The 53,681-nt window shown below is 43.7% G+C and carries 53 protein-coding genes; 32 read left to right on the top strand and 21 right to left on the bottom strand.

Features of this window, described 5'->3' with window-relative positions; genetic code table 11:
- Window positions 1-88 precede the first annotated feature (88 nt).
- The 5 genes from BBA02S_RS03780 to BBA02S_RS03760 all read right to left on the bottom strand — a co-directional run bounded on the left by BBA02S_RS03780 (window position 89) and on the right by BBA02S_RS03760 (window position 6,314).
- Window positions 89-589, bottom strand: a complete 501-nt coding sequence (locus BBA02S_RS03780) for a C40 family peptidase (protein ID WP_041099640.1) — start codon at window positions 587-589, stop codon at window positions 89-91.
- 585 nt (window positions 590-1,174) lie between these two features.
- Window positions 1,175-2,926: a B12-binding domain-containing radical SAM protein gene (locus BBA02S_RS03775; protein WP_041113073.1), complete on the bottom strand. Its 1,752-nt coding sequence runs from the start codon at window positions 2,924-2,926 to the stop codon at window positions 1,175-1,177.
- A 26-nt stretch (window positions 2,927-2,952) separates the two neighbouring features.
- Window positions 2,953-3,972, bottom strand: a complete 1,020-nt coding sequence (locus BBA02S_RS03770; RefSeq protein WP_041113074.1) for an acyltransferase family protein — start codon at window positions 3,970-3,972, stop codon at window positions 2,953-2,955.
- Between the two features lie 175 nt (window positions 3,973-4,147).
- Entirely contained in the window at window positions 4,148-4,582 is a 435-nt protein-coding gene (locus tag BBA02S_RS03765; RefSeq protein ID WP_041099646.1) for a hypothetical protein, read from the bottom strand.
- Window positions 4,583-4,793: 211 nt separating this feature from the next.
- On the bottom strand, window positions 4,794-6,314 hold the full coding sequence (locus tag BBA02S_RS03760) for a PAS domain-containing sensor histidine kinase (RefSeq protein ID WP_041099648.1): 1,521 nt from the start codon (window positions 6,312-6,314) through the stop codon (window positions 4,794-4,796).
- Between the two features lie 168 nt (window positions 6,315-6,482).
- Here BBA02S_RS03760 and BBA02S_RS03755 point away from each other — a divergent pair, with 168 nt between their 5' ends.
- Both BBA02S_RS03755 and BBA02S_RS03750 read left to right on the top strand, forming a co-directional pair.
- Window positions 6,483-8,057, top strand: coding sequence for a bifunctional metallophosphatase/5'-nucleotidase (locus BBA02S_RS03755; protein ID WP_041113075.1), 1,575 nt, complete (start codon window positions 6,483-6,485; stop codon window positions 8,055-8,057).
- Between the two features lie 37 nt (window positions 8,058-8,094).
- Window positions 8,095-9,795 carry a M3 family oligoendopeptidase gene (locus tag BBA02S_RS03750; protein WP_041113189.1) on the top strand — a complete coding sequence of 567 codons (1,701 nt, stop codon included), beginning with the start codon at window positions 8,095-8,097 and terminating at the stop codon, window positions 9,793-9,795.
- Window positions 9,796-10,164: 369 nt separating this feature from the next.
- Here the strand turns inward: BBA02S_RS03750 and BBA02S_RS03745 are convergent, their stop codons facing one another.
- Window positions 10,165-12,312 (bottom strand): ATP-dependent Clp protease ATP-binding subunit, encoded by a 2,148-nt coding sequence (locus BBA02S_RS03745; protein WP_041113076.1) that lies wholly within the window; start codon window positions 12,310-12,312, stop codon window positions 10,165-10,167.
- Between the two features lie 172 nt (window positions 12,313-12,484).
- On the opposite strand from BBA02S_RS03745, the gene BBA02S_RS03740 reads away from it, so the two are divergent.
- On the top strand, window positions 12,485-13,513 hold the full coding sequence (locus BBA02S_RS03740; protein ID WP_255211741.1) for a YkvI family membrane protein: 1,029 nt from the start codon (window positions 12,485-12,487) through the stop codon (window positions 13,511-13,513).
- Between the two features lie 94 nt (window positions 13,514-13,607).
- On the opposite strand, the gene BBA02S_RS03735 is transcribed toward BBA02S_RS03740, so the two are convergent.
- Together BBA02S_RS03735 and BBA02S_RS03730 are read right to left on the bottom strand one after the other, a co-directional pair.
- Window positions 13,608-14,219 (bottom strand): CPBP family intramembrane glutamic endopeptidase, encoded by a 612-nt coding sequence (locus BBA02S_RS03735; protein ID WP_041099656.1) that lies wholly within the window; start codon window positions 14,217-14,219, stop codon window positions 13,608-13,610.
- A 489-nt stretch (window positions 14,220-14,708) separates the two neighbouring features.
- Window positions 14,709-14,900 carry a YkvS family protein gene (locus tag BBA02S_RS03730; protein WP_041099658.1) on the bottom strand — a complete coding sequence of 64 codons (192 nt, stop codon included), beginning with the start codon at window positions 14,898-14,900 and terminating at the stop codon, window positions 14,709-14,711.
- A 292-nt stretch (window positions 14,901-15,192) separates the two neighbouring features.
- On the opposite strand from BBA02S_RS03730, the gene BBA02S_RS03725 reads away from it, so the two are divergent.
- The 3 genes from BBA02S_RS03725 (at window position 15,193) to BBA02S_RS03715 (ending at window position 17,580) form a co-directional block, all read left to right on the top strand.
- The gene (locus BBA02S_RS03725) at window positions 15,193-15,387 is read left to right on the top strand and encodes a hypothetical protein (protein WP_041113077.1); all 195 of its coding nucleotides are present in this window, start codon (window positions 15,193-15,195) and stop codon (window positions 15,385-15,387) included.
- A gap of 291 nt (window positions 15,388-15,678) precedes the next feature.
- Window positions 15,679-16,464 carry an SDR family oxidoreductase gene (locus BBA02S_RS03720; RefSeq protein ID WP_041099662.1) on the top strand — a complete coding sequence of 262 codons (786 nt, stop codon included), beginning with the start codon at window positions 15,679-15,681 and terminating at the stop codon, window positions 16,462-16,464.
- Window positions 16,465-16,722: 258 nt separating this feature from the next.
- Complete coding sequence (locus BBA02S_RS03715; protein WP_041099664.1) at window positions 16,723-17,580, top strand: NAD(P)-dependent oxidoreductase; 858 nt, start codon at window positions 16,723-16,725, stop codon at window positions 17,578-17,580.
- A 54-nt stretch (window positions 17,581-17,634) separates the two neighbouring features.
- Here BBA02S_RS03715 and BBA02S_RS03710 read toward each other — a convergent pair whose 3' ends face one another.
- Complete coding sequence (locus BBA02S_RS03710; RefSeq protein ID WP_041113078.1) at window positions 17,635-18,792, bottom strand: aminotransferase A; 1,158 nt, start codon at window positions 18,790-18,792, stop codon at window positions 17,635-17,637.
- Between the two features lie 92 nt (window positions 18,793-18,884).
- Here BBA02S_RS03710 and corA point away from each other — a divergent pair, with 92 nt between their 5' ends.
- Together corA and BBA02S_RS03700 are read left to right on the top strand one after the other, a co-directional pair.
- Complete coding sequence (gene corA / locus BBA02S_RS03705; RefSeq protein ID WP_041113079.1) at window positions 18,885-19,865, top strand: magnesium/cobalt transporter CorA; 981 nt, start codon at window positions 18,885-18,887, stop codon at window positions 19,863-19,865.
- 99 nt (window positions 19,866-19,964) lie between these two features.
- On the top strand, window positions 19,965-20,867 hold the full coding sequence (locus BBA02S_RS03700; RefSeq protein ID WP_041099670.1) for a chemotaxis protein: 903 nt from the start codon (window positions 19,965-19,967) through the stop codon (window positions 20,865-20,867).
- Window positions 20,868-21,075: 208 nt separating this feature from the next.
- Here the strand turns inward: BBA02S_RS03700 and BBA02S_RS03695 are convergent, their stop codons facing one another.
- From BBA02S_RS03695 to BBA02S_RS03685, 3 genes are all read right to left on the bottom strand, one after another.
- Entirely contained in the window at window positions 21,076-21,537 is a 462-nt protein-coding gene (locus BBA02S_RS03695) for a YkyB family protein (protein WP_041099672.1), read from the bottom strand.
- A gap of 190 nt (window positions 21,538-21,727) precedes the next feature.
- The gene (locus BBA02S_RS03690) at window positions 21,728-22,606 is read right to left on the bottom strand and encodes a metallophosphoesterase (RefSeq protein ID WP_041099673.1); all 879 of its coding nucleotides are present in this window, start codon (window positions 22,604-22,606) and stop codon (window positions 21,728-21,730) included.
- Between the two features lie 203 nt (window positions 22,607-22,809).
- Window positions 22,810-23,052 (bottom strand): glutaredoxin family protein, encoded by a 243-nt coding sequence (locus BBA02S_RS03685; protein ID WP_041099675.1) that lies wholly within the window; start codon window positions 23,050-23,052, stop codon window positions 22,810-22,812.
- A gap of 172 nt (window positions 23,053-23,224) precedes the next feature.
- Between BBA02S_RS03685 and BBA02S_RS03680 the strand changes: the two genes are divergently transcribed.
- From BBA02S_RS03680 to BBA02S_RS03630, 11 genes are all read left to right on the top strand, one after another.
- The gene (locus tag BBA02S_RS03680; protein WP_041099677.1) at window positions 23,225-23,476 is read left to right on the top strand and encodes a YkuJ family protein; all 252 of its coding nucleotides are present in this window, start codon (window positions 23,225-23,227) and stop codon (window positions 23,474-23,476) included.
- Between the two features lie 171 nt (window positions 23,477-23,647).
- Window positions 23,648-24,088, top strand: a complete 441-nt coding sequence (cbpB, locus tag BBA02S_RS03675) for a cyclic-di-AMP-binding protein CbpB (RefSeq protein WP_041099679.1) — start codon at window positions 23,648-23,650, stop codon at window positions 24,086-24,088.
- Window positions 24,089-24,207: 119 nt separating this feature from the next.
- Window positions 24,208-25,701, top strand: coding sequence for an MDR family MFS transporter (locus BBA02S_RS03670; RefSeq protein WP_041099681.1), 1,494 nt, complete (start codon window positions 24,208-24,210; stop codon window positions 25,699-25,701).
- A gap of 27 nt (window positions 25,702-25,728) precedes the next feature.
- On the top strand, window positions 25,729-26,595 hold the full coding sequence (locus tag BBA02S_RS03665) for a LysR family transcriptional regulator (RefSeq protein WP_041099683.1): 867 nt from the start codon (window positions 25,729-25,731) through the stop codon (window positions 26,593-26,595).
- A gap of 120 nt (window positions 26,596-26,715) precedes the next feature.
- Window positions 26,716-27,426 (top strand): 2,3,4,5-tetrahydropyridine-2,6-dicarboxylate N-acetyltransferase, encoded by a 711-nt coding sequence (gene dapD / locus BBA02S_RS03660; protein WP_041099685.1) that lies wholly within the window; start codon window positions 26,716-26,718, stop codon window positions 27,424-27,426.
- Between the two features lie 163 nt (window positions 27,427-27,589).
- Complete coding sequence (locus BBA02S_RS03655; protein WP_041099687.1) at window positions 27,590-28,714, top strand: N-acetyldiaminopimelate deacetylase; 1,125 nt, start codon at window positions 27,590-27,592, stop codon at window positions 28,712-28,714.
- 324 nt (window positions 28,715-29,038) lie between these two features.
- The gene (ahpA, locus tag BBA02S_RS03650; protein ID WP_041099689.1) at window positions 29,039-29,581 is read left to right on the top strand and encodes a biofilm-specific peroxidase AhpA; all 543 of its coding nucleotides are present in this window, start codon (window positions 29,039-29,041) and stop codon (window positions 29,579-29,581) included.
- A 90-nt stretch (window positions 29,582-29,671) separates the two neighbouring features.
- Window positions 29,672-30,127: a TlpA family protein disulfide reductase gene (locus BBA02S_RS03645; RefSeq protein ID WP_041099691.1), complete on the top strand. Its 456-nt coding sequence runs from the start codon at window positions 29,672-29,674 to the stop codon at window positions 30,125-30,127.
- Window positions 30,128-30,289: 162 nt separating this feature from the next.
- Window positions 30,290-31,621 (top strand): cytochrome ubiquinol oxidase subunit I, encoded by a 1,332-nt coding sequence (locus BBA02S_RS03640; RefSeq protein ID WP_041099693.1) that lies wholly within the window; start codon window positions 30,290-30,292, stop codon window positions 31,619-31,621.
- Window positions 31,622-31,644: 23 nt separating this feature from the next.
- A complete protein-coding gene (locus tag BBA02S_RS03635) occupies window positions 31,645-32,664 on the top strand; it encodes a cytochrome d ubiquinol oxidase subunit II (protein WP_041099695.1) in 1,020 nt (339 codons plus the stop codon).
- Between the two features lie 78 nt (window positions 32,665-32,742).
- Window positions 32,743-33,405 carry a potassium channel family protein gene (locus BBA02S_RS03630; RefSeq protein WP_041099697.1) on the top strand — a complete coding sequence of 221 codons (663 nt, stop codon included), beginning with the start codon at window positions 32,743-32,745 and terminating at the stop codon, window positions 33,403-33,405.
- A gap of 288 nt (window positions 33,406-33,693) precedes the next feature.
- On the opposite strand, the gene rnjA is transcribed toward BBA02S_RS03630, so the two are convergent.
- The gene (gene rnjA / locus BBA02S_RS03625; RefSeq protein WP_041099699.1) at window positions 33,694-35,361 is read right to left on the bottom strand and encodes a ribonuclease J1; all 1,668 of its coding nucleotides are present in this window, start codon (window positions 35,359-35,361) and stop codon (window positions 33,694-33,696) included.
- Window positions 35,362-35,364: 3 nt separating this feature from the next.
- Entirely contained in the window at window positions 35,365-35,574 is a 210-nt protein-coding gene (locus BBA02S_RS03620) for a DNA-dependent RNA polymerase subunit epsilon (protein ID WP_041099701.1), read from the bottom strand.
- Between the two features lie 526 nt (window positions 35,575-36,100).
- On the opposite strand from BBA02S_RS03620, the gene BBA02S_RS03615 reads away from it, so the two are divergent.
- Complete coding sequence (locus BBA02S_RS03615) at window positions 36,101-36,871, top strand: Cof-type HAD-IIB family hydrolase (protein ID WP_041099702.1); 771 nt, start codon at window positions 36,101-36,103, stop codon at window positions 36,869-36,871.
- Between the two features lie 90 nt (window positions 36,872-36,961).
- On the opposite strand, the gene def is transcribed toward BBA02S_RS03615, so the two are convergent.
- Entirely contained in the window at window positions 36,962-37,516 is a 555-nt protein-coding gene (gene def / locus BBA02S_RS03610; RefSeq protein WP_041113080.1) for a peptide deformylase, read from the bottom strand.
- Window positions 37,517-38,157: 641 nt separating this feature from the next.
- On the opposite strand from def, the gene pdhA reads away from it, so the two are divergent.
- The 5 genes from pdhA to BBA02S_RS03580 all read left to right on the top strand — a co-directional run bounded on the left by pdhA (window position 38,158) and on the right by BBA02S_RS03580 (window position 43,513).
- Window positions 38,158-39,270 carry a pyruvate dehydrogenase (acetyl-transferring) E1 component subunit alpha gene (gene pdhA / locus BBA02S_RS03600; RefSeq protein ID WP_041099707.1) on the top strand — a complete coding sequence of 371 codons (1,113 nt, stop codon included), beginning with the start codon at window positions 38,158-38,160 and terminating at the stop codon, window positions 39,268-39,270.
- Window positions 39,271-39,273: 3 nt separating this feature from the next.
- Window positions 39,274-40,251, top strand: coding sequence for an alpha-ketoacid dehydrogenase subunit beta (locus BBA02S_RS03595; protein ID WP_041099709.1), 978 nt, complete (start codon window positions 39,274-39,276; stop codon window positions 40,249-40,251).
- A gap of 112 nt (window positions 40,252-40,363) precedes the next feature.
- Window positions 40,364-41,722 (top strand): dihydrolipoamide acetyltransferase family protein, encoded by a 1,359-nt coding sequence (locus tag BBA02S_RS03590; protein ID WP_041099711.1) that lies wholly within the window; start codon window positions 40,364-40,366, stop codon window positions 41,720-41,722.
- A gap of 4 nt (window positions 41,723-41,726) precedes the next feature.
- Complete coding sequence (lpdA, locus tag BBA02S_RS03585; RefSeq protein ID WP_041099713.1) at window positions 41,727-43,136, top strand: dihydrolipoyl dehydrogenase; 1,410 nt, start codon at window positions 41,727-41,729, stop codon at window positions 43,134-43,136.
- 116 nt (window positions 43,137-43,252) lie between these two features.
- A complete protein-coding gene (locus tag BBA02S_RS03580; RefSeq protein ID WP_041099715.1) occupies window positions 43,253-43,513 on the top strand; it encodes a hypothetical protein in 261 nt (86 codons plus the stop codon).
- A 41-nt stretch (window positions 43,514-43,554) separates the two neighbouring features.
- Here BBA02S_RS03580 and BBA02S_RS03575 read toward each other — a convergent pair whose 3' ends face one another.
- Window positions 43,555-44,424 (bottom strand): protein-glutamine gamma-glutamyltransferase, encoded by an 870-nt coding sequence (locus BBA02S_RS03575; protein WP_041099717.1) that lies wholly within the window; start codon window positions 44,422-44,424, stop codon window positions 43,555-43,557.
- A 254-nt stretch (window positions 44,425-44,678) separates the two neighbouring features.
- On the opposite strand from BBA02S_RS03575, the gene BBA02S_RS20150 reads away from it, so the two are divergent.
- Window positions 44,679-44,804, top strand: a complete 126-nt coding sequence (locus BBA02S_RS20150) for a GapA-binding peptide SR1P (protein WP_370511049.1) — start codon at window positions 44,679-44,681, stop codon at window positions 44,802-44,804.
- Between the two features lie 66 nt (window positions 44,805-44,870).
- On the opposite strand, the gene BBA02S_RS03570 is transcribed toward BBA02S_RS20150, so the two are convergent.
- Entirely contained in the window at window positions 44,871-46,340 is a 1,470-nt protein-coding gene (locus BBA02S_RS03570; protein WP_041099719.1) for an aminotransferase class I/II-fold pyridoxal phosphate-dependent enzyme, read from the bottom strand.
- 135 nt (window positions 46,341-46,475) lie between these two features.
- Here BBA02S_RS03570 and BBA02S_RS03565 point away from each other — a divergent pair, with 135 nt between their 5' ends.
- Complete coding sequence (locus tag BBA02S_RS03565; protein ID WP_041099721.1) at window positions 46,476-46,748, top strand: UPF0223 family protein; 273 nt, start codon at window positions 46,476-46,478, stop codon at window positions 46,746-46,748.
- A gap of 73 nt (window positions 46,749-46,821) precedes the next feature.
- Here the strand turns inward: BBA02S_RS03565 and BBA02S_RS03560 are convergent, their stop codons facing one another.
- Window positions 46,822-47,442 (bottom strand): YktB family protein, encoded by a 621-nt coding sequence (locus BBA02S_RS03560; RefSeq protein WP_041099723.1) that lies wholly within the window; start codon window positions 47,440-47,442, stop codon window positions 46,822-46,824.
- Window positions 47,443-47,595: 153 nt separating this feature from the next.
- Between BBA02S_RS03560 and BBA02S_RS03555 the strand changes: the two genes are divergently transcribed.
- Window positions 47,596-47,787, top strand: coding sequence for a hypothetical protein (locus BBA02S_RS03555; RefSeq protein WP_041099725.1), 192 nt, complete (start codon window positions 47,596-47,598; stop codon window positions 47,785-47,787).
- Window positions 47,788-47,956: 169 nt separating this feature from the next.
- The gene (locus BBA02S_RS03550) at window positions 47,957-48,751 is read left to right on the top strand and encodes an inositol monophosphatase family protein (protein WP_041099728.1); all 795 of its coding nucleotides are present in this window, start codon (window positions 47,957-47,959) and stop codon (window positions 48,749-48,751) included.
- Window positions 48,752-48,875: 124 nt separating this feature from the next.
- Here BBA02S_RS03550 and BBA02S_RS03545 read toward each other — a convergent pair whose 3' ends face one another.
- On the bottom strand, window positions 48,876-49,061 hold the full coding sequence (locus BBA02S_RS03545; protein ID WP_041099730.1) for a YlaF family protein: 186 nt from the start codon (window positions 49,059-49,061) through the stop codon (window positions 48,876-48,878).
- Between the two features lie 154 nt (window positions 49,062-49,215).
- Between BBA02S_RS03545 and typA the strand changes: the two genes are divergently transcribed.
- Together typA and BBA02S_RS03535 are read left to right on the top strand one after the other, a co-directional pair.
- Complete coding sequence (gene typA / locus BBA02S_RS03540; RefSeq protein ID WP_041099732.1) at window positions 49,216-51,051, top strand: translational GTPase TypA; 1,836 nt, start codon at window positions 49,216-49,218, stop codon at window positions 51,049-51,051.
- Between the two features lie 51 nt (window positions 51,052-51,102).
- Window positions 51,103-51,384, top strand: coding sequence for a YlaH-like family protein (locus BBA02S_RS03535; protein WP_370511050.1), 282 nt, complete (start codon window positions 51,103-51,105; stop codon window positions 51,382-51,384).
- A 641-nt stretch (window positions 51,385-52,025) separates the two neighbouring features.
- Here the strand turns inward: BBA02S_RS03535 and BBA02S_RS03530 are convergent.
- Window positions 52,026-52,226 carry a YlaI family protein gene (locus BBA02S_RS03530; RefSeq protein ID WP_041099734.1) on the bottom strand — a complete coding sequence of 67 codons (201 nt, stop codon included), beginning with the start codon at window positions 52,224-52,226 and terminating at the stop codon, window positions 52,026-52,028.
- 251 nt (window positions 52,227-52,477) lie between these two features.
- On the opposite strand from BBA02S_RS03530, the gene BBA02S_RS03525 reads away from it, so the two are divergent.
- Complete coding sequence (locus BBA02S_RS03525) at window positions 52,478-52,948, top strand: pyridoxamine 5'-phosphate oxidase family protein (RefSeq protein WP_305954903.1); 471 nt, start codon at window positions 52,478-52,480, stop codon at window positions 52,946-52,948.
- A 55-nt stretch (window positions 52,949-53,003) separates the two neighbouring features.
- On the opposite strand, the gene BBA02S_RS03520 is transcribed toward BBA02S_RS03525, so the two are convergent.
- On the bottom strand, window positions 53,004-53,606 hold the full coding sequence (locus BBA02S_RS03520) for a YhcN/YlaJ family sporulation lipoprotein (protein WP_041099738.1): 603 nt from the start codon (window positions 53,604-53,606) through the stop codon (window positions 53,004-53,006).
- Window positions 53,607-53,681 lie beyond the last annotated feature (75 nt).

Below are 53,681 nucleotides of genomic sequence, written 5' to 3'. Positions count from 1 at the left end.
TGGAAATCAACAGGCCCATCCGCGAACAAACCAAAAAAGACTGAACAGCGCGGCGAGTAGCCGCGCTGTTTTCTGTGGAAGGCCGATCTTATTTTACAACTCGTTTGGCGCCTACAAATTTTGTTTTCCAATAGCTGTTTTCCATGTCAATTACGGCTACACCATTTTTGGAAGACACGCCAATCATTTGGTTTTTACCTAAGTAAATGGCTACGAAGCTGATATGATTGCCTTTTTTGCCAGTTGTATTATAAAAAACTAAATCGCCCTTATTTAATTTATCTTTTGCCACCGCAGTGCCTGCTTTATACATATCTGCAGAGCTGCGGGGTAATTTCACGCCATGCTTCCCGAATACATGCTGAACGTAGCCGGAAGCGTCAAAGCCTTTAACTGTTGTGCCGCCAGCTTTGTAAGGCGTGCCTTTGAGTTTAAGAGCATAGTCAGTGATGTTTTTAATTTGTTGTGCAGGAGTCAGCTTTTGCACAGTCTGCTTAGCCGGTGCGGCAGGCGTTGCCGCCAAAGCAGATGTTCCTGCAGAGCATACCATCATGGCTGCTAATCCTAATCCAACTAGCTGTTTTTTCATTGTAATTCCCCCTGTGAATAAAATTTGTGCAGATAGCTTGGAGCCATTTTTCCTTCTGTTGTTGTAAGGGAGGCTTCTTTTTTTTATAGCATCTGGTCCAGAAAAGCTTGTTCTTTAATAGAAAAATAAACAAACAAGGTTCGTTCAAATAACAGATTTCTTTTATAATTATCAGCTTGATCAGCCAATTAATTATTTCCCAGAAAATAACGAGACGGCTTTTTCGTATATGGCAATGGATGCACCTAGCTTGATAGAATAAAGTCGTTTAAACGTTGTCAAGTCTGAGATGGAACAAAGCTTTCAACCGGATTATGCCCGTACAAGGTCATTAACAGAAAGACAAGAGGCAGCCAAATTATCCTTGATTTTGAATCATATCCTGTATCTTTTTCTAGAAATAGCCTCCTAGACTTATGATAGCTATATTTTGGTAAAAATCAAGAGATATAGCAAAGTTTCATAAGAGAATTTACCCTCTATCCTGTGGAAAGCGAAGCGCCTGGAAGAGGAATGAACGCTTCTCATTCACCAGCACAATAAAAAAGCCGATACGTCTATCGGCTTTTTGGGGGGATCAGGTAATCAAGTTGCGCTGATGGCTCGTTCATCTTCCATGAAAAAAATCGAAGGATGTCCGGTTGCTGGCTCAAAATAAGCAATGAGATAGGCTGGATGCTTCACCCAGTGTCCGTTTGAACGCGTCATGGTTAACCGCTCAATCATCGTGTGCTTGTACACTTCTCGTTCATTTAACCCCAAACCAGCAAATTCAGAGCCGAGAAGAAGAGGGTTTTGCAAGATTTTCTGATATAAAGCCGAACGTTCTTGCTTTTCCAGAGAAGGTGACCACCAAGGCTTCCGCGGTTTATAGCGCTGATTCATTAAATAATCATATTTCATTATGCTTTCAACCTCTGCATAGCGGGCAGGGTGAGTGGCAAGCAAAAATTCTTGAAGCCGTTTGAACAAATCCTCTAGCTGATGGCCAATTCGTCCCCAGCCCTTTTTCTCCCAGTAACTTCCAAAAGATTGGAAGAAATCAAAAGGTGTCTCAAAGAAATGAGTCACGAGGTATTCAACCGTTTCATTCATGCGGTGGTCATTCCAGTATTTCTCAAGCACGTCTTCAACCTGCTTAATTCTAACGATATCATCAAATGATAATAGATTATTGCCTAGAATTTCATAGGGCGCATGATCCATATAAATGTAATCATGTTCAGCAGCCCGGATACGCAGGCCTGTGCCGCGCAGCATTTTTAAAAAGCCGAGCTGCAGCTCTTCCGGACGGAGAGCAAATACATCGTTAAACGTTTTTCGGAAAGAATGATAGTTTTCTTCAGGCAAGCCGGCGATTAAATCAAGATGCTGATCAATTTTCCCGCCTTCTTTAACCATTGTTACCGTACGAACGAGCTTTGACCAATTTTGCTTGCGCATGACAAGCTCATTGGTCGTATCATTTGTGGATTGTACACCGATCTCGAAGCGAAATAACCCTTTTGGTGCATGCTGATTAAGGAATTCGATGACTTCAGGTCTCATAATGTCCGCGGTAATTTCAAATTGAAAGACAGTTCCAGGAACATGCTCATCAATAAGAAATTGAAACATCTCCATGGCATAGCTCCGGCTAATATTAAATGTCCGGTCGACAAACTTAATCGTTCTGGCCCCATTTGCCATTAAATAGCGAATGTCCTCTTTAATCGCCTCGCGGTTAAAGTAGCGGACGCCCACTTCAATAGAGGAGAGGCAGAACTGGCACCGAAACGGACAGCCCCGGCTCGTTTCGATGTAAGTGATCCGCTTGGATAGTTCAGCTTGATCTTCCTCGAACCGAAACGGTGAAGGCAAATGGCGCAAGTCTAATTTGTTTCGCTGAGGGTTGATCTTCGGTTTTCCATTTTCCAAATACCCGATGCCGCTCACCTTGCTCCAGTCTTGCTGGCCCTCGATTTCGTCCAGCAGCTGTTTGAACGTTTCTTCGCCTTCGCCAATGACGATGAAATCTGCTTCAGGCACTCGTTCAAGCCAATAAGGCACGTCGTACGTCACTTCAGGACCGCCGAGGACAATCCGTGTATGAGGAAGCACCTTTTTCATCATTTTAATAACAGCAATGGTTTCTTCAATATTCCAAATATAGCAGCTGAACCCTAAGATGTCCGGCTGTCGTTTATAAAGATCGGTGGCGATGTTAATCGCAGGATCCTTAATCGTATATTCCGCCAGCTCTACGTGATAATCCGGTTCGGCAAAAGCTTTTAAATAGCGGATGGCCAAATTTGTATGAATGTATTTAGCGTTTAATGTGCTGAGAACGACGTTCATGAATAAGATTCTCCTTATAGCTTTTCTTAAATATTGCCTTGTTCATATTTACTAGAAAATATCTTTTTCAGCTTCGACCATCTTGTCTCAATAAATGGCTGTGCCACAGTTGTAACGACAGTGGAAGAGAGGAACATGGTTAAAAATAATGAGACAATTAACAGCAGAAAAATAGATTCTGCTGAGTCCTTCACTTCGCTTTCACGGAACGTTTTAATAACAAAGCCGTGCAGCAAGTACACGTAGAGTGTATTTCTTCCCCAATCAGTAAAAAAGAACTTCTTCTTCGGCACAAAAGCGAAAAAGGTGGCAATCATCATAAAGCTTACCACATAAATGCCAGTCCGATAGAGCATTCCTGTCGTATTAGAGCTTTCTAAATCGGCAAAAGAGAAAGAGCCGAGCAGCCATCTCTGATCGAATTCAGGAAAAGAGAGGGCGATAAGGAAAACTGCGAGTGCTCCGACCAATAAGGACAGGCGGACGGTTTTATGACCGAGCAAGTTGAAGTGCTCCTTTTTCAGGTAATACCCGATTAAAAAGAATGGGAAGAAAATAAATGTGCGCGCAATGCTCAGTATATCCAGCTGGGCATCAATGCAGCCAATAGCAGTTCCAATGGCAAATGAAACAGTGATCAATACAGCAGGCTTTAACTTCAGCCATTTAACGGAGATGACGAGCAGCAGGTTCCAAAAGAACAAGCTGAGCAGAAACCACAGCGACCAATGAGGAACAAGCAGATCTAAGTGCAATGCTTCATCTTCGTATAGGTAAAAGTAAAAAAAGGAATAGATCACTTGGAAAATAAAAAAAGGCAGCAAAATTTTTTGGGCAGTCTTTTTGACATATCCTTTTTTATAGAAGCCCTTTGCGAAAAAACCTGATACTAAAATAAACCCTGGCATGTGAAATAGGTAAATGGTTGTATACAAAGCAAAGATGACAGGGTTATCCCCGATATATGAACGAATAAAATGACCGAACACAACAAAAACAATTAAAATAAATTTTGCGTTATCAAAATAATAATCTCTTTTTGACATAAACCTCACCTGATTAAAAGTATTAGGTAGCCACCAGCTGCAATATCATTTCGAACACAACATAGCATTATACAGGAAAACCTTTTAAATCGCCATTGTACAAAAAAAGGCAGCCCGGCTGCATGACAAGAAACGAGCAGGGGATGTTTCTCTGTTTATGAAAAAACGCCGGCTGTCACGCCTGGCGTTTTAAGTTTTCTTTTATACCGAAACGATCTTCAAGTTGAATCGATAAACGGATCGCTTCGTGATAAATATCGGTTTTTATTCCATTAATAGATTGAGATTTTTTACTAGTCTCCAGCAAGTGGTCGAACAATTCCACAACAGGCGGAGAGTAGGCGAGCCATTTTTTAAATTGGCGTGCTTCTCTTTCCAGTTTTGCAGTAAAGATTTCGATTTCCGTATAAGTTGAGCGCATAGCTGTTAGTGAAAACGCATAAACAGCGGCAATGGTGCGAATGAAAGGCTCTGACGATTGCTTGATGAGTTTTTTTGCTTCACCAAGGGAGGCAATCAGCCTATAGGCTCCGATTGACGGATCATATACGTGCAAAGAGCAATTGTTGGTCCATTCCAGTGCCGCTTCCTTCCATATTGTCTGAGCCATGTTTCTTTCTCCTTTATCTCTCTGGTTGTTAATCTGAAGACGGTATCCTCATGTTATATAACCGGTTTCAGGGGAAGATAAACATCCAAATCGCTTAAATGCTGATGTTTAACATATGAAAACAAGGCCGACTAATTAAAAGCCTGCTGCAAACGGGCAAGCGTTTACGGCAGGCTTAGGCAGAAGGAGCTATTTTCATTGAAGACCATTCTTATTCGGCCGGCTGATCAGTTTGAAGAGGGAGGGTGATGTTCACGACAGTGCCAAAACCTAACTCGCTCTCTACTTCAATCGTCCCGCCAAATGACTCGATAATCCTCTTGCAGACAACAAGCCCAAGTCCTGTTCCATCTTCTTTCGAAGTAAAGAACGGCTTGAAAATTAAGCGGAGATCCTCTTTCGTAATGCCGGGACCGGTATCAGCAATTGTAATATAACAATTTTCTTTTCCTTTTAGAACCGTCAAGCTCAGCTGTCCTCCCTCAGACATCGCTTCAAAAGCATTCTTTGTCAGGTTCAAGAGAACTTGTTTCATTTGATCCGTATTTGTGCGAACCCATATTTCTTGTTCGGGAAGAGTCAGTTCATATTCAATTGAATATAGATTTGCTTCCGAACGAATCAGCGGGCTTAAATCAAAAATAATTTCTCGCATGTCTACCGTGTGGATTTTTTGGGCAGTCGGCTTCCCTAAGATTAAAAACTCACTGACAATCTGATTAATGCGTGCAATCTCTTTGTTAATGACATCAAAATAAAATTCATCCTCAGGGTGATGATATTTTTCATTCAGCAGCTGAACCAATCCTTTAATGCCTGTAAGCGGATTGCGGATTTCGTGAGCCGTGCTTGCAGCCAGCGTTCCAATCAGCTCAAGCTTTTGAGCTTCCTGCTGCATTCGTTCCAATTTAGTCTGCCTTTTCAACATCATATACTTCACAAGTAAGAAGATGATATGAAGAAGGACTACGATTGCTATGCCAAAGAGTGCTGTAAGGGGAAACAGATGCTTTTGGTTAGATTCGCTGGTTGTCACAATTAAATTCCAAGGAAGCTGAGCAAGAGGGTATTCGACAGTTTGGACGCTAGTCTCGTCGCCGAGTTTTTCATTAATCGAAAAAATCGGTATTTGTTTGGCGTTCTCAATCGACATGGAATACTCCGGAGTCAGCATTCTCATAAGGTTCTTTATGTAATCTAACCGGATGTGGGAGACGAGAATGGCTTCAACATGCTCATCTTTCATTACCGGCGTAGCGACGGCGATGACAGGCTGGTTATTGGATAAGGTCTCTGCTTCACTTGAAACAGCGATGTCTTTTGTTAGCAGTGCTTCTTTAATGTAGGGCTTGTTTCTGAGATTATACTGTTTCAATAAATCATTGGTTCCGGTGAGTAAGTTTCCTTCAAAGTCGAGGATATAAATTCCTCCGTAACGCGGATCTTTTCCAGCCATTCTTTTTAGAATAGTCTGGACTTTGTTTGGAGAAGCTTTTTTCTGATCTAAGTTGTGTACTTCTTCTTCTATGCTGACAGCAAGAATATCCATGCTGACTTTCGTTTCGTTAATAAATTGATCCAGTTGGTTCCGATGAAGAGTGGCTGCCCATTCTAATTTTTTGCGCTGCTGCTCCGTTGCACGTTCGTCTAGAAAATGGTAACAACCAACAATAGATAGAATCATGGGGAGTACAACAATAAAAAAATATATCCATCGTTCACGTTTATTCATTCAGTTTCGTCCCTTTAAGAAATTCATTGCTGTTTTATTATAGCAAACTATTCGTATTTTCTCCCCCTTATATGGCGGAAAATTTTTAAGAGGCCTGCTCTTTCAAAATGGCGGGAAAACGTGTAAGTTGAATAAAAGAATAAATAATTGGCATAGGGGGGAGAAAAAGTGAAAAAAATCCAATTGAAAATTCTTGAGACGAGTGACATGCATGGAGCGATTTTTCCTCTTCATTATGGAACAAATCAACCGGCTGCCCATGGGCTTGCCCGCCTGTCTACTGCCATTAAAAAAATACAGGAAGAGAATGACCATCTTCTATTAATCGATAACGGGGATTTTTTGCAAGGTACGCCATTGGCAAGTTTTTATTTCCGCTCCTTACGTCAGGATGTTCATCCGATGATAAAAGCGATGAATGATCTTCCGTATGATGCCGCTGTTCTGGGCAATCATGAATTCAACTACGGGTTAGCGATTTTAAACAAGGCAGCCACAGATGCCCGATTTCCTTTTTTAAGCGCAAACATTGTAGACAAAAAAGCGGGAAAGCCGTATTTTGGACGTCCGTATATAATTAAGCATTTTGCTTCCGGCATAAAGGCCGCCGTGCTTGGGGTAACCACTGGATATATCCCAAACTGGGAGAAGCCGGAGCATATTCGCGGATTAGCCTTCAACGATGCTGTCGCGGCCGTGGCGGAATGGGTGCCTTACATTAAGAAAACAGAAAGGCCGGACATAATGATTGTTTCTTATCATGGCGGATTTGAGATGGATCTTTCCAGCAAGAGACAGATAGAAGCCAGAGAAAAAGGGGAAAATCAGGCTTACCGTATTTGCACAGAGGTAGAGGGGATCGATGTTTTGCTAACCGGGCATCAGCATCGAATCGCAGCAGAATTTATAAATGGCGTTGCTGTCGTTCAGCCGGGATTCAGCGGAGCGGCAATCGCACAGGTCACCGCGGAATTTCATGTATCAGCTGGAGCTATAAAATTAGCAGATTTATCTATCGGCGTCTTGGAAGCCAAGGAATTTGAAGCGGACGAGGCACTTCTTCAGCTAGTAGAAAAAGAAGAGCGGCAAACACAGCAATGGCTTGATGAGGTTATTGGCACAATAGAAGGAAGCATGAAAATTGAAGATCCTTTTAGAGCGCGTCTTAAAGAGCATCCGCTGATTGAATTGATTAACCGGGTGCAGATGGAAGCGTCTCAGACAGACATTTCCTGCACGTCACTCTTTTATAATGAGGCAGGCGGTCTTCCTTCCCAGGTGACGATGCGGGATATTGTTTCCAACTATATTTACCCCAATTCGCTGGCTGTTATTGAAATTACCGGTGCCGAAATGAAGGAAGCGCTGGAACGTTCTGCTTCTTACTTCAGGCTGCTTCCGGATCAAACGGTTGGCGTCAGTCCGAGGTTCTCATATCCGAAGCCGCAGCATTATAATTATGATATGTGGGAAGGAATTCAGTATACGATCAATGTCCATAAGGCGCCGGGCAGCCGTGTCGAGCAAATAATTTACCGTGGAAAGCCGGTACAAGCAGACGGTTTGTACCAAGTAGTGATGAATAATTACCGTGCAGGAGGCGGCGGGGATTATTCAATGTTCAAAGGAAAAGCAATCATCAAGGAAATCCAAACTGATATGGCGGAACTGCTTGCTGACTACATAAGGAGGCACGGTGTGGTCAAGGCGGAAACGAACCAAAATTGGAAGGTTGTTTATTGAGCGCCTGCATGCTAAAGAAGAGAAGGGAGAACTGATGATGAAATTTAGTGAATATTCTTATGCCCGTCCAGATATCGATGGGGCTGAAAACGAGTTGAATAAAAAACTGCAGCAGTTTAAGGAAGCGGATAGTGTAGAAAAGCAGGTAGAGGCACTAAATAAAATGAATGAGATCCGCAATCGCATCAGCACAATGATGGACCTGTGCCATATTAGGCATACAATCGACACAACGGATTCATTTTACAAACAAGAGCAGGATTATATGGATGCCGTATCCCCAAGGATGGAGGGAATCTCTTCGCGGATGAATGAAGCGCTCTTAGCTTCTCCGTTCCGGCCTGAGCTTGAAAAACTGTTTGGCAAGCAGCTGTTTCTTTTAGCTGAAGCCCAAGTGAAAACTTTCTCGAAGGAAGTGCTGCCGCTTCTTGAAAAAGAAAATAGGCTGGCTTCACGGTATACGCAGCTCGTGGCTTCCGCCCAAATTGAATTTCAAGGAAAGACGCTGACACTTGCACAAATTGAGCCTTATACAGAATCATCGGATCGCTCCACGCGCAAAAAAGCAACAGAAGCCCGTTTTGCTTTTTTTGCCGAACATGAAGAACAATTTGATGCTATTTACGATGAGCTGGTGAAGGTCCGGACGGAAATCGCCCGCAAGCTGGGCTTTCAAAACTTTGTAGAGCTGGGCTATGCCCGCTTGAATCGAGTCGATTATCAGGCGGAGATGGTGAAGAGGTATAGGGAGCAGATAAAAAAATTCATCGTTCCGCTTGCCAATAAATTAAGAAAAACCCAAGCTCAACGAATTGGGCTGGAAAAACTCAAATTTTATGATGAAGGCTACCAATTTACAACGGGCAATGCGAAGCCAAAAGGAGAGGCTGACTGGATCATCCAGAAGGGACAGCAAATGTATAAAGAGCTTTCTGAGGAAACGAATGAGTTTTTTCAGTTCATGCTGGATCATGAGCTAATGGACCTTACAGCCAAAGCAGGAAAAGCGGGAGGGGGCTATTGTACATATATGTCCGATTATCATTCCCCATTTATTTTCTCTAATTTTAATGGGACGTCAGGGGATATTGACGTGTTAACCCATGAAGCGGGACATGCCTTTCAGGTCTATTCAAGCCGTGGATTTACTGTGCCGGAATATTTATGGCCGACGTATGAAGCGTGTGAAATTCATTCGATGAGCATGGAATTTTTCACTTGGCCATGGATGAAGCTGTTCTTTAAAGAGGAGACCGATAAATATCAATATGCACATTTGAGTGAAGCGGTTTTGTTCCTTCCTTATGGAGCAGCGGTTGATGAGTTCCAGCACCGGGTATATGAGGAGCCGGATTTAACGCCTGCAGAAAGAAAAGCCGTTTGGAAGGAGATCGAGAAGGCATATTTACCGCATCGCGATTATGATGGCATGTCTTATTTGGAAGCGGGCGGCTTTTGGCAGCGTCAAGGGCATATTTATGAAGTTCCGTTTTATTATATCGATTATACACTTGCCCAAGTCTGTGCATTGCAGTTCTGGAAAAGAATGCAGGAGGATAGAGAACAAGCTTGGGAAGATTACATGAAAATTTGCCGGGTCGGAGGCAGCTTGTCTTTTACAGAAATTGTCGAGCTTGCCCGGTTAACTTCACCGTTTGAAGACGGGTGTATGGAGAAGGTTCTGGAGCCTATTGAGCAATGGCTTGACCAGGCGGGAAGCCGCTTGATGGACCAATAAGAAAAAAGCGTCTGATCGTTTCAGACGCTTTTTTCTTGTGGATGGAGGCGGTTGATGTCCTTTCCAAGCTGGCTGTCCCGCTCATCTTGCAGGAGTCTTTGCGTCTTCCGTTTCAATCAACAGAGTGGATAAAGCTAAGGCAGCCGTATAACCGTACTGGTTTTAAAATCAGTACAGATGATCCTTGCTTTCGGTGCCATGCATCTCAAGGAAATGGCCTGAATAATCGAATGGGAGAGATTTGTTGTTCTCTTAGAGGCTAAGCTCGACATCCGCTTAAAAAAACAAAAAAGGGGCCGGAATGATTTCATTCCGACCCCCTTCTGTCGACAAGCTGAAGTATTTGTTATTTTCAGGCGCTTTTGCTATTTAAGCTGCAACAATACAAATTTCCTTGTCTTTCATTATTGCTTTTAATTGTTTCGTTTCCGGATGATCCAAGATAAAGTCGGCGATGCCATCTTCAAGCTTTTCTTGAATCACGCGGCGGAGCGGGCGAGCACCAAATTCCGGATGGTAGCCAAGTTCACTTAGCCGCTCCTTGACCTCATCTGTCACATCAAGAGTCATTGACTGTTCTCTAAGCGTGACATTCAATTCTTCGAGCATTAATTCAACAATTCGCTGCAAGTCTGCTTTTTCAAGAGATTTAAATTCGATGATATTGTCAAAGCGGTTCAAGAATTCCGGTTTAAAGAAGCTGCCGAGTGAATCTAAAATAGAGCTTTCTTTTACCGCATTATTTTTCTCAAAGCCGACAGTAATTGTCTTGCTGGATGCTCCGGCATTGCTTGTCATAATGATGACAGTGTCTTTAAAGCTGACTGTCCGGCCTTGGCTGTCAGTCAGGCGGCCGTCTTCGAGGATTTGCAGGAACATATGCTGCACATCCGGATGAGCTTTTTCAATTTCATCAAGCAAAATAATGCTGTATGGATTGCGCCGCACTTTTTCTGTCAACTGTCCGGCTTCTTCATGGCCGACATATCCCGGAGGAGAACCGATTAATTTAGAAACACTGTGTTTCTCCATGAATTCACTCATATCCAGGCGAATCATGGCATCTTTGGAACCGAATAATTCTTCGGCCAGTGATTTAGTCAGCTCTGTCTTACCGACGCCAGTCGGACCGACGAATAAGAAGGAGCCGATTGGGCGGGTTTTGGATTTCAATCCGGCCCGGCTGCGGCGAATCGCTTTTGCCACTTTTTGCACAGCCTCAGCTTGTCCAATCACTTTTTTTGCTAAGTTGTCTTCCAGATGTTTCATGGCTTGTTGTTCATCTTCTTGAAGTTTGCCGACAGGAATGCCTGTTTTTTCTTCAATTAATTGCTGAATATGTTCCATTGTCACAACTGGACGCTCCGCTGCTTCAGATGTACCTTGCAACTTTTCCTCTAAAACGGCTTCTTCATCACGCAATTTCGCTGCTTTTTCATAATTTTCCTGCTGCAAGGCAGCCTCTTTTTCTTTAGCAATGTTAGTCAGGCGCTCATGGATCGATTCTTTATCCTGTGTATCGATCGTTAAGTTTAATTTGGAGCCGGCCTCATCGAGCAAGTCAATCGCTTTATCCGGCAAGAAACGGTCCTGGATATAACGATGGGACAGTTTTGCACAAGCTTCAAGCGCTTCTTTTGTAAACGTTACCTCGTGGAAATCTTCATAACGCTTTTGCAGCCCCAGCAAAATGTGCATCGTTGCTTCAACGGTCGGTTCGCTTACTTGAACTGGCTGGAAGCGTCGTTCTAGTGCAGCATCTTTCTCAATTTGGCGATATTCTTTCAATGTAGTCGCACCGATCAATTGCAGTTCGCCGCGGGCAAGCGCTGGTTTTAAAATATTGCTGGCATCCATGGAGCCTTCGGCAGATCCGGCGCCAACGATTAAGTGAATTTCGTCAATAAAGAGCAAAATATTTTTCCGGCGCTGTAATTCCGCGATCAGCTGCTTCATTCTTTCTTCGAATTGTCCACGGATCCCTGTGTTAGCTACAAGAGAGGCCACGTCTAATAAATAGACCTCTTTTTCTTTTAATTTAGCGGGCACATCGCCTTCTGCGATTTTTAAAGCCAAACCTTCCGCGATGGCTGTTTTACCTGTACCAGGTTCCCCGATAAGCACCGGATTATTTTTGTTTCGGCGGTTCAGTACTTCGATAATGCGGCTAATTTCTTTTTCCCGTCCAATCACTGGATCAATCAAGCCGGCTCTCGCCATATTTGTTAAATTGCGGCCGAATTGGTCAAGAAATCCGTTGCCGCCGCCGTTATTTTGCTTCGGTTCTATATGAGGCGGCTGAGAAGCTTGGTTGTTCATAGGAGAAAATCCAAAACCTTTCATTAAATCGTCAAAAGGAAAGCCTCCAAATTGCTGGAAGTTCATCGCATCATCTCCTATTTGCTTTTTATTTGTTTGGTAACAGCTAGAGCATAAGTAAAGCTGTGTTGTTTTTCCGTTAATATTCATGCGGAATTGGACATTGGCTTGATGTTGCTGGCACTTTTGACACAACATACACTTCATTCCTTTCCGTTTTATTTTATGATAGATTTTTTGACTTTGACTAACTTTGACTTTATTATACTCTGACCTTTTTTGACTTTCAAGTATTTTGTGGGAAAATTTTTTTGTCCTTCTTGAAAGTGAAAGACAAGCATAAGGTGAATTAACACAACTAAAGCGGGGGATGGCGTTGAGAACATGGGGAGGGGCCTGCCAAATAGCAGCCGTTTACATAGGAACCATCATCGGTGCAGGTTTTGCGACCGGAAAAGAAATTGTTCAGTTTTTTTCTCAATATGGCCTGTACGGACTAGGCGGAATTGTTGTAAGTGGCTGGCTTTTTATTTTTCTCGGAGCGAAAATTATGTTAAAAGCTGTTGAGGTGAGGGCGGCGTCTTTTGAGGAGTTTAACTCTTATCTTTTCGGTGAGAAGTTCGGACTGGCAGCAACCTTCATTCAATTTCTCATGCTTGTCGGGGTAACGGGGGTTATGCTTTCCGGAACGGGGGCTTTGTTTGAGGAAAGGTTTCATATCCCGGGAAATGCAGGGATCGGACTCACCCTTGTGATTGGTTTTTTAATTGTCAGAAAAGGGATGTCGGGCTTGTTTGCAGTAAATATATTTGTCGTTCCGCTTATGATCATTTTCCACTTGTACGCGGCGGGGGAAGCGGCAGCTCAGCCGGCTTTTTTGGAAAACCTATTCACAAGAGTGACAGAGGGGCCTGCCTGGAAGCTGTGGACCTCCCCGTTCAGTTATGCGGCATTTAATTTAGCTTTAGCCCAAGCAGTGCTTGTTCCGCTTGCTTTTGGCATAAATGATAAGGAGACGATCAAAAAAGGGGCTTTCCTTGGCGGCGCTGCGTTAACTTGCTTAATGCTGGCCAGCCATATCAGTTTAGTTCAATTACCCAATGTGAGTGAGTACGACATTCCAATGGCTCAAATCGTCGAACGCTTAATGCCGGCTTTTCACTTTATATATGCCTTTCTTATTTACGGAGAAATCTTTACGTCTGTAGTCGGAAATGTTTACGGATTAAAGCAGCAGCTGTCCACCCATTTTTCCTGGTCGCCGTCTGTTTTGCTCTTATTGATATTTTCCGCCGGTTTCTTGTTAAGCCAAATTTCGTATGGAACGCTGCTTAGCTTGTTATATCCGCTGTTTGGATTAATTAGCCTAGTTTTTCTTATATTGCTGTGGAGAAAGTAACAGCGGACCGCAAGAAGCTGTCCGCTGTTAGTGAGTGCTGTTTTTCCTTATTGTCTTCCCTTATTGTCTTCCCAACCTGCCGCTTTGTCGTTCATTAGAAAAGCGGAAGCAGCACAATCAAGAGCACGTCAAATACAAGATGGGAGATGATGAGCATGGGAATGCTGCGCTTCCACACGTATAACGACCCCCAGAATAAGCCAGCCATAAAAGCAGCCAATACCCAGATGAGCTTATCTGAATAAAGGAAGATGGAGGCGTAAAGAGCGGAGGAGGCAATAATTGCCGTTAAGTCATTGAAATAGATAGAAAGGCGTTTTTGGACAAAGCCGCGCCAGAACAGTTCTTCCCCAGGAATGAAAACTAAGATCAATACAACATAGTGCCAGGAGAACTGCGGAGAGTACCATCGGTAAATGCTTGCTACTTGTTTTTCCAATGAAAATGGAAGAATCGGAAGCAGCAGATGCCCTATAAAGAATACCGCATATAAGAGCAGTCCGGATAACACACCATATTTTAAATAGCTTCTGGTTTTTTGCTTATCATCTATTTTCTCGCTGATAATAGCGAAGCTAATGAAAAAGAGATTTGCAGCTGTGTATAAATACCAAAAAATGTCGCGATCTGAAAACGTCATGTATAGCAGCACGTGTGCCAGCACTATGCTTACAATCAGCCGCCAATCTTTCATAAGTGCCATCATTTTGAACTCCTTTCTTTTCCTGCAGAACATACACAGCCCTTATTTTAACAAAAGGCGGTTGAAAATAGAATGAAAATTCCTTGTCATTAATAAAAGGAAGCTTCTTCTGTCTTTCGCATGTAAATGGAGTGTGTTGCTTTTCACTCCAGGCGCTTCGCTTTCCGCGGGGCGGGCGGTGAGCCTTCTCGGCGCAAAATCGCCTGCGGGGTCTCACCTGACCCGCTGCTCCCGCTGGAGTCTGCGCGCCTTCCGTTCCAATCAACGGAGTGCATAAAAAGAGGATAGTCGTATAGTCAGAAGAAGAGAGCCAGCTGGCGTTGAAAGGATTCGGAAAAGGCCTTAATCGTGGATTTGGAGAGAGCGGCTGTTCACTCCAAGTTTTTGGAGTGGAACAAAAATCAAAAAGGGATTCGGAATAGGCTTATTCCGAACCCCTTTTGTTGACAAGCTGAACTGCCGGCTGTATCAGGCAGCAGCTAAAGATAAAAATCAAGCATTTATAGAAGGCGCAATAATTGTATAGTTTTTATGGTTAACAACCGTTTTTTCTTCCATTTCTAATTCTCTGAAATTCTCCATAATTGTCAAATCAACGATTACTGAATTCTCATTGACCTTTTCAACGATGCCTTGTAATCCATTTTTAAATTTAATCACATTCCCCACTTCTGCTTTCGTCATCTTTCTCTCTCCTTTACAGATTAAATTAAAAAGCTGTCCTCATGGTTTTCAAGATGTTCATAAATGTTGTCAATCAGCCCAATCACAAGAACATAGACGATGTCTATGTTCTCTGATTGTTTCTTAAAGGCTTTTATATTAAGCTTTTGAAAGTAAGGACTAAAAGAACGAGGTTGAAACATTTTGGTATTATAATAAATTGTAAATGAATTACTTTACAGTGTGCCTTATTTTTGTAAATGAGTAAAGCATTTTGCCTGATAAGAAGAAAAATTCAGAAAGAAGGGAAAGTATGACTGCAGCAGACGCACAACAGTTAATGGATCAATTAAAAAATGGGGAGATCGCTGAATGTCACGTCAGCAAAGAGCATTTTCTCGTTTTTCAGCATGAGTTGGTGCAACGGAATGATTTTAAACACTTTAGAGGAATAGCCCAGCGCGGCGGCTCCGTTATCTACCATTATACGGAAGGAGCAAGAAGTTAATAAAAAATATTTAAAAACAGGTTTAAATCGGAAAAGACGGGCAATAATAGATACCAGTATATGATAAGACTTACTTAAGCCTTTTCATTCTCATTTTTCCCCCACTTTAATCCAGACAGTGATTGTCTGGATTTTTTTTGCGTTTTCAGAAAAAGTGATCAGAGAGTGAAGCCGTAAGCGCCAGCGCCCTTGTTACAAGTCTATTTAGAACGATCATTATAAATAACAAATGAAGGAAAATTCTAAATATATTATAATAGTACAGAGACTACTGCAAAGGAGGCGGTTCAAGTGGATGGTTCTTTTCGAGGGAAAACGGCGTTAGTTCTTGCCTCAAGCCAAGGGCTGGGAAAGGCGATTGCTGCAAAATTGGCAGAGGGAGGAGCTAACGTGATGCTCGCCAGCAGAAGCGGCGAAAAGCTGGAAGAAGTGAAACAGCAGCTGCAAAAGGGGAGCGCAGGGCAGATTGAGTACACAGTATGCGACATGACTAAGCCTGAGGATATTCAAGCATTAGTTCAGAAGACGGCAGAGATATTTGGCTCCATTCATATTTTAGTCAACAATTCGGGAGGACCGCCTGCCGGTTCATTTGAAGATATGGCAGATGAGCAATGGCAGCAGGCGTTTGAATTGAACTTATTGTCTTACATAAGAGCGATAAGGGCGGCTTTGCCTTATTTAAAGAAACAGGGCGGAAAAATTATTAATATCGCTTCCTCTTCTATTAAAGAGCCGATTGCCGGATTGATTTTGTCTAATACCTTTCGGACAGGGATTGTAGGGCTTTCGAAAACGTTGGCGGAAGAGCTGGCTGCTTATGGGATTTTAGTGAATACAGTAGCGCCGGGCCGAATTGAAACGGATCGCTTAAAGTATCTTGACGAAATCAATGCTGAAAAGCAGGGAGTGTCTGTAGAGCAGTTGAATGAGCAGATAAAGAAGAAAATTCCGCTGGGCCGTTACGGGCGGCCGGAGGAATTTGCTAACGTTGTGGCTTTTTTGGCTTCTGATGCCAATACGTATATGACTGGCAGCAGTTTTTTAGTAGACGGAGGCATGATTCGTTCTATTTAATCAGGCGGCTGCCCGGTGGCTTCTTTTGTTTTCCGGTCCATACATAAGCAGCAGACAGTATCCCGTGATCAAAAAATAATAAGCTAAAAAAATTTCTTTAAATGGTTTAATCCGGCAGAAGAGTGGGAAGTATATAACCAAGCATGATCAATTGGAGATTCTCACTCACAACCCCCTTTTCTTGGGACCTGCCGCAGGGCAGGTCTTTTTTTTGTGAAGAATGGGTTTTGTTTTTAACTAGTAAAGGTGGAGAAAAGAATGAAAATTGGATTTATCGGTACAGGAGTAATGGGGAAAAGCATGGCACATCATCTGCAGAAAGCGGGGCACTCGCTGTTTCTTTACACCCGTACGAAAGGAAAGGCGCAAGAACTTCTAGACAACGGGGCTGTATGGTGCCCCACTCCGGCGGCAGCCGCCCGCCAGGCAGACGTGGTGTTTACGATAGTGGGCGAGCCTCAGGATGTAGAAGAAGTGTACTTAGGAGCAGAAGGGATTTTAACCGAGAGCAGCAAGGGGCAAATTGTGGTGGATATGACGACCTCCCAGCCAAGCCTTGCCCGCAAGATTTTTGAAAAAGCGCTTGAGAAAGGAGTAGATGCCTTGGACGCTCCTGTATCAGGAGGAGATACAGGAGCCAAAAATGGCACCCTCGCTATTATGGTGGGCGGCAACAAGGAGGCCTTTGAGAAAGTATTGCCGCTCTTCCAAACTTTTGGAAGCAATATTGTGTATCAAGGAGAAGCAGGAGCCGGCCAACATACAAAGATGAGCAATCAGATTGCGATTGCGACCAACATGATTGGCGTATGTGAAGCACTTTTATACGCACGCAAGGCCGGACTGGATGTGGACAGCGTACTGAAAAGCATTTCCACTGGGGCGGCAGGCAGCTGGTCTTTATCCAATTTAGCACCGCGAATGGTGAAAGGCGATTTTGCTCCAGGTTTTTATGTGAAGCATTTTATCAAGGATATGAAAATAGCAATTGAGGAATCAGAAAGAATGGGGCTTGAACTCCCGGGATTGTCCCTTGCCAAAAAGATGTATGAGGAGCTTGCTTTGCAGGGCGAAGGAGAGAGCGGCACCCAAGCGCTGTTTAAATATTGGAATTAGCCGAAAAGAAAAAAAGCACCCGGATGCGGCCTGTATAGGCAGCTCCGGATGCTTTTACTTGTTTGTTGTCTTGAAAAAGGCTTCTATGCGATCAAGCCCTTTTCGCAGCTCTTCCATTGAACAGGCAAAGGAAAGACGAAAATAGCCCTCTCCAAATTCAGAAAAAGCGCTGCCGGGCACAACGGCTACTTTTTGTTCCATCGCCAGCCTATAGCAGAAGTCAAAAGAAGAATCCTCAATATAGTCTGGAATGGCGACAAAGAAATAAAAAGCGCCGTCTGGTTTAATCACGTCAAGCCCCATATTAGCTAATCGGTCAAATACATAGTCCCGTCGTTTCTTATATTCAGTGCGCATCGGCACGGCGTCATTGATGCCGGCTGAAACAGCTTCTAAAGCTGCCATTTGTGAGATAGAGGATGCACAAGAAACATTGTATTGGTGCACTTTTAAAATATGTTTGGCGATAGCCTCCGGTGCAAATAAGAAGCCGATTCTCCATCCTGTCATTGCGTGTGATTTAGACAGTCCGTTTAAGACGATCGTTTGCTCACGCAAAAAGGAAGCGATGGATACGTGAGGCATATCAAATGTCAGTTCGCTGTAAATTTCATCGGCGATCACAAAGACTTCTTTTCCTCGCAATAAATCAGCAATGTCTTTTAACTCTGCTTCTGTTAAGCTGACGCCTGTCGGATTAGACGGGTAAGGCAAAATGACTGCCTTTGTTTTATCCGTCAGCGCCTTGCTGATTAAATCAGCCGTCAGTTTAAAGCCGCTGGCCCGTGTATCGACTGCGCGCACTGTTGCTTGACACATGTGAATGATTGGCTCATAGCCGGGATAGACCGGTCCGGGCAAAATGACTTCATCCCCAGGTGACAGGACTGTCCGCAATGCAATGTCAATGGCCTGGCTGGCCCCCACAGTTACGATCACTTCCGAATCGGGAGAATAAGTAATATCATATTTGCTATGTACAAAATCCGCTGCCGCTTTCCTTAACTCCAGAAAGCCGGCATTGTGTGTATATGTCGTATAATTATCAGTAATAGCTGTTTTGCCGGCTTCTTTTACATGGTCAGGCGTTGGAAAATCAGGCTGTCCGATAGTAAGGGAAACGATATCGTCCATTCCGCCGACCAGGTTAAAGAATTTGCGGATTCCGGAAATTTGAATGTTCTTTACTCTTTCATTGATCAGGTGTTCCAATGAGGTTTCCGCCTTTCTGTATGGATATACTATATTGTAGCATTGAAAGCGGCAAACAACAGCGAAAATAGAGAAAACAATGGTGAAAAAATATGATAACAACTTGCCTGTTAAAAACCGATGGCCAACTCGTCTTTGATTCTGCCCTTGAAGAAACGAAAGCGGCAGATACAGTATGGTATTGGGTTGATTTTTTCAACCCGGATGAAGATGAGGCCAAAATGCTCAAGAGCTTTTTTCATTTTCATCCGCTGGCTGTTGAAGATTGCTTAGATAATCAAAGCGGCCGGCCTAAGCTTGATTTTTATGAAAACCATGCTTTTTTTCTTGTTCATTCTCTCGATCAGCGAACGCTTGAAGGAAAAGAGGCGGGAGTATTTATGAACAAGGAAATGATCGTAACTGTTCATCAGCAGCCCATTAATGAAATCAATGAAACTTTGGAGGGGCTTATCGAAAACGAGCGGCTTCGCCAAGGGCCGACCGCTATTTTGCACAGATTGATTGACAGGCTGGTCGATGAGTATTTTCCGCTCGTTTACGAGGTGGAAGATGCGTTAAACAGCATGGATGAGGAGCTGGATACAAACTCGCGCAGCAATATAATCGACCGTTTGTTTGATATCCGGCACGATATGTCAAAGTTAAGGCGCACAATTATTCCAATGCGCGATCTTCTTTACCGGTTGTTGAATTCTACCCGGCTTGAGTATATAGAAGATCGGCATATTTATTTCGGCGATATCCATGATCATTTAATGAAATTAGTTGAAATGCTCGAATCGTACCGCGAATTTTCCTCAGATGTCCGTGACAGCTATTTATCGGTCAATTCAGATAAGATGAATAATATTATGATGACGCTCACAGTTATTACAACGATTTTTATGCCGTTAACGTTTATTGCGGGCATATATGGCATGAACTTTGATAATATGCCTGAACTGCACACTTCATACGGTTATTTTGCGGTTCTTGCGGTTATGGGTGTTATTGCCGTTGGGATGTTTTTGCTGTTTGTAAAAGCGGGATGGCTTCAGCTCGGCCGCAAGAAAAAACGGCGTTTAAAATAAGGATTTTCTGATCGTCTTAAAGCTTCATCTAAATATTCTTCAAAAAAGACCGACATTATTAATGAGATCATCAATTATATTTTATAAGGGGAAAAATAAATGAATAGTGAAAACGGGATCTTGCTTGAAAGCGGAACGAATGAACTGGAGATTGTTGAATTTGAGGTGCGCGGCAATAAATATGGAATTAACGTGATTAAAGTAAAGGAAATTATTCAACCGGTAGCTGTCACCTTTATTCCGCATGCACATGAGCATATTGAAGGAATTATCCAGCTGCGCGGAGAAGTGCTTCCATTAGTTAATATGGCGAAAGTGCTGGGCCTGTCTGGAGAAGAACTCGGAGAAACAGACAAATACATCGTCACCGAATTTAACAAGCAAAAAGTGGTGTTCCACGTTCAGAATGTAACGCGGATCCACCGGATTTCCTGGGAGGATATCGAGAAGCCGTCCGATATGTATCAAGGAGGCAGCAGCCAGGTCATTGGAGTGATCAAAATCAATGGTGAAATGATTTTGCTGCTCGATTTTGAAAAGATCATTGTCGATATTAATCCGCAATCAGGCATTCATGTTGCTCAAGTGAAACAGCTTGGCAAGCGGGAGCGTTCAGAAAAGCGCCTGGTAGTAGCGGAGGATTCTCCGCTGTTAAGAAAATTAATTAATGACACATTAGCGGAAGCCGGGTATGAAGTGGTTGATTTTTTTGAAAATGGCAAACAGGCGCTTGAATATTTGGAAAGCCAGGCTGCAGAAGTTGCTGCCGGCCAAGGGCCGCAGCTGTTGATTACGGATATTGAAATGCCGCAGATGGATGGCCATCATTTGACTCGGAGAATCAAAGAGAACACCGAGCTGAAAGAGCTGCCAGTGATTATTTTCTCTTCTTTAATCACGGAGGATTTGCGCCATAAAGGCGTAGAGGTAGGAGCAGACGCCCAAGTCAGCAAGCCGGAAATTGCCCAGCTGATCAAGCATATTGATCAATTTGTTCTTTAACGGCTAAAGAAAGACCTGTTGAATGCAGCTTGTAAACGGGATAAATGAAAAACACCTATTAGGCTCGGTCCAGGAGCTGCCTAATAGGTGTTTTTTGACGGGAGTACACGCATTGCCCTCAGCCTGTTGCGGAGTCTATTCCAATCAAGTCAGGGCTTTCAAAACAGGCACATTTTAAAAACGCTGACTTGAGAAGCTTAGCGGCTTTTTAGTAAGACTGGCCGAGCGGCTTAAACACCGGTTTGCGGTACTGTTTTTTTCGAGGAGGAGAAGAGTCATCCTTTTCGATAAAACCGGTATATAATTGCAGCATTCTCTTTGCTTCTGTCAAATTCATATAAGTTTTCGGATTGCGCTTTTTTTTATCCAGACTTCCGAAGTGGGGAAGGGTGGAAAAATCTTCTTTGCAAGGCGGAATATGAAACGTATATTCACCGCATACGACAAGAACGTCTGACTGTTGCTGGCTGTTCTTCGGATTATTGGAAAAGTGAAGGCCGGCTTTCTCTGCCCGTCCTTCCTGTATCATTTTCAAGAGTGCTTTTTTCTTTAGTAAATACAAATATTTAGGGTTTGTAGCCGTCTTAGCGTGCCGGTTGACAGTAAAGATTGCTTTGGCGAGGTTAGAAGTAGATGGAGAATGGGCAGGAGATTCTTTGTAAGCATTCAATGAAAAGACTCCTTTCAGACTAATTTTAAATCATTATACCTTTTTTTCAGTTGATTGAAAAGTATCAGACTAATTTAATTTTGCCGGCGGCAAGGGAACTTATAAGTATTGTAGAGCAATTGCAAGGCATGTCATTGATGAGGGAAGCCTTTATAAAAAGGCGCAGAGAAAGCGCGTTGGCAGACTTTCTCTACCCTTGTTTAGACTTCAAGGTGAACACTGTAATCTCTGGAACGGACAAGAAGCGAAAAGGCAGCCGTGTGGTACCAAGACCCCGGTTGACATAAAGAGTTAATGCTGTATTTCCGTCCACCTGATATTCACCTTCTTTATAAATTTCTGCATAGGGGGGAGTGTACAACGCCCCGTACCATGGCAGCTGAATTTGTCCTCCATGCGAATGTCCGCTTAACTGAAGATGAATGCCGGCTTCAGCGGCGTCCTTCGCTAGATCCGGGGCGTGGGAAAGGAGAACGAGATATTGTCCGGCTCTAGCTGATTTCTTTGCCTGGCTTAAGCTTGGCTGGCCAAGCGAAGCATCATCTACACCAAGCAGGTGAATCGTTTCCTGCAAATGCCGCAGTTCCACCGAGCTGTTTTTTAAGAGCTGAAATCCTGATTTCTTCATAATGGATGCATATAAGTCTGTTCCGTAACCGCCATGATCATGGTTTCCGTAAACGGCAAACTTGCCTAACGGAGCCTCTAGCTTTTCCAACGTTGCAATTACAGTTCTGATCTCTGCTAATTCGTAATTATCCGGTCTGTCCAGTAAGTCACCGGTGAAGAAAATCAAGTCCGGACGCAGGGATTGGATCTTTTGTACATGCTCCTCCAATTGCTTTAACGTATATTGGAAGCCTAAGTGAGTATCGCTGAATTGAACGATGCGCTTGTTGTGAAAAGCTCGGGGAATGAGCTCATGAGCAATATCCAATTCGGTGATTTCCAGCCGCTTTGGCTCGATGAACCTGGCATAAGAATAACCGCCTCCTGCCAGTCCGAACAAAGACAGCAAGAAAGCCGCAGACTGTTTTAAAAATGACCGGCGGGAAAGTTTTTTTGCCATATTTCTTCACTCTTTCAAATGGAGTTGGTCCCCTTTATCGTAAAGAAAACAAAGAGGTTTATAAATGATTTTGCACTGCCTGCGGCGGAGAATGGAGGTCAAATAAGGGGTTCCTTCCGGTTGGCTTGATTTTTACCCCGTATCGGCATGACAGCAAGAAAAAAGGATGAAACAGAGCATTCGCCCTGCCATCCTTTGAACTTTCACATGCCGTATTTATTTAATACGCTTGTTAATTTTTCAAGGTCAAAGCCTGTTACCGCTTCATTATGCACAACGACGGTTGGAGTGGAGGAAGCATTCCATCTCGTTTGCCACTCGTTTTTCGCTGAATCATCCTCTGCGATATTTTTTTCCTCGTAGCGGACTCCGCGGTCGTTTAAAAATAGTTTAGTGATCTGACATGGAGGACAATCCGGCTGGGTATATAAAATAACAGGCTTCATTCTGTTTCTCCTTTATTTCTTTTGACTAGAATATAAAAAATAAAATAGTTGGATATAAAATAGATGTATGGTATATTTCTTTTGCCTATTTATTTTATATCAAACAGATACGGAACAGTCAAAACCAAAATAAATACCCAATAGCATAAGGTGAAAGGAGCCAATCAATTTTATGTCACAATTAACAGGCATTATTCAACGCTTAAAATCATTACAAGAAGGTGGAGAAACCGGAGAAGTGCAGCAGCGCTTATTTGAAGTGAACGGCAAGACGCTGTGCCAAGTAAAGTTTTTTCCGGGAAAAGATACGTTTGAACTAGAAGTATACGATAAAGATGGAAAAGGGCATAAGTATCCTTTTGACGATATCGACATGACTGCCATTGAAATCTTTGAGCTTCTTCAGGAAGAAAAGCAACAGTAATCACCGCCTTCTTGTCCGCCCTGCTTATCATTAAGCGGGGTTTTTGAGCAGTCATGGAAATGGATGGGGAAAATTTGCTATAATGAAAGAAAGCACTTTAAACAAATGAAGAGTGCCAGCGTACATTATATGGGAAAGCACTCAGAAAAGTGTAAAGGGGTAAGTAATCAGATGATTTCCTTCGAAAGTAAAGATGTCCTCCACACGAACATTATGGATTATATCATTCCTGCTGAGAAAGTTGCCCACGTGCAACCTGGGAATAATTTAGAACATGCTTTGCTCATTTTGACGAAGAGCGGATACACGGCCATTCCGGTGTTGGATGCTAAGTACCGGCTTCAGGGACTGATTAGTTCACCGATGATCACGGAAGCGATTCTCGGACTGGAGAGAATTGAGTTTGAGAAGCTTGAGCATATGAAGGTCGAAGAAGTGATGGCTACTGATAAGCCATGGCTCACCATTCATGACCATTTTCGGAAAGCGCTTGGGTTATTAATCAACCATCCTTTTTTGTGCGTAACGAACGAAGAAGGTGAGTTTCAAGGAATACTGACGAGGCGAGTGATTTTAAAGCAGCTGAATTATCATGTAGATCAGCTTAAATAACGCTCATTTTTATTTCTGGCCGGGTTCCCTTCAGGCAGAGAAGCGCGAGAAATGCGAAAGCTTCTCTGCCTTTGCTGTTGATGGGCCGGCTTTTTTGATAGGTTTGTAAGGGGGATGTTATGGTGGATAATGCGCTTTGCAAAGAAAGAAAAGCGACAAGGCGCCCGTTTGTGCTGGCAGCAGTTATTCTTGCGATGTTTATGGGAGCAATTGAAGCAACCATTGTTTCTACTGCCATGCCTGCGATTGTAGCGGATTTGGGCGGCTTTTCTCTTTACAGCTGGGTATTTTCAGCCTACTTACTGATGAATGCAGCGACAGTGCTCATTTATGGAAAGCTGTCTGATATTTTTGGGCGAAAGCCTGTATTAATTATTGGCATTTTAATTTTTCTTGTGGGCTCTTTTTTGTGTGGTTTAGCAGGATCTATGGAGCAGTTAATCTTCTTTCGCCTTCTTCAGGGGCTCGGTGCCGGAGCGGTCATGCCAATTGCCACCACTATTGTTGGCGATATTTATACGAAAGAAGAACGGGCAAGGGTTCAGGGCTATCTTTCCAGTGTCTGGGGGATTTCAGCTGTAACCGGCCCGGCGCTGGGCGGCTTGCTTGTAGAATTTGTCAGCTGGCGCTTTGTTTTTTGGATTAATTTGCCGCTGGGGTTGCTTGCCATTGCCGGTTTGCTGCTGTTTCTGCATGAAAGCATTGAAAAGAAAAAGCCGGAAATCGATTTCGCCGGCACGTTTGTCTTTTTAGTCTCTATTTCCTGTCTGATGTTTCTGCTAGTAGAAGGCGGTTCTAAATTCCCGTGGTTATCGGGACCAAGCGCTCTTTTATTTGCTGCCGCGGCTGTTGCTTTCATTTTGTTTATTTGGATAGAGCGGCGCGCAGCTTCGCCTATGATGCCTTTTAGCTTGTGGAAGGTGCGGTCGATCTTGATCGCCAATATTGTTTCTCTTACAACAGGAGTCATGCTGATCGGGATTTCAAGCTTTCTCCCTACTTATGTGCAAGGAATTATGGGGGAAAGTGCCACAGTGGCCGGATTCACGTTAACAGCCATGTCGATTGGATGGCCAATTGCTTCCACGCTTTCTGGAAAACTGCTTTTGTCGATCGGCTATCGCAAAACAACCATGCTCGGGGGAGTGTCACTTATTCTCGGCAGCGCCTTGTTTGTTTTCATGAGTGCCGAAAGCGGTCCTTGGTGGGCGGCGGTTTCCTCTTTTTTTGTGGGGGTAGGTATGGGACTTACATCTACGGCTTTCATCGTCTCCATTCAAAACTCTGTACAATGGGATCAGCGCGGAGCGGCGACTGCAGCGAATATGTTTATGAGAAATTTAGGGAATACAGTAGGAGCGGCATTGCTCGGCGGCGTTTTGAACAGCCGGCTGCAGGCTTTCTTGCAGAGCCAGCCAAATGAGGATGTGCAATCTCTATCTGTTGACTCTATTAATGAACTGCTCGGCGGGGAAGGCCATCGCCTTTCAAGCGAAATGTTTCATACCCTGCAGGAAGGGCTGGCCGGTTCATTGCATGCGGTTTATGTTGTGGTCTTCATTTTTGCTGTGTTCTCATTTCTCTTCCTATTGCTATTAAAAAAAGGTGAATGACTCGCTTGAAGTTCGGAGGAAAAGAACATGTTATTTTCAGAATTTCAGTTACTAAAGGTGTTAGCCGAAGAAATGAATATGAGAAAGGCAGCGCAGCGTCTGTTTGTTTCACAGCCGGCGCTTTCCCAGCGGCTGCAGACGATAGAGAAAGAATGGGGCACAAGGATTTTTAACCGGTCGACGAAAGGGCTGTCGCTAACGCCAGCAGGAGAAATCATCGTTCAGTTTGCCTCTGAAGTCGTCGAGAAGCGGGAAAAGGTGCTTGAAAATATTCATGCCCTTGAATCGAAGGTACACGGTACATTAAAGATTGCTTGTGCATCGATTGTGGGACAGAAGTGGCTGCCAAAAGTGTTGAAACAGTTTGTAAAAAAGTACCCTCATGCCAAGATTTCATTGATGACAGGGTGGAGCAGCGAGATTTCCAAGGCCCTTTATGAAGGGGAAGTGCATATTGGAATCATTAGGGGAACGCCGGAATGGAAGGGCCGGAAAATCCACTTGTTTGAGGACAGCCTCTATCTGGTCGACAAAGAAATCCGCAATGTCGAAGAGATCTTAACGTCTGACAAGCCGTTTATACAATTTAAAAGCGATTCAACGTATTATCAGGAAATTCAAGAATGGTGGCACCGGCAATTCCAAATGGCACCGAAGCAATCGATTATTGTTGACCAGATTGAGACATGCAAGCAAATGGCGTTCAACGGCATCGGCTACGCCATCCTGCCAGCCATTACATTAGATGAAGCGGAAGGAGATGTGTACAAGCTGCCATTGCTTGATGAAGAGCAGCGGCCTATCCGCCGGGATACGTGGCTGCTTGGATATGATGCTGCTTTTGAACTTAAGCAAGTACAGGCTTTTATTGAAGTTGTGGAGGAATGCAAGTAGAGAAAGCGCACGCAAAAATAGTCTTGTGAAATTTTCTTTACTCTGATAAATTAAGAAGAAATGCGGAGCCATTTTCAGTTTTTTTCGCAATACATATGACTAATAGGAGGATTACATAGCATGAAAATGATGGATGCACATGAAATTATTTCTTTTATCAGCAACAGCACCAAATCTACGCCGGTGAAGGTATATGTGAAAGGCGAATTAGAAGGCATTGACTTCGGCCCTTCTGCGAAAACCTTTATTGAAGGCCGTTCGGGTGTAGTTTTTGGCGAGTGGTCAGAAATTTCTGAAGCCATTAAGCAAAATGAAGCAAAGGTTGAAGACTACGTTGTGGAAAATGATCGACGCAATTCTGCGATTCCGTTGCTCGATTTAAAAGGAATCAAAGCGCGTATTGAGCCGGGCGCTATCATTCGCGACCAAGTCGAAATTGGCGATAATGCGGTTATTATGATGGGCGCTTCCATCAATATCGGTTCCGTCATTGGCGAAGGCACTATGATTGATATGAATGCAGTGCTTGGCGGACGTGCTACAGTCGGGAAAAACTGTCATGTCGGTGCTGGCGCTGTATTGGCTGGAGTGATTGAGCCGCCTTCTGCCCAACCGGTGGTGCTTGAGGACGATGTATTAATCGGTGCCAATGCTGTGGTGCTTGAAGGAGTAAGAATCGGAAAAGGGTCTGTCGTGGCAGCCGGAGCTATCGTAACGAAAGATGTGCCGCCATTTTCAGTTGCTGCTGGTGCACCAGCAAGAGTGATTAAGGAAATTGATGACAAAACAAAGTCAAAAACGGAAATTATGCAGGAATTGCGCAAGCTGTAAACTGCCTGTGTCTGCGAAGGCCGGATTTCGTTAAGAAAAGAGAGAGGCTTGGTGAGGAACGGCTGTAGAAAGTAATGAGCATCGCAGATAAACGACATTTGTCAACAACTTGAAGCACGGGCTGTTTGCCCGTGCTTCTTTTTAAAGAAAGCGAGTGAAAAGAATGGCACAAAGTCCGTTTGTAACGATAAGAAGAGATCTTCATCAAATTCCGGAGCTGGGGTTTAAGGAACATAAGACGCAAGAATATATCCTTCAGTATATACACACGCTTCCCAAGGAACGGCTGGAGGTGAAAACATGGAAAACGGGTGTGCTAGTCAAGGTCAAAGGGAAAACAGGACAGCGGACAATCGGATACCGGGCAGACATGGACGGACTGCCGATTGAAGAACAGACAGGTGTACCGTTCCGCTCTTCCCGCCCAGGCATGATGCATGCTTGCGGGCATGATGTACATATGAGCATTGCCTTAGGAGTTCTCACTCATTTCGTTCATCATCCGATTGATCCAGACTTGCTGTTTCTATTCCAGCCGGCTGAAGAAGGTCCCGGCGGTGCAGAACCGATGATAGCAAGTGAAGAGATGAAAGAGTGGATGCCCGATGAAATATATGCTCTTCATGTGGCTCCCGAATATCCAGCCGGAACGATTGCGACCAAGCCGGGGTTGTTGTTTGCCAACACATCAGAATTGTTCATCGATTTAACTGGAAAAGGGGGTCACGCTGCCTTTCCGCATGAAACGAAGGATATGGTCGTGGCAGCCGCCCACTTAATTACTCAGCTGCAAACAGTCGTCTCAAGAAATGTCAACCCGCTTGACAGTGCAGTGGTAACGATTGGCAAGCTGACGGGAGGGACAGTTCAAAATATTATTGCTGAAACCGCCCGGATCGAGGGAACGATCCGCACTTTATCGGCAGAATCGATGCAAAAGGTGAAGAAACGGATTGAAGCCCTTGTGCAGGGAATTGAAATAGGCTTTGAATGTACAGCCGCTATTGATTATGGCTGCAATTATTATCAGGTGGACAATGATCCTGCTGTCACGGAGCGGTTTATTTCGTTTATGAAGAGCCAGGAAGACATTGAGCTTGTCGTATGCAAGGAGGCTATGACAGGAGAAGATTTCGGTTATATGCTGAAGGAAATTCCCGGGCTGATGTTTTGGCTGGGAGTAGGTTCTGATTATGGTTTGCATCATGCAAAGATGAATCCGGATGAAAAGGCAATTGAAGTGGGGATCCAAGCAGTATCAAAGTATTTCCAATCGCTTTCTTTCTAGCTGGAGCGGATAAGCAACAACGGGATAGGCTTCGCTTTCCTTATGATAGCTGTAAAGGTTATTATTTGGTTGGAAGGCAAGATCATGTTACACTGGGTATAAATGATGCCGTTTAAAAAAATACCATCAGGGAATAACAGTAAAGGGTGTTTTTGAGCTTGTCTGCTTATCGTTTATACTTATTTCTTTTTTAAAATTATTATAAACAATAGTTGACGTAAATACTTATATCTTTTATAATAATAAGTGTGATAAGGAAAGTAATTGAGAATACTCTTTTACTTTCTCATTTATAAAGAATTCTATTTTGGAGGGATTTTACTAATGGCAGAACGCATGGTAGGAAAACAAGCTCCACGTTTTGAAATGGACGCAGTATTGGCAAACAAGGAGTTTGGAAAAGTAAGTCTTGAAGAAAACATGAAAAACGGCAAATGGACAGTATTGTTCTTCTATCCAATGGACTTTACTTTCGTATGCCCAACAGAAATCACTGCCTTATCTGACCGCTATGATGAGTTCGAAGATTTAGATGCCGAAGTAATTGGTGTATCTACAGACACAATCCATACTCACTTAGCATGGATCAATACAGACCGCAAAGACAACGGACTTGGCGATCTTAAATATCCATTAGCTGCTGACACAAACCATATTGTGTCTCGCGACTACGGCGTGTTAATTGAAGAAGAAGGCGTGGCGCTTCGCGGCTTGTTCATCATTAACCCAGAAGGCGAACTTCAATACCAAGTAGTAAACCATAACAACATTGGCCGTGACGTAGATGAAACTCTTCGCGTGCTTCAAGCGCTTCAAACAGGCGGACTTTGCCCTGCAAACTGGAAGCCAGGTCAAAAAACTCTGTAAGAGATCTTACACAATTGAAAGTAATAAATTGTACAGGCCTAACTGATTTTGTTAGGCCTTTTTTGGAAATAACAAGGGAGGCTGTTTTTAATGAAGTTAAGAGAACCAATGCCAGAATTAGAAGGAGCTACTGCCTGGTTGAATGGCGAAGTGACGAAATCTGAGTTGGTGGGCGAAAAACCAACATTGATTCATTTCTGGTCAATCAGCTGCCATTTATGTAAAGAAGCTATGCCGAAAGTAAATGAATTCCGCGACGAATACAGTGATAAGCTGAACGTAGTCGCTGTGCATATGCCTCGTTCTGAGGATGATCTGGACCTTGAAAAAATTAAAGCCGTGGCTGAAGAACATGGCATTACACAGCCGATTTTTGTAGACAGTGAGCACAAATTGACAGAAGCGTTTGAAAACCAATACGTTCCTGCTTATTATGTGTTTGATAAAGACGGCAACCTTCGCCATTTCCAAGCAGGAGGAAGCGGAATGAAGATGCTTGAGAAACGCGTGAACCGTGTTCTAGATGAAATGGAAAAAGAAGCTTAATTATAAAAAAGCCAGCCGATGAGCTGGTTTTTTATTAAAGAGAGTTTGTGAAAAAAGTCACAAAATCTTCAAGAAGCTTTCTTTCTTTCCTCATAGCGGACGTTTAGAATGGAGAGAACAGGCAAAATATATTCAATACTAAAAAATTGGGGAGGTCTCTTTATGGAACTGGATAGTGTCATGCTCAGCCGAATGCTGACTTCAATGACATTGGCATTTCATATTATTTTCGCTACCATCGGCGTAGGGGTCCCTATTATGATTTCTATCGCCGAATTCATAGGCATTAAAAGAAATGACCCTTATTATCTATTGTTGGCGCGACGCTGGGCGCGCGGCTTTACGATTACGGTAGCGGTTGGTGTGGTGACAGGAACGGCCATTGGCCTTCAGCTCTCGCTTCTTTGGCCGAGCTTTATGGAGGTAGCCGGCCAAGTGATTGCCCTGCCTTTATTTATGGAAACCTTTGCTTTTTTCTTTGAAGCTATTTTTCTCGGTATATATTTATATACTTGGGACCGGTTTAAAAATCGAATGACGCATTGGCTGTTGACCATTCCGGTAATGATTGGGTCTTCCGCCTCCGCTTTGTTTATTACAACTGTCAACTCTTTCATGAATACACCGCAAGGATTTGACCTGGAAGGCGGAAAAGCGGTAAATATTGATCCGATAGCTGCTATGTTCAACCCGGCTACCCCTTCGAAGGTTTTTCACGTATTAACGACATCTTATATGACTGCCGCTGCTGTGCTCGCTGCTATAGCCGCCTTCGCTATTATTAGAGGGAAGCGGAGTGAATATGAGAGAAAGGCCTTGCGCCTGACGATGATTTGCACCTTTATTTTTTCGATCCTTACTGCAGTGGCAGGGGATGTATCCGCCAAGTTCCTGGCTGAAGTGCAGCCGGAAAAACTGGCCGCTGCCGAGTGGCATTTTGAAACAGAAGAAGGGGCTGACTTGATCTTATTCGGCACGCTGGACGAAAATAACGAAATCAAATATGAAATCCGGTTGCCGAAGTTTTTAAGCTTTTTAGCCGGTAACTCGTTCGATACGAAGGTGATTGGTCTGAACGAATTTCCGGAAGATGAGCGGCCGCCGCTGTGGGTACATTACATGTTTGACCTTATGGTGTCCATCGGCTTTTTCGTTCTTGCCGTTTCCGGTATCTACATTTTACTGGACAAAATCAAACGGTTTAATCAGCTGAATAAGCCATTGCTGTGGATGATTGTTGCGTCCGGCCCGCTGGCGATGCTGGCGATTGAATTTGGCTGGATTTACGCTGAAGTAGGACGCCAGCCATGGATATTGAGAGGGTATATGAAAGTGTCAGAGGCCGCCACTACAGGTGACGGTGTCGGGCTCACGTTTATCTTGTTTGCTCTTCTTTATCTGGTGCTCGGAGTGATTTGCGTCTTTGTATTGATTCGCATGTTTAAAAATACGCCGGCAGAAGCTGAACTGGAACAGCGCTTCCCGAACCTTTGATTATGTAGAGGAGGATGAGAGAAATGAATTTAGAACTTCTCGGCATTACGGTTCTATGGACATTTTTATACGGCTATTTGATCGTTGCGTCCATTGATTTCGGTGCCGGCTTTTTCGCTTATTACGGAAAAATCACAAAGAAAGATCATTTAATTAATGATTTAATTTCCAGATACCTATCGCCGGTTTGGGAAGTAACAAATGTTTTCTTTGTGTTTTTCTTTGTAGGAATTGTCGGCTTTTTTCCAAGCACGGCTTACTATTTTGGAACCGCACTGCTGATTCCTGGCAGCATCGCCATTATTTTGCTGGCGATTCGCGGGTCATTTTATGCGTTTAATAATTACGGTTCCCGCAACAGCACGGTTTATTTATTTTTGTACGGGGCGACGGGGCTGCTGATTCCGGCTTCGCTGTCTACTGCGCTGACCATTTCTGAAGGCGGATTTTTAAAAGTGGAAAACGACAAAGTTGTGTTTCTTGCGAAAGAATTGTTTGCGAGCCCCTATTCCTGGAGTGTAGTTGCTTTATCTATCGTGTCCGTTTTATTTATTAGTGCGGCGTTTTTAACGTACTATGCTGATCGGGCTAACGATAGGGGAGCGAGGGCGATTTTGCGCAAATTCGCTTTGTTGTGGAGCCCGCCGACAATCATTGCCAGCCTTTTAGTGTTTGTTTCACTGCGCGAGCATAACCCTGTCCACTTTAACAAGGCTGTCAGCGAATATTGGTGGATGTTTGCCCTATCACTTATTTGCTTTATGATCGCTTCTTATTTGATTTATTTGAAAAGAAATTTTGGAACTGCGTTTATATTCGTTATGCTGCAATTTTTCTTCGCCTTCTTCGGCTACGGTGCCTCCCACTTGCCTTACATTTTGTATCCGCATGTGGTTTTGCATGAAAGCGTCACGAATGAAACGATGGCCGTGGCTCTTGTTATAGTCTTTGTGCTGGGATTGCTGCTGCTCGTTCCTTCCTTGTATTTGCTGATGAAGCTCTTTTTGTTCGATGCCGATTATGTAAAAGGAAAAAAACAGTAAGCAGACTATCGTACAGCCTGGTCTTCTATGATAGAATGATCAAGTAATGAACTTCGATGAACTAGTGGAGGAATTCATGTGAAAAAAGAGTTTGTGGTAATAGGGCTTGGTCGTTTCGGCGGCAGTATATGCCGCGCGCTTTCGGAGCAAGGGATGGAAGTCATGGCGATCGATGTCGATGAAGACCGCGTGAATGAATTTGCAGCTATTGCCTCACATGCCGTTGTAGCCGATACAACCGATGAGTCGGTGTTAAAAAGCCTGGGCATCCGCAATTTTGACCATGTAATTGTAGCGATTGGGGACGATATTCAATCCAGTATTCTAACAACCTTAATGTTGAAGGAAATTGGTGTGAAAAAAGTTACGGCAAAAGCACAAAATGACTACCATGAGAAAGTGCTCAGAAAAATTGGCGCCGATCATGTCGTTCATCCGGAGCGTGATATGGGGCGCAGAATTGCCCATAATATGATCTCTAACAATGTACTGGATTACTTAGAGCTGTCTGATGAGCATTCGATTATGGAAATTGTAGCGAATAGAGTGCTTGCAGGGAATTCATTAATTGATTTAGATATCCGTGCGAGATATGGCATCAATATAGTTGCCATTAAGAGAGGCAGGGAAATTCTTGTTTCTCCTCAAGCAGATGAAAAAATAGAAGAAGGGGATATCTTAATCGTAATCGGTGCAGATTCTGATATTAACCGCTTTGAACAAAAAGTAATGAACGCTTAATTTTCAAAGATCCAGCCCGAGGCTGGATCTTTCAGGCTGTGGATAAACTTCGAGAGAAATCGAAGTTTACCTGCAGCTTTTTTATTTTACTGGCGGTTGGGCACGGATGATCTTCATTCGCAGCGGGAGGTGAGCCTGAAGAAGATGGGCAGCTGCCCTTGACAACACCCAAAAAGGTTCTCAATCCTCTGCTTGGACAATTTTCCCGTCAACCTCTAACCGCCAACATCAAAAAGGGGCTGTCCCTCAATAGGTTGATGGGACGGCCCCTTGCATAGACTGATTGAGTTATACTTCCATGATAATTGGAAGGATCATTGGACGACGCTTTGTTTTTTCATACAGGAACGGAGAAAGCGTGTCGATGATTTCATTTTTGATCTCTGACCATTGGGTCGTTTTCTGGCTGAGCATGCGGTGAATATGCTTGTTGAGCATGCTTTGTGCCTCGTAAATTAAATCGCCTGATTCGCGCATGTAGACAAACCCGCGCGAAATAATGTCAGGACCTGCTTCCACTTTATATGTTTCCATATTGATGCTTACAACTACAATCACAAGTCCTTCTTCGGAAAGAATGCGGCGGTCGCGCAAAACAATATTGCCGATGTCGCCAATGCCGCTTCCGTCAATATAAACCGAGCCTGAAGGAATTTTGCCGGCAAGCTGGGCAGAGTCTTTGCTAAGCGCCAGAACTTCTCCGTTGTCCATAATAAAGCAGTGATCTTCCGGAACACCGCAATCGACAGCCAGTTGAGCGTGCATCTTTTGCATCCGGTATTCTCCGTGAATGGGCATGAAGAATTTAGGTTTAATCAAGCGCAGCATCAATTTTTGTTCTTCTTGGCTTCCGTGGCCTGATGTATGGATGTTGCTCAGTGAACCATGGATGACATCAGCCCCCGCACGGAAAAGAGAATTAATGGTACGGTTAACGCTGATCGTATTGCCTGGGATCGGCGATGAAGAGAAAACGACTGTGTCGCCGGGCTGAATCTGAATTTGCCGGTGCGTTCCATTGGCAATTCTGGAAAGAGCAGCCATCGGTTCTCCTTGGCTTCCTGTACAAAGAATCGTTACTTGGTGAGCCGGCAGACGATTCAGCTGCTGATTATCAACGAACGTATCTTTTGGACAGCGAATATAACCTAAATCTTGTCCAATATTAATGGCTGCTTCCATGCTTCGCCCGAATACAGCTACTTTTCGGCCGTTTTCTACAGCTGCCTCTACGACTTGCTGAAGTCGGTGGATATTAGATGCAAACGTCGCAAAAATGATACGGCCTTCCACTTTTCTAAAGATGTCTTGAATGCTTTCGCCTACCCGGCGCTCAGACATTGTGAAGTTTGGCACTTCGCTGTTCGTGCTGTCGGAAAGGAGGCAAAGCACTCCTTCTTTGCCGATCTCAGCCATTTTCGTTAAGTTCGCCGGCTCGCCGACTGGTGTGAAGTCGAATTTGAAGTCACCCGTGTGTACAATGTTTCCCGAAGGAGTCTTAACGACAATACCGTAGGAGTCTGGAATGCTATGAGTGGTACGGAAGAACGTCACAGATGTTTTTCTGAATTTGATGACGTCATCTTCATGGATTTCATGCATCCTTGTTTGGCGCAGCAGGCCATGCTCTTCCAGCTTGTTTTTAATTAAGCCAAGGGCTAATTTTCCCCCATAGATTGGTACATTTACTTGCCGGAGCAAATAAGGGATGCCGCCAATATGGTCTTCGTGTCCATGAGTGATAAATAAGCCTTTGATCTTATCGGCATTTTTCTCTAAGTACGTGTAGTCTGGGATGACATAATCAATGCCGAGCAATTCATCTTCCGGGAATTTAATTCCGGCATCAATTAGGATAATTTCATCCTGGAATTGTACCGCATAGGTGTTTTTTCCGATTTCACCCAAACCGCCAAGGGCAAAAACGGCTGTTTGATCATTTTTAACAGCTTTCATAAGTTAGAGCTTCTCCAATCGGTAATTTGGCGATTGTTGTTCGTAAGCTAAATATGGTCCTTCAATCGCTTGGACGTATTCAATGTTATAAGGGCGGTTTTTTAATGCCTGACGTACTTCCCGTTCCGAAGCCGCCTCTGCATAAAGGGCTTTCGTGTTTTCGCGTATAGTCACTTCACTTCTGCTTTCTTGATAGTACACTTTAAAGATCATTTGTTTCTCTCCTTGTCCGGTTAATATATCAAAACTGTGCACCTGAAAGGATCAGGGGACAGCTCCTCTCCTGTGTTTAGGACTGCCTGGGAGGCAGTCAGCTTTTCTTTATTATAAAGAATGTTTGCTATTTTTTCATGTTTTTCATATTCTTGCTTTCATTTAGATAGGAATAGACGAAAGTAATCATATTTATACACAAAGACAGCCCTTCATAAAGGAAGGGCTACACCATTCTTTATTATGCGATTGATTTTCTTCTGAGCATATCTCTCCACTGTTTGACAAGCTTCTTCTTTAGCTTTTTTAACATAGTGGATCACTCCTTACTGTTATTTTACCATAAGTTTGTATAAATAAAAAGGGGAACGGGAGGGTGCTGCCCAATACTTATTTATTAGTATGAGTAAAGACGGTTCTAATTAGGCGTGGTAATAAACACCAAAGGAACGGCGCCTCGTTGACTTTCATCAGAAGTTGGGATAGCTTTGAGAAGGAATATGTACAGGGAAGAGGAGTTGTTTGTATGGCGAAAATCGTATTTTTTGATATAGATGGAACGCTACTGGATGAAGAGAAGCAGCTGCCGGCAAAGACGAAAGAGGCTGTTCAGCTGTTGAGGGAGAAAGGGGTCTATACAGCGATTGCCACAGGACGGGCACCGTTTATGTTTGCTGATTTGCGGAAAGAACTTGATATCCATTCCTTCGTCAGCTTTAATGGCCAATATGTCGTCTTTGAAGATGAGGTCATCTATTTAAACCCGCTTGCCGCTGACTCATTGGACAAATTAAATGAATATGCAGCCGAGCAAGGGCATTCGCTTGTCTATATGGATGGAGAAGTAATGAAGGCTAACCGGCCTGATGATGCCTACGTCAATGAAAGTATTTCTACGCTGAAATTCCCTTATCCTGAGGTGAATCCAGATTTTTATAAAGAAAAAGAGCTTTACCAGACACTCGTTTTTTGTGAAGAAAAAGAGGAGGAAAGCTACCGTGAACAATTTCCGGAATTCTCATTTGTCCGCTGGCATCCCTATTCTCTTGATGTTTTGCCTGCAGGAGGTTCGAAGGCGGAAGGAATTAAAAAAATGATGGAGCGGCTGGAATTCAAGCGAGAAGATATTTACGCTTTCGGTGACGGATTAAATGATATTGAAATGCTGGAATTTGCAGGTACAGGAGTGGCAATGGGGAATGCGCTTCCGCCGGTCAAAGAAATGGCCGACATGGTAACAGAGGATGTAGCCGAAGACGGCATTTATCTTGCCCTAAAAAAACTGGCGCTTCTATAGAAAATAAAAAACTCGCGGATGCTAATTAAAGCAGCCGCGAGTTTTTTTATTCAGTTGCTCGAGAGCAGTCTGTTCTCCCTTATCTAACAGTTAACGTTCAATAGGCGAAGACCCTTCTGCCACAGTAAAAGGATTCTGTGGATCAATATGATCATAAAACATTACGCCGTTTAGATGGTCAATTTCATGCTGAGCAACAATAGCAGGAAGGCCTTTTAAGCGCAGCTTTAGTTCGTTCCCGTCAGCATCCATTGCTTTTATTGTCACACGTGCATATCTGTGTACATATCCAGGGACATCTCTGTCTACTGATAAGCAGCCTTCTCCGGAAGCGAGATAAGCCTTTTCCACAGAATGGCTCATGATTTTCGGATTAATCAGGGCATGACTGATTAAGTCACCGTGTTCATCGTGGACTTGGATGGCAATGATTCGTTTAGACAGGCCGATTTGCGGAGCTGCCAGGCCAACGCCAGGCCGCAATCCAAACTTTTGGGCGATTTCAGGATCTTGGCTATTTTGCACATATTCAAGCAAATTTTTAGCGGTTTTCTTATCTTCCTCACTTAACGGCAGAGTGACATCCGCCGCTTTTTCTCTTAGCACGGGATGACCTTCCCGGACAATATCTTTCATTGTAATCATAATGCGTACCTTCTTTCCTTGAACCAATGTCTACAGACAGTTTATCAAAAAAACAATCCGTTGTTAACGGAACAGCCCGCTGTTTTGGAAGAATAAAGGAGATGAGGAAGAAAAGTAAGCGTCAATCATGCTTGGAAAAAGCAGCCGTGCCTATCAAAGGGGAAAGAGTGAAATCGCCGGCACCAGAAATGGCGAAAAGCAGGCAGGCAGATGTTAAACAAATAGAGGAGCAGGAACCGGTAAATTTTCCGGTTTTTTTTCTTTTTCAAAGGGAAAGGATATACATGTACAAATGCACAAAAGCGATTTCGAGAAAAACTACTCTATAACAGTTGCGAAAAATAAGTTTTTTTATAGTACAGATATTTTTAGTGCAGTAATACAGTTTTAATGAAAAGGATTGTGGAAAAACAACAACTCCCTGTTCGGCAAGGTAAATTTGTTTGACTTTCAGCGGGCCGATATTATAGACTTATCTCTGTAAACAAGTTGTTGTACTAGTGCATATGAATAAACAACTAGTACAGTATTGACGATAAATCATCCCATCTGAAGAAATCGTGCCACAGAGAAGATTACAGGATGGCTTGTTGAGGCAGGAAGATCAGGCACAATAAAAAGAGAAAGGATAGGTGGCTTTCATGAGTGCTAAAAAGAAGGCACAATTTGATGCAAAAAAGACACTTGAAATGATTGAAGACCAATTTGAAATGGTCCAGATTTTAAACGAAGAGGGCAAAATTGTTAATGAACAAGCAATGCCTGACTTAACAGATGAACAATTAGAAGAGCTGATGACGCGCATGGTGTACACGCGTATTCTTGATCAGCGTTCTATTTCATTAAACCGTCAAGGGCGCCTCGGCTTCTACGCGCCAACAGCCGGTCAGGAAGCTTCTCAAATTGCTTCTCACTTTGCTTTGGAAAAAGAAGACTGGATTTTGCCGGGTTACCGCGATGTTCCACAAATCGTTTGGCATGGACTTCCTTTATACCAAGCCTTTTTGTTCTCCCGCGGCCATTATCATGGAAACCAAGTGCCTGAAGGCTTGAACATCTTGGCACCGCAAATTATTATCGGAGCTCAATATATCCAAAATGCCGGTGTGGCGCTTGGACTTAAGAAGCGAGGCAAAAAAGCAGTAGCAGTTACATATACAGGAGACGGAGGTTCCTCACAAGGGGATTTCTATGAAGGCATTAACTTTGCGGGTGCGTTTAATGCTCCTGCGATTTTCATTGTCCAAAACAACCAATTTGCGATCTCAACGCCGCGCGATAAACAAACCGCGGCAAAAACGATTGCCCAAAAAGGAATCGCTGCGGGCTTGCCAAGCGTACAAGTAGACGGAATGGACCCGCTGGCTGTTTATGCTGTTACTCGTGAAGCCCGCGAGCGTGCCTTAAACGGCGAAGGACCAACTCTTATCGAAACTATGTGTTACCGTTACGGTCCGCATACCATGGCAGGGGACGATCCGACACGTTATCGTACGAATGATATGGATACTGAGTGGGAGAAGAAAGATCCGCTTGTTCGCTTCCGCAAGTATCTCGAAGGCAAGGGTCTATGGAATGAAGAAAAAGAAACAGCTGTGATTGAACGGGCAAAAGAAGAAATCAAAGCAGCAATTAAAAAAGCGGATGAAACACCGAAGCAAAAAGTAACCGATTTAATGGTTCATATGTACGAAGAAATGCCTGCAAATTTAAAAGAACAGTATGAAATCTATAAAGAGAAGGAGTCGAAGTAAGCCATGGCGCAAATGACAATGATCCAAGCTATTACGGACGCTCTGCGCACAGAACTGAAGAACGATGAAAATGTATTGGTCTTTGGGGAAGACGTTGGAGTGAATGGAGGGGTTTTCCGGGCAACGGAGGGTCTCCAAAAAGAATTCGGTGAAGATCGTGTATTTGATACACCGCTTGCTGAATCCGGGATTGGCGGGCTTGCTGTTGGACTTGCTCTTGAAGGCTTCCGTCCGGTTCCTGAAATTCAATTTTTTGGTTTCGTATATGAAGTAATGGATTCTATTAGCGGCCAATTAGCCCGCCTTCGTTATCGCTCAGGCGGCAGCTATCCTGCACCGGTAACAATTCGCTCTCCATTTGGAGGCGGCGTTTATACACCGGAACTTCATGCTGACAGCTTAGAAGGGCTTGTTGCTCAACAGCCAGGCTTGAAGGTTGTTATTCCATCTTCACCTTATGATGCAAAGGGCTTGTTAATTTCTGCTATTCGTGACAATGATCCGGTTATTTTCCTTGAGCATATGAAATTATACCGTTCTTTCCGTCAAGAAGTGCCGGAAGAAGAGTACACAATTCCGCTTGGAAAAGCCGAAGTGAAGCGGGAAGGAAAAGATCTTTCCATCATTACTTACGGGGCAATGGTTCATGAGTCGATCAAAGCAGCAGAAGAACTGGAAAAAGAAGGTTATTCTGTAGAGGTGATCGATCTTCGTACGATCCAGCCTCTAGATATAGATACGATCGTCGCATCTGTGGAAAAAACAGGACGTGCTATTGTAGTTCAGGAAGCTCAGAAGCAAGCGGGAATCGCAGCAAATGTGGTAGCGGAAATTAATGACCGGGCCATTTTAAGCTTAGATGCCCCTGTTTTGCGCGTCGCTGCTCCGGATACGGTTTATCCGTTTTCACAAGCTGAACCAGTATGGCTTCCAAACTTCAAGGACGTTATCGAAACAGCGAAAAAAGTACTTGAATTTTAATCACAAGTAGAGGGCAGGACAGATGATCTCAAGCTTATGGCGAATAGACTTGAGATCTCTCCTCATCTAACCGTTGTGAACAGAATGAACTTCAATTAGGAGGGTGAAGACTTTGGCATTTGAATTTAGATTACCTGATATCGGTGAAGGTATTCACGAAGGCGAAATCGTCAAATGGTTCGTAAAACCTGGCGACAAAATTGAAGAGGATGACATCCTCTGCGAAGTGCAAAATGATAAAGCAGTCGTTGAAATCCCTTCCCCTGTTACAGGAACAGTAGAAGATGTATTAGTGAGTGAAGGAACGGTAGCAGTTGTCGGTGATGTGCTTGTTAAAATTGACGCTCCTGGTTATGAAGATTTACAATTTAAAGGCCATGGGGACGAAGAGGAAAAAACAGAAGCACAAGTTCAATCAACAGCAGAAGCCGGCCAGGATATGAAAAAAGAAGAAGTGCCTGTCCAAAAAGCAGAAACAACAGGAGCAGGCGCCCAGCCGGCAGCTCAAGAAGCACATGTGGATCCGGACCGCCGCATCGTAGCTATGCCGTCTGTTCGCAAATACGCGCGTGATAACGGCGTAGATATTCGCCAAGTAGCGGGCTCAGGCAAGAACGGCCGTGTGCTGAAAGAGGATATTGACAGCTTTATCGCTGGTGGCCAGAAAGCTCCAGAAGAGCCAGTGGCCAAACAGGAAGCTGTACCTGCTGCTGAACAGACAGCGGACAAAGCGAAGGCTGCTGCCGCCCCTGTTATTCCGGAGGGCGAATTCCCGGAAACACGCGAAAAAATGAGCGGTATCCGCAAAGCGATTGCGAAAGCGATGGTTCATTCGAAGCATACAGCACCGCATGTTACTTTGATGGATGAAGTGGAAGTATCTAAGCTGTGGGCTCACCGCAAGAAGTTCAAAGCAGTAGCTGAGGAAAAAGGAATTAAGTTAACCTTCCTTCCATATGTGGTCAAAGCTTTAACAAGCGCGCTTCGTGAATATCCGGCTTTAAATACGTCACTCGATGACAATACAGATGAAATTGTTCACAAGCATTATTACAATATCGGTATCGCAGCTGATACAGATAAAGGGCTGCTTGTTCCAGTTTTGAAAAATGCTGACCGCAAATCCATGTTTACGATTTCAAATGAAATTAATGAACTGGCAACTAAGGCACGCGATGGCAAGCTTTCGCCAGCTGAAATGAAAGGCGCATCTTGTACCATTACGAATATTGGTTCTGCCGGCGGACAATGGTTTACTCCAGTAATTAACCATCCTGAAGTGGCTATTCTAGGCATTGGCCGAATTGCTGAAAAACCAGTTGTAAAAAATGGTGAAATTATAGCCGCACCTGTGTTAGCATTATCATTGAGCTTTGACCACCGAATGATTGATGGGGCAACAGCTCAAAATGCGCTTAACCATATTAAGCGTTTATTAAATGATCCAGAACTTTTATTAATGGAGGCGTAATGCAATGGTAGTAGGAGATTTCGCAATCGAAACTGATACGATAGTTATCGGGGCAGGCCCAGGAGGATACGTAGCAGCTATTCGTGCTGCACAGCTTGGACAAAAAGTAACGATCGTTGAAAAAGGAGAACTAGGCGGTGTTTGTTTGAACGTCGGCTGTATTCCTTCTAAAGCGTTACTTACAGCTGCGCATCGTTATGAGCAAGCGAAACATTCAGATGATATGGGAATTGTAGCGGAAAACGTTACAGTTAACTTTGAAAAAGTCCAAGAATGGAAAGCCAGCGTAGTGAAAAAGCTGACTGGCGGAGTAGAAGGGCTGTTAAAAGGAAACAAAGTGGAAATCGTTCGCGGTGAAGCGTACTTTGTTGATGCGAATACACTCCGTGTCATGAATGAAAATTCAGCTCAAACATATAAATTTAAACATGCAATTGTAGCAACCGGTTCTCATCCGATTGAAATCCCTAACTTTAAATTTTCTGAGCGGGTGCTTAACTCAACAGGTGCTTTGGCGCTGAAAGAAGTTCCAGCGAAAATGGTAGTAGTCGGCGGCGGTTATATTGGCGCAGAATTATCTACTGCTTATGCAAACCTTGGAACAGAAGTAACTATTCTTGAGGGAGCTAACGAGATTTTAAACGGCTTTGAAAAGCAAATGTCCGCTCTTGTTAAGCGCAATCTGAAGAAAAAAGGTGTAACAATGGTTACAAAAGCAATGGCCAAGTCTGCGGAAGAAACAGAAAATGGCGTAGTTGTAACATATGAAGCAGGCGGCAAAGAAGAGAAAGTCGAAGCTGATTATGTACTTGTAACAGTTGGCCGCAAGCCAAATACAGAAGAGCTTGGCCTTGAGCAAGCGGGCGTTAAAATCACAGATCGCGGTTTAATCGAAATCGATAAGCAATGCCGGACAAGCGTACCGAATATTTACGCGATTGGAGACATCGTACAAGGTCCTCCATTGGCGCATAAAGCTTCTTACGAAGGAAAGATTGCGGCAGAAGCGATTGCCGGCGAGCGTTCTGAAATTGATTATTTAGCCATCCCAGCGGTTTGCTTTACTGAGCCTGAATTGGCTACTGTCGGCTATACAGAAGCAGAGGCTAAAGAAGAAGGCATGGAGATTGTCGCAGCTAAATTCCCATTTGCAGCGAACGGCCGTGCATTGGCGCTTAACAGCACAGATGGTTTCGTGAAGCTTGTCACACGCAAAGAAGACGGCTTGATCGTCGGTGCCCAAATTGCTGGCTCCGGTGCATCTGATATGATTGCTGAGCTCGGTCTTGCTATTGAAGCAGGCATGACAGCAGAAGATGTGGCTATGACGATTCATGCGCATCCAACGCTAGGAGAAATTTCTATGGAAGCAGCAGAAGTAGCTCTTGGCACACCGATCCATATTGTAAAATAATTAGACAAAAATAGAACTGTCTCCATGACAGTTCTATTTTTTTATTTGTTTAGTTAAGAATTTATCCTTCTAGCCATAAGCTGTAAGAAGAAGCAAAAAAGATAGGCGGAGAGGGTATGAGCTATTATATTGTATTCGTGCTGCATTTCATGATTTGGAGCTTTTATACGTTGGCAGCCTGGTTGTCGAAAGGAGATTCCAAAACCTTTCAGGGACTGTTATTCATTGTTTTTTTCTATATATGTATGCTGGCAGCTGAAAAAATACTGTGTTCTCCAAGAAGGGGGTTTTTTGTTACACTTTCAACCTTGTTTTTTTATTGGACAGGCAAGCTGGCAGTTGATCCGCTGCTGCACTTATTAGCCGCTTCTTTTTAAGCAGGGACAGGCGAAGGCTGGCGGTACAAAAACCCGATCTCTTAGGAGAACGGGTTTTTTGGTGCAGCTTGGTTGTAGACTTTTCTTAAGTAAGTTACATAACGGTTTAATGAAATCGAGCTTCTATTATGATGGATCACAGTGATATGAAGTTTATAATCAGAGTTATGTCGAGGCATGATCGCCAGCTGTGCGAGATGTTTAAACGCTGGTCTTGTAGCTGAAGGAAGCAAATAAGCTGATTGATTGCTCCCTGGTACTCTTTGCCTATTTAAAGATTGAATCATTTGATCAGCGGTTCTGATCCCTGCTCCATGTCCAAAAAATGATCCATCCTCAAGAACAACGGCGTTTTCACCTCTCCACCAGGGGGTTTCGGGGGAAAAATCAGGGTTTTTAAAGTAGACAACATCCCCGGGCAGGAAACGGCTGACAGAAACTGTCCGTAATCCGAGATCGGGATCAGCATGCCAGCTATATAAGTAAAGGCGCGGGAATATCTGATTAAACAGCTGTGCGCCTATGCTGTTTAACAAGGCATGGTAATAAATAATTATGGTAGCTGTCGCGCACTCAAAGGCATAGATCGAGCTGTTTCTATAAATATCTTCAATCGCTTCAGAAGCTTGAACTCCATGCCTGAGAAGAAATCCGCCGGCGCTTGTCAACTGCCAGTAATAGGGATTACAGCGTGAGTCTGTAAAAGTGGCAAACCGTGCTTCGCTTTCGTTCATTAAATGGGCGCTTCTGACAATATTTTTTCGCAGGGCCAATTCAAAGGAGAGCTCATTCATAGACGAATACGAATAAACAGCTGAATCCTCATACATTTGTTGGACGATGAGGTTTTCAAGGCTTCCGGGGGGCCAGGTGTCAAGCTGTTGTAAGTTCGTTCCTGATAGTTGAATCATCGTCTTCCCTCATTCCAAATGTAATAATCGTTCATCCTACTACCTAATGTATTTGGTCTTCTTTTTAATATGTATATAAGGGGAAATCTCTTCTAATTACTAGGCTGATATGAATGAAAGGGAAAATATAGATTCTTTGCTCACACTTTTCTCTTATTAGTTAAATGTGTTATACAATTTAAGGTTGAAAAAAGAATTGTGTTATATTATTATAGATTTAACTTAGAAAAACGTTGACTAAATGGTTGAAAGGAATGGAGAATGTGGGCACAATTGTTTGCAAATCGTGTTTAAGTACGATCGAATATTTTGAAGACGATAAGGTTTCTGTGGCTTATTCGCACTGCGGGTGTGAGGAAGAAGTCGAATTAGACGATTGAGCGGCCTTTATATTGGCTGATGAATGAAAAAACCGGAAGCGGCCGCTTCCGGTTTTTTTCGCAGAGTTAGCTAATTGCTTTTCGTTCACGGATAACCCGTAAGGTTTTTAAGCTGAAGTCTTCCGGACCCTGAACTGGCAAGCCGGCTTCTTGGTTTTTGCGGATGTAGGTAAGATTTTCTTCCGTAATAATTTCTCCGGGAATAAAGATAGGGATGCCTGGCGGGTACACCATGACAAACTCCGCAATGATCCGGCCTGCTGATTCTTCAAAAGGCACAACCTCTGTTTCAGCGTAAAAAGCGTCCCGTGGCGACAACGCTAACAATGGAATATCTGGGAGAAGCACATCTGTATGAACCTTTGCCTCGGTTCCTTTAAATACATCTGCCATGCGGGAAAGGGCGCGGATTAATAATTCCGCCTCTCTTTCAGTATCACCCGGTGTTACAATGCACAGAATATTATATAAATCAGAAAGCTCCACTTCAATATTATAGTTTTCTCTTAACCAATTCTCTGCTTCATTTCCGGTAATGCCCAGTTGCTTCACGGAAATAATCAGCTTAGTCGGGTCAAAATCATAAGTTGCTTTTGAACCGAGTATTTCTGGTCCTACACAATACAAATCAGGGATTTCATTGATCTGTTTGCGCATTGAGCCGGCGAGTGAAATAGCCCCGCTGATGAGTTCTTCTCCCTCGATAGCCAGGCGTCTCCGCGCGGCATCAAGGGAAGCAAGTAACAAGTAAGAAGTGGAGGTTGTCGTCAACATACTTAAAATGGTTTGGACGCGTTTGGCTGGAACGAGTCCTTCTTTTACATTTAAAATCGAGCTTTGCGTCAAAGAGCCGCCAAGCTTATGCACGCTGGTTGCTGCCATATCCGCGCCTGCCTGCATAGCAGACACAGGTAATTTATCATGAAAGTGAATGTGCACTCCGTGTGCTTCATCTACCAGAACGGGCACATCAAAAGAGTGAGCAATTTCCACAATTTGTTTTAAATCACCTGAAATTCCAAAATAGGTTGGGTTAATCACAAGCAAGCCTTTCGCATCAGGATGCTCGTTTAATGCCCTGCTCACTGCATCAGTTGTAATGCCGTGAGAGATTCCGAGGACAGGATCAATTTCAGGATGGATAAAAATGGGGATCGCTCCTGAAAAGACAATGGCTGTCATGACGGATTTATGCACGTTGCGGGGAACGATAATTTTATCCCCTGGTCCGCAAACAGTCATGACCATAGTCATAATGGCCCCGCTGGTCCCTTGAACAGAAAAAAATGTATGATCCGCTCCAAATGCTTCAGCGGCTAAGTCTTGTGCCTGCTGAATCATTCCTTGAGGATGGTGGAGGTCATCCAGCGGAAATATATTAATTAAATCGATGGAAAGAGCATTTTCCCCAATGAATTGGCGAAACTCAGGATCCATTCCGCTGCCTTTTTTGTGGCCTGGAATATGAAATTGCACCGGTTCTTTAGCGGCATGAGCCTTGAGGCCGGTGAATAACGGTGTATCAAATTGTGACAATTTACTTTTCACCTCATTTATTATAACGTATCTATGTTGTGCAAGAGCTTTAAAAGCACAAGAAATTATAGCATGTTCGTAAAGCTTTGCCTAGAAGGCTGAGTAATATGCAAAAAAAAATAGGGGGACAAACAGATGGAATACTCATACCCGTTTTCACCGGATTGGTCAACAGAAGAAGTGATTGATGTGGTCAAATTTTTTGAAGCGATTGAGCGGGCATATGAAGCCGGTGTGAATAAAGAGGAGCTAATGGCGATTTATCGGCGTTTTAAAGAGATTGTGCCAAGCAAATCAGAAGAAAAGCGGCTGTGCAATGAGTTTGAAGAAGTGAGCGGCTATTCCTCTTACCGGGCTATACAGCAAATGAAATCAGCTGCTGCCGGAGAAAAAGTGAAAATGAAATAATGGCCGTTTATCAACCGGGCGGCACGAAGAAACATACCCCTCCTGAAAGATGATTTCAGGAGGGGTATGTTGTTTAAGACAATTTATATAGGGGTATTAATTTTACAAATGCCTCATGGATAAACTCTACTAACTGAGGGCCGGACAGTTGAACGGCTTCCTCCCTCGGCAAGTGGACGCCGCAAAGAATTTCCGATTTTTTAACGGATTGGAGGCGCTGGAACAAATGAAGCAATTGCTCATTAGATAGATCTTTCATTTTAGTTGCTTCTGGTTTTCTGTGATCGTCCGACCACACGAATTCATCAGGAACATGTTTTCGCAAATAGTCGATTTTTTTCTCCAGGAGAGAACCGATCTCTGCTTTATGTGGCGCTTCATCAATTACAGCATACCAAATAAATAGATGTGATTGCCATAAGCCAATTTGAAAGTGAGGATGTTTTTTGTATCCGCGTTTGTTGTCAGCAAATGCAACCCATGTATCATCCGGTGGATTTACAGTTCTGCGGGCGTGCTTAGCCACATGGGAAAACATCTCATTTCCCGCCAGAACACTTAGCTCTCCGGAGAACTGCTCGCCTAAAAATTCTAATTTCGGCCGAATCGATGCCTTTAAAGCGGTCATTCTTTCATCTAAGCCGGTGATTCGGAAAACATCGAAATCAGCCTGAGTAAAGCCAGTGAAATTCATAAAATATCCTCCCAATTGTTACTTGAGGATATTTTAACATAAAAAAATGATGAAATAGAAATACTATACAATAGAAACAAATAAAGCAAAGCAGTTGAATGCAATGGAGAAACGATCTGGTGAATAAGGAGAATAATAAAAGGAGTGCTGACCATGAAACAAGTGATGAATAGTATGCAGACCTATACGCAATCAAAAGAAAAGCTGGCTGTCATTCGATTAGAATTGGATTATGAACTGGCTGTTTTGTATGAAGCAATGAAGGCAAAAAATACCGATCAAATGGAGAAATCAAAGGAGAAGCTGAATATTCTTCGCGAACAAATGCTGAAAATGGAAGCATAACGAAGAATAGCCATTTAAACAGATGATAAAGACTGCTGATTACTAATGGACGGACTCGCTATTGTGCATAAGGCGAGGCCGTTTTTGTTTTGCAAAAGCAACGAGATATACTATAATTCTAATATGGGCAAAGGGACATTACATAATTTTCCACGTTGGAGGAATAGTTATGGTAAATTGGACGGAAATGGATCAGCGGATAAAGACGTGGATTATGGAGGCTGGCTCTTCTATTCGAGAGTCGTTCAAGCATTCTTTAAGCATTCATACCAAATCAAATCCCAACGATTTAGTAACAAATATTGATAAAGAAACAGAGCGATTTTTTATTGCTAACATTCGCAAGGTCTATCCTGGCCACCGGATTTTAGGGGAGGAGGGACAGGGAGATGATCTCGCTTCCCTTAAAGGGATTGTTTGGATCATTGATCCAATTGATGGAACGACCAATTTTATCCATCAGCAGCGTCATTTTGCTATTTCAATCGGTGTTTACGAAAATGGAGTCGGACGTTTAGGCTACATTTATGATGTGGCTCATGATGAGTTATATTACGCTGAACGCGGAAAGGGAGCTTATATGAATGGTGTGAGGCTGCCTTCCCTGACAGAAGTGTCCGTTGAAAAAGCGCTTATTGCGCTGAATGCCACATGGCTTGTGAAAAACAGGTATTTCGATGAAAGAAAGCTCGTGAATTTAGCGGTGCAGGTGAGGGGCACACGCTCCTACGGCTCTGCCGCCTTGGAGCTTGCTTATGTGGCAGCAGGTCGGCTGGATGGCTATTTATCTATGAGGTTATCTCCGTGGGATTTTGCAGCCGGGAAACTGCTGGTGGAAGAAGCGGGCGGCTGTGTGACAAATTTGTTCGGTGAAGACCTAAATATGATAAAGATAAACAGTGTGTTTGCTGGAGCTCCGATTCTTCATGGGCGGATATTAGACGAATTTTTATTAAAAGATTAACAAGCAAAAAGGATGAAGCCAGCTGGCTTCATCTTTTTTAGTGCGGTTGTTAATCAGTCATCGCCGTCAGTTGACAGCACTAATGAATTTATTAAAGGGTAGAGAGCGCCTCGTCAGCGTTAGCCTACAGCTTCCCGGCTCTTCTCATTTTAGCTTTTGTAGAAAAGCCGAAACCCATAACGGCAAAGAGGGCAACGATGCACAAAATAAGGCCCAGTATGCTTTTTTCTGCTATGGCAATTCCCATGCCGATCATGCAGGATGCAGCCGCAATAGCGAAAAATATAAAAATCCACTTAATCTCTTTCACAACAAGAGCCTCCTTTTTCTTTATTGTACAAGATTTTTTTAAGCAGAGAAACCTTTAATATCAATTAGGATTTCAAAACAACTTGTGATATAATAATCCAGTTACAAAAGCGAATTTTATGAATGGAAGGTTTTATTAGTCAGGAGGAACTAATTTGAATACAAGAACGGATTTAAGAAACATTGCGATCATCGCTCACGTTGACCATGGGAAAACTACTCTTGTGGATCAACTCCTTAAACAATCAGGCAGCTTCAGAAGCAATGAGCATGTAGAGGAACGTGCGATGGATTCTGGGGACATCGAAAGAGAGCGCGGAATTACGATCCTTGCAAAAAATACAGCCATTCAATATAAAGACACGAAAATTAATATATTGGATACACCTGGACATGCCGACTTTGGCGGTGAAGTTGAGCGAATTATGAAAATGGTCGATGGCGTTCTTCTTGTTGTCGATGCTTATGAAGGATGCATGCCGCAAACACGCTTTGTCTTGAAAAAGGCGCTCGAACAAAATCTGCGCCCGATTGTTGTTGTTAATAAAATTGACCGCGACTTTGCCCGTCCGGAAGAAGTGGTCGACGAAGTGCTTGAATTGTTCATTGAGCTGGATGCGAATGACGAACAGCTTGAATTCCCAGTGATTTATGCATCAGGGATCAACGGAACAGCGAGCACGTCACCTGATAAGCAAGATGAAAACATGGAATCTTTATTTGAGGCTATCGTTGAGCATATCCCGGCACCGGTGGACAATAGTGACGAACCGCTTCAATTCCAAGTAGCCTTGCTTGATTACAACGATTATGTCGGCCGGATTGGTATTGGCCGTGTATTCCGCGGAACGATCACAGTTGGCCAGCAAGTAGCCTTAATGAAAACGGATGGAACAGTTAAGCAGTTCCGTGTCACGAAATTATTTGGCTTTATGGGATTAAAGCGGATTGAAATTGAAGAAGCGAAGGCTGGAGATTTAATTGCCGTTTCCGGCATGGAAGATATTAACGTTGGAGAAACAGTTTGCCCGGTCGATTATCAGGAAGCTCTCCCGATTTTGCATATTGACGAACCGACGCTGCAAATGACATTCCTTGTCAACAACAGCCCATTCGCCGGCCGCGAAGGGAAGTTTGTGACGGCCAGAAAGATTCAGGAGCGTCTTGACGCGCAGCTGGAAACAGATGTGAGCCTGCGAGTAGAGGAAACGGATTCTCCGGATGCTTGGGTTGTTTCCGGACGCGGTGAACTCCATTTATCCATTCTGTTGGAAAATATGCGCCGCGAAGGCTTTGAAATCCAAGTGTCTAAACCTCAAGTTATCGTGAAGGAAGTTGACGGAGTACGCTGTGAGCCAGTTGAGCGTGTGCAAATTGATGTTCCTGAAGAATACACGGGCGCTATTATTGAATCATTAGGCTCGCGCAAAGGTGAAATGCTTGATATGATTAATAATGGCAATGGTCAAGTCCGTTTAATTTTCATGGTTCCTGCCCGCGGATTGATCGGTTATACGACGGAATTCTTAACGATGACGCGTGGCTATGGAATTATTAATCATACATTTGACAGCTATCAGCCGATGCAGCCAGGACGCGTAGGCGGTCGCCGTCAAGGTGTGCTTGTTTCTATGGAAGCTGGAAAAGCTTCTCAGTATGGCATCATGCAAGTAGAAGACCGTGGAACCATCTTTGTAGAGCCTGGAACAGAGATTTACGGCGGAATGATTGTTGGCGAGCATACGCGTGAAAATGACTTGACCGTCAATATTACTAAATTGAAGCAGGCGACAAACGTACGGTCTGCTACAAAAGATCAAACCACAACAATGAAAAAGCCGCGTATTATGTCGTTAGAAGAAGCGCTTGAGTACTTAAATGATGATGAATACTGCGAGCTAACGCCGCAATCGATTCGTTTGCGCAAGAAAATTCTTGATAAGAATGAACGGGAGCGGGCAGCCAAAAAGAAAAAATATGAAGAAATTTAATTTGTAAGGGAGAGATAGGGAGTGGAAGGATTAGAACACGTCAGCCCGTTGCTGGGAGCCTTGATTAAAGTGTTCGGGGGAACTTACTGGCCTGTAAGAATTTATTGGCTGGCGATTATATTGCTTTGTGTTCTTGTCTATAACCTCGGCTTTGCCAAGAAATTATCTGTCGGAAAGAATATTATTGTTTATGTGTCGCTTATTGTCGGCTCGCTGCTGCTGCTGATTCTGTCGTACCAGCTGCCTGTTGTAGAGAGCTTGATTGTTGCCGCGCTTGTGCTCGGCGTATATAAGTTTAGGCTCAGGATGCATAAGGAAGAGAATCAAAATTAAAACAAGGATGCCTGCTTTTAGGTATCCTTCAGACTGTGGACAAACTCAACGAGAATTGAGTTTGTCCGCGGTCTTTTTTTGTATATGCATGGGGTCTGTTGCTTTCCACTCCAGGCGCTTCGCTTTCCGCGGGGCGTGCGGCGAGCCTCCTCAGCGCCAGCGCGTCTGCGGGGTCTCGCCTGTCCCGCAGATCCCGCCGGAGTCTTCGCGCCCTCCGTTCTAATTAACGGGGTGTAAAAAATAAGGGATTGGTGCAGCCATACGGGTGAAAACTGGCACCATTATGCAGCTGAATGAAAAAGCCGCCGTTCTTTTTAATTTACTTATGAATAGGGTCTGTTGCTTTCCACTCCAGGCGCTTCGCTTTCCGCGGGGCGTGCGGCGAGCCTCCTCAGCGCCAGCGCGCCTGCGGGGTCTCGCCTGTCCCGCAGATCCCGCCGGAGTCTTCGCGCCCTCCGTTCTAATTAACGGGGTGTATAAAAAAGAGGGTAGCTGTACATAAAGCCTGAGGCAGGGATTGATTTCTTTTTTATTGATGATTTGTGGGATACGGATTTTACGGCAAAGTGCTGCTTTTCTCCACTTTAAAAGGATGCCCGCTTTTAGGCATCCTTTTTTTATGCAGCCATGAAGGTGGCTGTTTACAAAATTTCCTGCTCCTTGCCGGAACGGTAAATCCGAAACTTGCCGGTGGCAATCCGTGCTTGGGTTTTCTCGGCTATTCGTTCGCTGCATTCCGTGCACATATATGTATGGATTGGCCGGTTTCTTAACCGTTTGGCGACAGGGAGCTGATCATCGATTTTTTCAATTTTTTCGCATAGAATACATTTTACTCTCACTTCAGCTACCTCCAGCTTTTTTGCCCATTATACCATGAGTATTGCAGGGGCGTCTTCTAAGATAGCAATGAGATGAAAGCAGTCAAGTGTTCTGTTTAGGATTTCTATTGTTTATTTAATGAGTAAAAATTTCATTGTACATAATTCAAAAAATATTTTCAGCTTATAAAACAATAGAGTGAAGAGAAAAAGGGGCAGCACAAATTCGGCATAGTGTAGCCTGTTATGTATAATAAAGACAAAGGGAGGGGATGAATGTGGCTAACAGAATAGAAACTTATTTAATACCGCCGTTGTTTGAGGCATTGCAAGAAGACCGCCTCGTCACAATTGCCACCATTGATAAGGAATCCGGAAATCCGGCTATTCACGCTATTTCCTGGATCCGTGCATTAGACGAGCATACCTTGCGCATTGCTGTGCACAGCCGCTCAAGCATGGTAGAAAACATTAAACAAAATCCGGCAATGGCTATTCACCTATTGGCAAATGAATCAGCCTATGCCATATCCGGCACTGGGAAAATTATTACGGAAAAAGCAGCCGGTGTCCCTGTTCAGACAGCGATTATAGAAATTTGCATTACTGAAATACGTGATGTGATGTTTTACGGGTCGAAAATTATCCTGGAGCCGAAACACGAGAAAACATATGACGAGCAGGCAGCTCAGAAACTCGACCGGCAAGTATTAGAAGCTCTCAGAAAAGGAGCGGAAGAGTAAGAAAAGCGACTGTGTCTTTTCTGCTCCGCCGCCGTCAACTTATAGATTGTTCATTTTACTTATGGTGGTTGGATTGCTCTTCCTGCTGCTTTTCTAATTGGTGCGATTCAGAGGGAGATAATTGTTTCTTTGGCTGTTCAGTTGCTCTTTTAGGCTCAGGCTCTGTTAAGTCGCCTGGAACTTCGGGCATGGCGCGTCCAGCAATATCTGCAAGCTCATTGGCCAAGCCTTGCAGCGGCCGTCCATTTTCAATGTCTTGGCCAATCTCCTTGAGGCGGGCATATAAGTCCGGATCGGCTACTACCACTGCTTCCGCACCATACGGCTGGTGCCTCAGCGCTTCCGCTACGGTGTACTTTATGGAGCCGACTTCTGACCGGTCTAAATTGGCGTCTACATCAATGCCGACAATGGCATATCGCCCCCAAGCTACAGCAGCGGCGTCATTCACTCCCGGCATCGTCTGGGCGGTAGCCGCGAGCCGGCGTCCGGCCTCGCCTAACGAGAGATTGCTTCTGTCAGTTGGAACGCTGTTATTAACTTGCGCTTTATAACGTGCTTCGCCGGTAGTTTGTTCGTTCTTATCTAAAGATGCGTCTTCTTTCTGGGCACACCCGAAAAGAAGAGAGAGAGCGAGTAAAGGAAGTATTCGCTTCATGTGTATCACCTCTTTTATTTATAAATCAACGGTTCTTTATATTTTGCGATTCTCTTCTAATCTTATTCATGCACA

The organism is Bacillus badius NBRC 15713 (genome assembly GCF_001591605.1).
Taxonomy (GTDB): domain Bacteria; phylum Bacillota; class Bacilli; order Bacillales; family Domibacillaceae; genus Pseudobacillus; species Pseudobacillus badius.
Note: the sequence above shows the minus strand (reverse complement) of the source record. Positions and strands in the feature narration are given on the sequence as shown.

Bases quoted from the DNA above. Each gene is read 5' to 3' on its own strand.
- rnjA (WP_041099699.1), bottom strand. From the start codon at position 35,361: ATGAAAGCTGTTAAAAATGATCAAACAGCCGTTTTTGCCCTTGGCGGT.
- BBA02S_RS03735 (WP_041099656.1), bottom strand. From the start codon at position 14,219: ATGATGGCACTTATGAAAGATTGGCGGCTGATTGTAAGCATAGTGCTG.
- ahpA (WP_041099689.1), top strand. From the start codon at position 29,039: ATGGCAGAACGCATGGTAGGAAAACAAGCTCCACGTTTTGAAATGGAC.
- BBA02S_RS03700 (WP_041099670.1), top strand. From the start codon at position 19,965: ATGAATAGTGAAAACGGGATCTTGCTTGAAAGCGGAACGAATGAACTG.
- lpdA (WP_041099713.1), top strand. From the start codon at position 41,727: ATGGTAGTAGGAGATTTCGCAATCGAAACTGATACGATAGTTATCGGG.
- BBA02S_RS03715 (WP_041099664.1), top strand. From the start codon at position 16,723: ATGAAAATTGGATTTATCGGTACAGGAGTAATGGGGAAAAGCATGGCA.
- BBA02S_RS03780 (WP_041099640.1), bottom strand. From the start codon at position 589: ATGAAAAAACAGCTAGTTGGATTAGGATTAGCAGCCATGATGGTATGC.
- BBA02S_RS03685 (WP_041099675.1), bottom strand. From the start codon at position 23,052: ATGAAGCCTGTTATTTTATATACCCAGCCGGATTGTCCTCCATGTCAG.
- BBA02S_RS03690 (WP_041099673.1), bottom strand. From the start codon at position 22,606: ATGGCAAAAAAACTTTCCCGCCGGTCATTTTTAAAACAGTCTGCGGCT.
- cbpB (WP_041099679.1), top strand. From the start codon at position 23,648: ATGATTTCCTTCGAAAGTAAAGATGTCCTCCACACGAACATTATGGAT.
- BBA02S_RS03760 (WP_041099648.1), bottom strand. From the start codon at position 6,314: ATGAATAAACGTGAACGATGGATATATTTTTTTATTGTTGTACTCCCC.
- BBA02S_RS03740 (WP_255211741.1), top strand. From the start codon at position 12,485: ATGGCGTTGAGAACATGGGGAGGGGCCTGCCAAATAGCAGCCGTTTAC.
- BBA02S_RS03775 (WP_041113073.1), bottom strand. From the start codon at position 2,926: ATGAACGTCGTTCTCAGCACATTAAACGCTAAATACATTCATACAAAT.
- BBA02S_RS03765 (WP_041099646.1), bottom strand. From the start codon at position 4,582: ATGGCTCAGACAATATGGAAGGAAGCGGCACTGGAATGGACCAACAAT.
- BBA02S_RS03725 (WP_041113077.1), top strand. From the start codon at position 15,193: ATGACTGCAGCAGACGCACAACAGTTAATGGATCAATTAAAAAATGGG.
- pdhA (WP_041099707.1), top strand. From the start codon at position 38,158: ATGAGTGCTAAAAAGAAGGCACAATTTGATGCAAAAAAGACACTTGAA.
- dapD (WP_041099685.1), top strand. From the start codon at position 26,716: ATGAAAATGATGGATGCACATGAAATTATTTCTTTTATCAGCAACAGC.
- BBA02S_RS03680 (WP_041099677.1), top strand. From the start codon at position 23,225: ATGTCACAATTAACAGGCATTATTCAACGCTTAAAATCATTACAAGAA.
- BBA02S_RS03645 (WP_041099691.1), top strand. From the start codon at position 29,672: ATGAAGTTAAGAGAACCAATGCCAGAATTAGAAGGAGCTACTGCCTGG.
- BBA02S_RS03525 (WP_305954903.1), top strand. From the start codon at position 52,478: ATGAATGTGGCTAACAGAATAGAAACTTATTTAATACCGCCGTTGTTT.
- BBA02S_RS03670 (WP_041099681.1), top strand. From the start codon at position 24,208: ATGGTGGATAATGCGCTTTGCAAAGAAAGAAAAGCGACAAGGCGCCCG.
- BBA02S_RS03655 (WP_041099687.1), top strand. From the start codon at position 27,590: ATGGCACAAAGTCCGTTTGTAACGATAAGAAGAGATCTTCATCAAATT.
- BBA02S_RS03595 (WP_041099709.1), top strand. From the start codon at position 39,274: ATGGCGCAAATGACAATGATCCAAGCTATTACGGACGCTCTGCGCACA.
- BBA02S_RS03560 (WP_041099723.1), bottom strand. From the start codon at position 47,442: ATGAATTTCACTGGCTTTACTCAGGCTGATTTCGATGTTTTCCGAATC.
- BBA02S_RS03640 (WP_041099693.1), top strand. From the start codon at position 30,290: ATGGAACTGGATAGTGTCATGCTCAGCCGAATGCTGACTTCAATGACA.
- BBA02S_RS20150 (WP_370511049.1), top strand. From the start codon at position 44,679: ATGGAGAATGTGGGCACAATTGTTTGCAAATCGTGTTTAAGTACGATC.
- BBA02S_RS03580 (WP_041099715.1), top strand. From the start codon at position 43,253: ATGAGCTATTATATTGTATTCGTGCTGCATTTCATGATTTGGAGCTTT.
- BBA02S_RS03550 (WP_041099728.1), top strand. From the start codon at position 47,957: ATGGTAAATTGGACGGAAATGGATCAGCGGATAAAGACGTGGATTATG.
- corA (WP_041113079.1), top strand. From the start codon at position 18,885: ATGATAACAACTTGCCTGTTAAAAACCGATGGCCAACTCGTCTTTGAT.
- BBA02S_RS03615 (WP_041099702.1), top strand. From the start codon at position 36,101: ATGGCGAAAATCGTATTTTTTGATATAGATGGAACGCTACTGGATGAA.
- BBA02S_RS03620 (WP_041099701.1), bottom strand. From the start codon at position 35,574: ATGATCTTTAAAGTGTACTATCAAGAAAGCAGAAGTGAAGTGACTATA.
- BBA02S_RS03730 (WP_041099658.1), bottom strand. From the start codon at position 14,900: ATGACGAAAGCAGAAGTGGGGAATGTGATTAAATTTAAAAATGGATTA.
- BBA02S_RS03750 (WP_041113189.1), top strand. From the start codon at position 8,095: ATGAAATTTAGTGAATATTCTTATGCCCGTCCAGATATCGATGGGGCT.
- BBA02S_RS03575 (WP_041099717.1), bottom strand. From the start codon at position 44,424: ATGATTCAACTATCAGGAACGAACTTACAACAGCTTGACACCTGGCCC.
- BBA02S_RS03565 (WP_041099721.1), top strand. From the start codon at position 46,476: ATGGAATACTCATACCCGTTTTCACCGGATTGGTCAACAGAAGAAGTG.
- BBA02S_RS03555 (WP_041099725.1), top strand. From the start codon at position 47,596: ATGAAACAAGTGATGAATAGTATGCAGACCTATACGCAATCAAAAGAA.
- BBA02S_RS03770 (WP_041113074.1), bottom strand. From the start codon at position 3,972: ATGTCAAAAAGAGATTATTATTTTGATAACGCAAAATTTATTTTAATT.
- BBA02S_RS03635 (WP_041099695.1), top strand. From the start codon at position 31,645: ATGAATTTAGAACTTCTCGGCATTACGGTTCTATGGACATTTTTATAC.
- BBA02S_RS03520 (WP_041099738.1), bottom strand. From the start codon at position 53,606: ATGAAGCGAATACTTCCTTTACTCGCTCTCTCTCTTCTTTTCGGGTGT.
- BBA02S_RS03665 (WP_041099683.1), top strand. From the start codon at position 25,729: ATGTTATTTTCAGAATTTCAGTTACTAAAGGTGTTAGCCGAAGAAATG.
- def (WP_041113080.1), bottom strand. From the start codon at position 37,516: ATGATTACAATGAAAGATATTGTCCGGGAAGGTCATCCCGTGCTAAGA.
- BBA02S_RS03745 (WP_041113076.1), bottom strand. From the start codon at position 12,312: ATGTTGTGTCAAAAGTGCCAGCAACATCAAGCCAATGTCCAATTCCGC.